A 57,671-nucleotide genomic window follows, 5' to 3' on the forward strand; every position below is an offset into this window, starting at 1 on the left:
CGGGACCGGAGCTCGCGCCGGAACGTGCTGCGGCTGGCGACCACGCCGGTGCTGATCGCGCTGGCACTGCTCGGTCTGTATCTGTGGGTCCACGCGCAGAACCTGGACTCCATCGAACAGCGCACGCTGAACTGGTCGTATCTGAGCACTGCGATCGGCCAGCACCTGAAGCTGACGTTCCTGGCCGCGGCGATCACTCTGGTGATCGCGGTGCCGCTGGGCATCGCGTTGTCCCGGCCGCGGGCCCGGCTGGTCGCGCCGTTCTTCCTGGGCCTGGCCAACCTCGGGCAGGCGTTCCCGGCGATCGGCCTGCTGGTGCTGCTCACCATGAAGCTGGACGTCGGCGTGAAGGTCGCGATGATCTCGATCGTGGCGTACAGCGTGCTGCCGGTGCTGCGCAACACGATCGTCGGGCTGCAGCAGATCGACCCGGCTGTCGTCGAGGCGGCCAGCGGGATCGGGATGCGGCCCGGCGAGATCCTGCGCAAGATCGAGCTGCCGCTGGCGGTGCCGGTGCTGATGGCCGGCGTGCGGACCACGCTGGTGCTCGCGGTCGGCGTCACCACGCTGGCCACCTTCGTCAACGCCGGCGGCCTGGGCGACATCATCGTCAACGGGCTGAAGCTGAACCGGTTCCCCGTGCAGGTCACCGGCGCGGTGCTGGTGATGTGCATCGCCTTCTTCGTGGACTGGCTCGCGCGCATCGCCGAGGAGTTCACGCGGCCGCGCGGCCTGTAAGTACCTCCGGTTTTCCCAAGCACTCCCCTCAACCCCATTTCGAACGGAGAGCCCCTCATGCGTTCCCGCATTCTCTGGTGCGGCATATCCGCCGCGGCGTTGTTGGCCAGCACGACCGCCTGCGGCAGCTCGAAATCCTCCGGCGGCGGTTCCGGCTCCATGGGCGAGGAGCTCAAGGGCGCCTCGTTCACCGTCTCCAGCAAGGACTTCACCGAGAGCATCCTGCTCGGCAAGATCACCGAGTACCTGCTCCAGGCGCACGGCGCGAAGTTCACCGACAAGACCGACATCAAGGGCTCGGTGAACACCCGCACCGCGCTGACCTCCGGCCAGGTCGACATGTACTGGGAGTACACCGGCACGGCCTGGATCACCTACCAGAAGAACACCGCGCCGGTCTCGGACCCCACCGACCAGTACGACAAGGTGAAGGCCGCGGACGCCGCCAACGGCATCGCCTGGCTGGATCCGGCCCCGATGAACGACACCTACGCCTTCGCCACCCGCGCCGGCCAGGCCGACAAGCTCGGCGTGCACACGCTGTCGGACCTGGCCAAGCTCTCCCCCTCGGACGCCACGTTCTGCATCGAGTCCGAGTTCTCCACCCGCGACGACGGCTTCCCCGGCATGACCAAGGCCTACGGCCTGACCGCCGGCAAGGACCAGATCAAGATGCTGGACACCGGCGTCATCTACACCGAGACCGCCAAGGGCGGCACCTGCAACTTCGGCGAGGTGTTCGCCACCGACGGCCGCATCAGTGCCCTGAAACTCACGGTCCTCAAGGACGACAAGCACTTCTTCCCGAACTACAACGCGGCGCTGACGTTGAAGCAGTCGCTGCTGACCAAGTACCCGGCCATCGCCACGATCGTGAACCCGGTGGCCGCCAAACTCGACGACGCCACCATGACCGAGCTGAACGCCGAGGTCGACGCCCAGGGTCTGCCGGCCGACCAGGTCGCGCAGGACTGGCTCAAGAAGAACGGGTTCACCAAGTAATGAGCGAGCTCCACATCGGCGAGTCGTTCGTCGGAACGGGCGTCAACGCCGCGCACATCAACACCGTCCTGGGCCCGCGCACCGGCCCGGCGGGCAGCGCCTGGGCCACCGCGCTGGCCACGCCGAGCGCCGGGCACGTGCCGTTCATGGCCGTGCTGGCGCCGGGGGTCGCGGTGCAGCCGCCGACGTTGTTCGTCACCAAGGCGGCGATCGAGAACGACGCGCACGGGAACCTCACCTGGGGTGCCGCGCAGGCCGGAGTGGCCGGCGGGGTCGCCGACGCGGTGGCGGCCGGGCACGTGAGCGCCGACGCGGTCGGTGAGCTGGTGCTGATCGCCGCCGTCTGGGTGAATCCCGGCGCCGACGACGAGCAGAGCGTCTACCGCAACAACCGGCTGGCGACCGCCACGGCGCTGGCCAACGGCGCGGCGGGGCGGCCGGGGCTCGACGAGGTCATGAAGCACCGCGACGCGCCGACGAACCCTTTCTTCTCCGGTGCGGCAATGCCCGATGACAGCGCAGTACCCGCCAAGAGCGAAGTGAGCACAGCGTGAAGATCGCCGACATCCGGTTACTGCGGGCCACCCTGCCCCTGGACCCGCCGTTCGACGCCGCCTGGGACCCGGTGCCGCGCACCCGGTTCGCCGCGACCGTCGTGAAGGTGACCACCGACGAGGGCCTGGTCGGCTACGGCTCCGGGGACACCATGGACGGCTTCGAGCCCTACGCCGAGCTGTTCCTCGGCCACGACCCGCTGGCCATCGCGCGCCATGTCAGAGCCCTGGAGACGATCTCCTTCCACGCCGGCCGCTACTGGCCGCTGGAGGTGGCGCTGTGGGACATCATGGGCAAGGCGCTCGGGGTGCCGGTGGCCACGCTGTTCGGCGGCGCCACCGACCGGCTGCCGGTCTACGCCTCCACCGGCCGGATCCTGGGCCGCGAAGAGCGCGTGGACAGCATCCTGGCCATCAAGGACAAGGGCTTCCGCGCCGCGAAGATCCGCATCCCGGCCGATCGGGCCGACGAGGGCATCGCGACGCTGCGCGCGGTCCGCGAGGCCGTCGGCCCGGGCTTCGAGCTGATGGTGGACCTGAACCAGAGCTGGCGGATGCCCGGGGACGTGCGCGCCGCCCTGGACCCGGCCGAGGTGCGCCGGATCGCCTCCGCGCTGGCCGAGCTCGGTGTGTTCTGGCTGGAGGAGCCGCTGCCGCTGGACGACGTGGACGGCTTGCGCTCGGTGCGCCAGGCCACCGGCGTCCGGGTGGCCGGCGGCGAGATGGTCCGCACCTTCCCCGAACTGCTGGACCTGGTCACCGCCGACGCGCTGGACGTGTACCAGCCGGACGTGGTCCTGGCCGCCGGGATGCTGCGCACCCGCACCATCGCCGAGGTGGTGTTCTCCCGCAACCGCCGCTTCACCCCGCACACCTGGAGCAACGGCATCGGCCTGCTGGCCAACCTGCACGTCACCGCGGGCGTCGGCGGCGGCCCCTTCCTGGAGTACCCCTACGACCCGCCGACCTGGACCGAGGAGCGCCGCGACTTCATGCTGGCCGCCCCGGTACGAATCACCGCAGACGGAACACTGACGGTACCGTCGGCCCCGGGGCTCGGGTTCGAGATCGACGAGGAACGATTGGCGCGGCTGGCATGAGCGAAACCATCAAGCAGCGAACAGACTGGGCTTCGAAGGCCGCGCTGCTGGAGATCTCGCGCCGGGATCTGTACATCGGCGGGAAGTTCGTCCCCGCCGCCTCCGGCGAGCGGTTCACCTCCACCTCGCCCCGCGACGGCCGCGCCCTGGCCGACATCGCCTCCGGCGGCGAACGGGACGTCGATGCGGCGGTGCGGTCGGCGCACGCGGCGTTCGAGTCCGGTGTATGGTCGCGGGCCGATCCCGCGACGCGCAAGCGGGTCCTGCTGCGCTTCGCCGAGCTGATCGACGAGCACACCGAAGAACTGGCACTGCTGGAGACGCTGGACGTCGGCAAGCCGATCGGCGACACCACGACCGTCGACGTCCCCAAGACCGCCGCCGCGATCCGCTGGTACGCCGAGGCCATCGACAAGCGCTACGACGAGATCGCCCCGGCCCCGCGCAGCGCGCTGGCGCTGGTCACGCGCGAACCATTGGGCGTCATCGGGGTGATCGTGCCCTGGAACTACCCGCTGATGATCGCCAGCTGGAAGCTCGGCCCGGCCCTGGCCGCCGGCAACTCGGTGGTGCTCAAGCCCGCCGAGGACTCCACGCTCGGCTCGTTGCTGCTGGCCGAGCTGGCGAGCGCCGCGGGGGTGCCGGACGGCGTGTTCAACGTCGTGCCGGGACTCGGTCCGGTGACCGGGGCGGCGCTGGCGAAGCACGATCTGGTCGCGAAGATCGCCTTCACCGGCTCGCCGGGCGTGGGTCGCAGGCTGCTGACGTACGCCGGGGAGTCCAACGGCAAGCAGGTCGCGTTGGAGCTCGGCGGCAAGTCGGCGCAGGTGGTGCTGGCGGACGCGGATCTGGACGCCGCCGCCGAGGCGATCACCTGGGGCATCTACTACAACGCCGGGCAGACGTGCAACGCCGGTTCGTTGCTGGTGACGGTGCCCCAGGTGCGTGAGGAACTGCTGGCGCTGGTGGCCGCGAAGACGAAGGACTTCGTGGTCGGCGATCCGCTGGACGCGGCCACGCAGGTCGGTCCGCTGGCCAGTGCCGCGCATCGGCGGCGGGTGTTGGGGTGGCTTGACGTGGCCGCCGAGGAAGGCGGGCGGTTCGTGGTCGGCGGGCCGGATGCGTTGGCGGCGCCGTATGTGGCGCCGACGGTGATCGACGGTGTGGCGCCGGGCGCGCGTTCGGCACAGGAGGAGATCTTCGGGCCGGTGCTGGTGCATCTGGCGGCTTCGGACGCGGAGCACGCGGTACGGCTGGCGAACGGCACCCGCTACGGCCTCGCGGCCGGCGTGTGGTCCCGGGATCTGGCCACCGCGCACCGGGCCGCCCGGGAACTGCGGGCCGGCACGGTCTGGGTGAACACCTTCGACGCCAGCGACGTGATCACGCCCTTCGGCGGATTCGGCGACTCCGGCTCCGGCCGCGACAAGTCGCTGCACGCGTTCGACAACTACACAGCCTTGAAAACGACGTGGATCAACCTCGGGTGATGGAGAGAAACGCCATGCGAGTCGCCTTCATAGGTCTGGGCAACATGGGCGGCCCGATGAGCCGCAACCTCGCCGCCGCGGGTGTGGCGCTGAGGGTTTTCGACACGGACGCGGCACGGACCGAGGCCGCGGTGGGCTACGGCGCGATCGCCGCCGGCAGCGCGGCGCAGGCCGCCGAGGACGCCGACGTGGTGGTGACGATGCTGCCGACCCCGGCGATCGTCGAGGACGTGCTGCTGGGCTCCGGCGGGGTGCTGGCCGCGATGCCGGAGAACAGTCTATGGATAGACATGTCGACATCAGTGCCCGAAGTCGCCGACCGGGTGCGCCGGCGCGCGGCCGAGCGCGGTATCAGGGTGCTGGATGCCCCGGTGTCGGGGATGACGAAGGGTGCTGATTCGGGCACGCTGCAGATCTTCGTCGGCGGGGACGCCGCGGACTTCGAGGCGGCGCGGACGCTGCTGGACGTGATGGGCGATCCGAAGCGGGTGCTGCACGTCGGCGGGCACGGGGCCGGGTACGCGGTGAAGCTGATGATCAATCAGCTGTGGTTCGTGCAGCTGGTGGCGATCGCCGAGGCGCTGACCGTCGGGGTGAAGGCCGGCGTGGATCTCAGCATCCTGCATCGCTCGCTGGTGGCCTCGCCGGCGAACTCGGTGCTGCTGGAGCGGGACTTCCTTCCGCTGCTGACCGCCGGGGACTACGACGAGGGCTTCGCGATCGCGTTGGCCTGCAAGGACACCGGGCTCGCCGTCGATCTGGCGCGGGCCGTGCAGGTGCCGGTCGAGGTCGGGGCGATCACCGAGCAGCTGTTCCGGCGGGCCCGGGCGGCGTACGGGGACCGGGCCGGCGAGATGACGCCGGTGCGGTTGTACGAGGACATCGCAGGGGTCGAACTTCGGATGGAGGCCACGACATGACGGGCATGACCGGCATGAGCACCGATATCACGCAGCAGACGATCGGGATCGGGCCGTTCCCGCCGACGACGTTCGCCGTGGGCGCCGTCGCCGAGCTGGCGGGCAAGGTGCGCGGGCTCGGCGCGACGCGGGCGGCGATCGTGACGGACCGGGGGCTGATCGCCACTCCCCTGCCCTCGGATGTCGCCTCACGGTTGGAGGCCGCGGGGCTGCACGTCGAGGTGTTCGGCGAGGTACACCCGAATCCGACCACTGATGACGTCGACGCGGGCGCTGTGGTGGTGAGGGCGCTGGGCAGTGGCGGACGGCGCGCCGACACCGTCGTGGTGTCGCTCGGCGGCGGCTCGGCGCTGGACGGCGCGAAGGCGATCGCGCTGGCGGCGGCGAACACGGTGCCGTCGGCCGCGCTGGGCTGGGGCGGCGCCGGGCTCGCTCCGGCGCTGCCGATCGTGGCGGTGCCGACGACGTCCGGGACCGGGGCGGAGTGCAACGACTTCGGCGTGGTGACCGACACCGGGACGCACCGCAAGTGCTACCTCGGCGGGCCGAGCTGCCTGGCGCGGGCCGTGATCCTGGACCCGGCGCTGACCCTGACGCTGCCAGCCGGGGCGACGGCGGCGTCGGGGATCGACTGCCTGACGCACGCGGTGGAGTCGTTCCTGTCGATCCGCGCGAACGCCTGGGCCGACGGCCTGGACCTGCAGGTCGTACGGCTGGTCTCGCAGTTCCTGCGGCGCGCGGTGTCCGACGGCTCGGACCTGGAGGCGCGCTCGCACCTGCTGCTGGCCGCACACACCGCCGGGCTGGCGATGAGCACGACGGGGCTGGGGATCGTGCACGGCGTGGCGCACCCGCTGGGTGGGCGCTTCGACGTGCCGCACGGTGTGGCGCTGGCGATGGTGCTCGGCGAGTGCCTGCGGTTCAATCGGCCGGAGCGGGTGGAGCGGCTGGCGCGGTTGGCGGAGCCGCTGGGGGTGTTCGACGCGTCGGCGTCGGCCTCGCGCAACGCGGACGCGGCGATCGCGGCGGTCGAGGAGCTGGTCGTGGATGTGCGGCTGGGGCTGCGGCTCGACGGGTTCGGGATCACGAAGGCGGATCTGCCGCAGTTGGTGGCGGACACGTTGGATGATGCGGTGATGGCGAATACGCCGCGCGCTGCTTCGGCCGAAGACGTGCACGCGATTCTTTTGGCGGCGCTGTGAATACCTCTCGGACTGAGCTGCCTCAGGGCTTTTCAACGAGCCCTTATATCGGCGGCGACTGGGCATCCGGCGACGGCGAGCCCTTCGACGTGCTGAACCCGTCTACCGGCGAGGTGCTGGCGACCGTCGCCGGTGCCGGGCCCCGGGACCTCCAGTCCGCGCTGGCCGCCGCCTCCGACGCGTTGCCGTCGTGGTCTTCGACCGCGCCTCGCGTCCGTGGCGAGGTGCTGCGCCGGGCCTTCGAGCTCATGCACGAGCGTGCCGACGAGCTGGCGCGGCTCATGACCCTCGAAATGGGCAAGACCCTGGCCGATGCGCGTGCCGAGGTCGGTTATGCCGCCGAGTTCTTCCGGTGGTTCGCCGAGGAGGCGCCGCGCATCGGCGGCGAGCTGCGGACCGCGCCCTCCGGCGCCAACCGCATCCTGACCCTGCGCAAGCCGGTCGGGGTCTGCCTGCTGGTCACGCCGTGGAACTTCCCGGCGGCGATGGCGACGCGCAAGATCGGGCCGGCGTTGGCGGCGGGGTGCACCGTGGTGCTCAAGCCGGCCGAGGACACGCCGTTGACCGCGTTGTATCTGGCCGCGCTGCTCGCCGAGGCGGGGGCGCCGGCGGGGGTGGTGAACGTGCTGCCGACCGCGCAGCCCGGGCCTTTGGTGGCGGCGGGGCTGGCCGACGAGCGGGTGCGCAAGCTGTCCTTCACCGGCTCGACGGCCGTCGGGCGGCAGCTCCTGGCGCAGGCCGCGCCACGGGTTCTGCGCTGCTCGATGGAGCTCGGGGGCAACGCGCCATTCATCGTGCTGGAGGACGCCGACATCGACGCGGCGGTCGAGGGCGCGATGGTCGCCAAGATGCGCAACGGCGGCCAGGCCTGCACCGCGGCCAACCGCTTCCTGGTGCGCGAGGAGGTCGCCGAGGAGTTCACGGCGAAGCTCACGGACCGGATGGCGGCCCTGCGGCTCGGGCCTGGTATCGACCCGGCCACCGGGCTCGGGCCGATGGTGAACCGCCGCGCCGTGGAGCGGATCACGAAGCTGGTGGACGACGCGGTCGCGGACGGCGCGAAGCTCCGCCTCGGCGGCGCCCCGCCCGACGGGCCCGGCTTCTTCTACCCGGCGACCGTGCTCACCGACGCCGACCCTGCCTCGGCCCTGGCGACCGAGGAGGTGTTCGGCCCGGTCGCCGTGATCTACGCGGCGTCCTCGGACGAGCAGATCCTGGCGCAGGCCAACGCCACCGAGTATGGCCTCACCGGCTACCTGTACACGCGCGACCTGGCCCGCGGGCTGCGCATCGGCGAGCAACTGGAAGTCGGCATGATCGGCCTGAACCGCGGCCTGGTGTCGGACCCGGCGGCGCCGTTCGGCGGCGTGCGGCAGTCGGGGCTGGGGCGCGAGGGCGGGTTCGAGGGGATCGAGGAGTATCTCGAAACCTCTTACATCACCACGAACTGGTAACCGGACAGGCAGCCAGGACGCCGGGCGACCGCCGGATTCCCTCGCCGACGGTCGCCCGGCTGGGGTGCCGAGCGCGGAAGCCAGTGGCCGGGCTGCGCCGCCGTAGCTCGGCAAGCGGTGAGCGGAGCACGACCGGTGAGCTGAGCGCGGGCAGCGAGCTGAGCACTGGCGGCAGTCTCCGGCCGTAGCTCGGCAAGCGGTGAGCTGAGCACGACCGGTGAGCTGAGCGCGGGCGACGGTCTCCGGCCGTAGCTCGGCGACCGGCAAGCTATGCGCGGCCAGCGCTCGGCACTCGGCACTCAGGTGGCTGGTGCTCAGGTGGCCGGCGGCCGGCGCTTGGCACTCAGGTGGTCGGCGCTCAGGTGGCTGGCGGCCGGCACTCGGCACTCATTGGCCAGCGCTCGGCAATCGGCAATCGGCAATCGGCAGCCTGCGGCCGACAAGCTAAGCGCGGTCGGCGGCGAATTCTCTCCCCACGCCCCGCATGCGAGTCTTGATCGTGTGAACCCACCTCAAGTCATCGCCACCGACCTGGACCGCACCCTCCTGCGCAGCGACGGCACCACCTCCGCGCGCACCCGCGCGGCGCTCGACCTGGCCATGGAGCGCGGTGCGCATGTGATAGCCGTGACCGCGCGGCCGATTCGGTGGCTGGACCGGCTCAAGCCGTGCTTCGGGCGGCTGCCGCATGTCATCGCCTCCAATGGGGCCGTGTGCTACGACCTGGCCGGCGGCGTCGCGTACGATCCGCGGCCGTTCGAGGCGGCGACGGTGGCGAAGCTGCTGGCCGGGGTGCGGGCCGCGCTGCCGGGGGCGCGGTTCGCGCTGGAGACGCCGGACGGGATGGTGCGCGAGGCCGACTACGAGCTCTCGCCCTTCGACATGGACGGCGACGACGCCGGGCGCCGCGTCGTCCCGTACGAGGACCTGCCCGCGGCGGTGGCTGACGCGCCGCTGCTGAAGGTCCTCGCCGCCGACCGCTCGCGCAACAGCGCCGACATGTACGTCGAGGCGCTGCCCGCGGTCGGCACGCTCGGCCAGCTCACCTACTCCACCAACCGCGGCGTGCTGGAGCTGGGCCCGCCCGGGGTCGACAAGGCCTCGACGCTGGCCGCGTGGTGCGCCGCGCGCGGGATCGACGCCGCGGACGTGGTGACGTTCGGCGACATGCCGAACGACATCCCCATGCTGCGCTGGGCCGGGCGCTCTTGGGCGGTGGCGAACGCGGTCGACGAGGCCAAGGACGCCGCGACTAGTGTCGCGGCCACCAACGACGAGGACGGTGTGGCGCAGGTCATCGAAGAGCTCTTCCATACCTGAGGCTGGAGCTCGTCTCATTGAATGAGACAGTTCTTCTCAAATAACGGTCGCCTCACTAGAGTCTCCGGCATGACGACGCGGCCGGAGACTCCTCAAAACACGTACACCCACGGCCACCACGAGTCGGTGCTCCGCTCGCACCGCTCGCGCACCGCCGAGAACTCCGCGGCCTACCTGCTGCCCCGCCTAGCGGCAGGTCAGAGCCTGCTGGACGTGGGCTGCGGGCCCGGCACCATCACCGCCGACCTCGCCGAGCGGGTGGCCCCGGGCACGGTGACCGCGGTGGAGATCACCGCCGAGGCGCTGGCCCTGGCGCAGGAGGAGATCGCCTCCCGAGGCATCGCCAACGTCCGCTTCGCGGTCGCCGACGTCCACGCGCTGGACTTCCCCGACGACACCTTCGACGTCGTGCACGCGCACCAGGTGCTCCAGCACGTCGCCGATCCGGTGCTGGCGCTGAAGGAGATGCGGCGGGTCTGCAAGCCCGGCGGCGTGATCGCGGCGCGCGACGGCGACTACGGCGGCTTCCGCTGGTTCCCCGAAGTCCCGGCGCTCGACGAGTGGCTGCGCCTCTATCAGGCCCTGGCGACGTCCAACGGCGGCCACCCCGACGCCGGCCGGCGGCTGCGCAGTTGGGCACTGGAAGCCGGATTCCCCGAGGACGCCATCACCTCCGGCGCCTCGTCGTGGGTGTACGCCACCCCGGCCGAGCGCCAGTGGTGGGCCGATCTGTGGGCGGAGCGCACGACCAAGTCCTCAACCGCCACGCAATACGTCGAAAAGGGCTTCGCCTACGTCGAGGATCTCGACGCGGTCGCGGCCGGCTGGCGCTCCTGGGCGGACAAACACGACGGCTGGTTCAACGTCGTTCACGGCGAGATCGTGTGCGTGGCCTGATATAGCCCGAATAACAATCCCGGCCGTCGAAATACGCCGCCGGACGACGTTATTCGGGTACCGAACCGTTCGGTATCCCGATATTTCCCTGCACAGCCCGGTCCTCTCGTATGCCGAGAGGTCCGGGCTCTTCGTGCACAGTCAGGGTTTTACCGCTATGGTTCCAGCCCATGGACGGCGCGGTGGTGCTCACGACTCGCGGCCACGTGGACTTCTGCCGCGTGGCCAGCGCGCTGTGTCCGCTTTCCCGATAAAGGTTCTGACCTCCCCCGGCGTCCGCATGCCGTCCTTTAGACGAGGGCTTTGCATATAAGCGGTGATTCCCGGGTACCGATCGGTCCGAGAACCGCTCAGCGCCCTGCCAAGTCCTTTCGACACGCATAAGCGTGCCCTGATACGGGAGCCACACGACGCCATGGGTCCTTTCCTGCTGCGCAGGATCGTCAACTATCTGGTTCTGATCTCTCTGGCGACGTGCCTGGGCTACCTGCTCGCGGCCTCCAGCCTGAGTCCGCGCGAGTACTTCGCGCAGCGCCAGCCCCCGCCGCCGGCGGCGTCGGTGAACGCCACGCTGAACCAGCTGAACCTCAACGACAAGACGCCGTTGGAGGACCGGTTCGGGCACTGGGCCGAGGGCGTCCTGACCGGCGACCTGGGCAAGACCATCGACGACACCTCGGTCTCGGCGGAGATGGGGCGCCGCATCGGCGTGACCCTGCGGCTGGTGCTGGTCGGCACCATCACCGGCGCGCTCGTCGGGGTCGCGCTCGGCTTCGTCTCGGCCATCAGGCAGTACCGACCATCGGACCACGCCATCACGTTCCTGTCGTTCCTGGTGCTGTCCACGCCGGTGTTCCTGTTGGCGGTGCTGCTGAAGATCGGCACCGTCAAGATCAACCAGGCCGCCGGCACCACCCTGCTCCCCTACACCAACGAGACCACGGCGGGACTGGCCGGCGGCTGGTTCCGACATCTCGTGGACCGCGGGCAGCACCTGGTCGTGCCGACGCTGTCGCTGATGCTGGGGCAGGCGGCACTGTTCAGCCGGTATCAGCGCTCGGCGATGCTCGACGTGCTGGGCGCCGACTACATCCGCACCGCCCGGGCCACCGGCATGCGGCGCGGGCCGGCGCTGGTCAAACACGGGCTTCGCACGGCCCTGATACCCATGGCGACTCTGTTCGCCTACCAAATGGGGTTGCTGCTCACCGGCGTCACCTTCACCGAGAAGATCTTCGGCTGGCACGGCATGGGCGAGTGGTTCGTGGACTCGATCGGACGCCAGGACGTCAACTCGGTGGCCGCGATGGTGCTGTTCACCGCGGTACTGGTGCTGATAGCCGGGCTGCTGTCGGACATCGCGCACGCGCTGCTCGACCCGCGGGTGCGTGTCTGATGGCCGCCGGGATGGAGCTCGTGGTCGCCGAGGAGGACGCGGCCAGGCCGGCCGAGCCCGAGGCGCTGAGCCGCGGACGGATCGTGCTGCGGCGGTTCCTGGGCCGCAAGCTGGCGGTGGTCGGACTGGTGATCCTGGTCCTGATGTTCGCGCTGGCGTTCATCGGGCCGTATCTGACTTCGTGGAACTACAAGGACCAGGACTACAACAACTTCCTGACCGGACCGTCGGCCACGCACTGGTTCGGCACCACGCAGATCGGCTCGGACGTCTACGCGCAGACCATGCGCGGCCTGCAGAAGTCGCTGATCATCGGGCTGCTGGCGGCGGTGCTGTCGACCGGTCTGGCCGGGATCGTCGGCGCCACGGCCGGGTACTTCGGCGGCTGGACTGACAGGGTCCTGATGTGGTTCGTGGACCTGCTGCTGGTGCTGCCCTCGTTCCTGATCCTGGCGATCACCTCGCCGCTGTTCCACGGCCGCACCTGGCTGCTGTTCGTGATCCTGCTGGCGGCGTTCAACTGGATGGTGACGGCGCGCATGGTCCGCGGGCTCGCGCGGTCGCTGCGGGAGCGGGAGTTCGTGACCGCCGCGGAGATCATGGGGGTGCACCCGCTGCGGATCATCACCCGGCACCTGCTGCCGAACATGGCCTCGCTGCTGATCATCGACGCCACGCTGAACGTCGGCGGCACCATCATCGCCGAGACCTCGCTGAGCTACTTCGGGTTCGGCGTGCAGCCGCCGGACGTGTCGCTGGGCACGATCATCGCCGACGGGACCGACTCGGCGCTGAACTTCCCGTGGCTGTTCTACCCCGCGGGCATCCTGCTGATCCTGACGGTGATGGCGGTCGCGTTCGTGGGCGACGGGCTGCGCGACGCGATGGACGACGCGGCCGGCACCGCGTCCTCCTCCGGCACGGGAGGTGCGGCGTGAGCGGCGTGAGCGGCATGAACACGGACGCGGTGCTGGAGGTCACGGACCTGCGGGTGTCCTTCCCCGGAGAGAAGGGCAAGCGGCTGGAGGCCGTCAGAGGCCTGAGTTACCAGGTGCGGCGCGGCGAGACGCTGGCCATCGTCGGGGAGTCCGGCTCGGGCAAGTCGGTGTCCTCCATGGCCGCGATCGGGCTGCTGCCGACGAACGCGGCGGTCACCGGCTCGGTGCGCTTCCGCGGCCGGGAGCTGCTGGGCCTCAACGACAAGGAGATGTCGCGGATCCGCGGCGCCGGCATCTCGATGGTGTTCCAGGACCCGCTGTCCGCGCTGACCCCGGTGTACCGGGTCGGCGAGGCGATCGCGGCGGCGATCCGGGTGCACCAGGATGTGTCTTCGGACACTGCGACGCGCCGCGCGGTGGAACTGCTGGAGCTGGTCGGCATCCCGGACCCGGTACGGCGCGCGCAGGCGTTCCCGCACGAGTTCTCCGGCGGCATGCGGCAGCGCGTGATGATCGCGATGGCGATCGCGAACGACCCGGACGTGATCATCGCCGACGAGCCGACCACCGCCCTGGACGTGACGGTGCAGGCGCAGATCCTGGAGGTGCTGGCCACCGCGAAGCAGGCGACCGGGGCCGCGATCGTGCTGATCACGCACGACCTCGGCGTGGTCGCCGGCTTCGCCGACCGCGCGACGGTGATGTACGCGGGCCGGCCGGTGGAGACCGCGACGGTCGAGGAGCTGTTCGCGGCGCCGAAGATGCCGTACACCGCGGGCCTGCTGGGCTCGCTCCCCCGGCTGGACGCCGGACGCGGCGCGCGCCTGCGGTCCATCCCCGGTTCGCCGCCTTCGTTGCTGGAGTTGGGGGCGGGGTGTCCGTTCGCGGCGCGGTGCGAGTTCGTGGTGGACGTGTGCCGGACGGCCGAGCCGGAGCTGGTGGAGATCGGGCCCGGGAGGGCGGCGGCTTGTCATCGGAGCGGTGAGGGGCTGGATCTGATGGCCGCCGAGCCGGTCACGACTGAGGCCGACGCCGTGGTCGAACCGATCGGTGAATCAGAGATCGAAATCGCGAAGACAGCCGACGTCGGTCCCGAACCGAGTGTCGCAGAGCCCGTGCTCACCGTCCGCGACCTGATCAAGCACCACCCGCTGACCAAGGGCTCGATCATCCGCCGCCGCATCGGCACCGTCCGCGCGGTCGACGGCGTCAGCCTGGACATCGCCGCGGGCAGCACGCTGGCGCTGGTCGGCGAGTCGGGCAGCGGCAAGACCACGACCGTGATGGAGATCCTGCGCCTGCACGCCCCGCAGGCCGGGAGTATCAGTGTCCTGGGTCAGGACCTGGACGAGCTGAACCGCGGCCGCAACGTGCGGCGCCGGGCCAAGCAGGTGCGGGCCGGGATCGCGGCGGTGTTCCAGGATCCGCTGGCCTCGCTGGATCCGCGGCTGCCGGTCGGCGATCTGCTGGCCGAGCCGCTGCGCACGCACGGGCACGAGAAGGTCGCGCCGCGCGTGCGCGAGCTGCTGGAGATGGTCGGGCTGGAGGCGTCGCACGCGAACCGCTTCCCCCGCGAGTTCTCCGGCGGGCAGCGGCAGCGGATCGCGATCGCGCGGGCGCTGGCGCTGGAGCCGCGGCTGGTGGTGCTGGACGAGCCGGTGTCGGCGCTGGACGTCTCGGTGCGCGCCGGGATCCTGAACCTGCTCGCCGATCTGCAGCGCGAGCTGGGACTGGCGTACCTGTTCGTGTCGCACGACCTGGCCGTGGTCCGGCACGTGGCCGACCGGGTCGCGGTGCTGAACCTGGGCCGGGTCGTGGAGTACGGGGACGCCGACTCGGTGTTCGAAGACCCCCGGCATCCCTACACGCGTGCGCTGTTGTCGGCCGTGCCGGTGCCGGATCCGGTCGTGGAGCGCCGGCGTGAGCGCATCGTGCTGCCCGGCGACCCGCCGAGTCCGGTGGTGCTCGACGGCGACGTCGAGGCGTTGCGCGGCTGCCGGTTCCGCAGCCGGTGTCCGCTGTACGCCGCGCTTGACGACGACTCGGCGCGCGAGCTCTGCGAGCGACAGGACCCTGAGCTGACCGCTGTCGGAACCGGCGCCGAACCCGGCGTCGGAACCAGTGCCGGAACCGGTGCCGGACCCGGCGCCGACCGCTCGGCGGCGTGCCATCACCTGGGAGCGTGGGCGCCCGCCCTGATCCCGCACAGCACCGTGGCGTGATCCGCCCGGCGCTGACCGTCCTCACACCCTCACCACCCTCACCGAAGGAGAACAGCACTGTGAGACGCTCTCCCAGTTCTTTGGTATTGAGCACGGCCGCGGTGGCCGCGCTGGCGCTGGGCCTGGCCGCCTGCGGCGGTTCCTCGTCCGGCAAGTCCGGCGCCTCCGGCACCGGCAGCTCGTCGAAGAACATCAACACCCAGCCCGGCAACGACATCAACCCGCAGCCGCGCGACAAGGTCGCCGACGGCGGCACCCTGCGCTGGCCGGAGGCCGGGATCTCGGACCAGCTGAACTACAACGAGGTGGACGGCACCGACGGCTCGGTGTCGGACATCATGGGCGCGGTCCTGGAACAGCCGTTCTACGCCGACGCCAAGGGCGTGCCGCACAACAACGTGAACCTGGTCGCCTCCTACACCGTGACGGCCTCGCCGCAGCAGGTGGTGACGCTGGAGATCAACCCGAAGGCGGTCTGGCAGGACGGCACGCCGGTCACCGAGGCCGACTTCGAGGCGCAGTGGAAGGCGCTGAACGGCACCAACGCGGCGTTCCAGATCTCCGGCACAGTCGGCTACGACCAGATCCAGAGCATCAAGCAGGGCAAGGACGCCAAGGAAGCGGTGATCACGTTCACCAAGCCGTACAGCGAGTGGCAGGGGCTGTTCTCGCCGCTGTACCCGGCGGCGACGAACAGCGATCCGAAGAAGTTCGTCAACGACTTCAAGGACGCGATCCCGAACAGCGACGGGCCGTTCAAGCTGGGCTCGATCAACCAGACCGCCAAGACCCTGACCCTGGTGCGCAACGACAAGTGGTGGGGCGACACGCCGAAGCTGAACCAGATCATCTTCATGTCGATCGACCTCGACGCGCAGACCGACGCCCTGGCCAACAACGAGGTCGACCTGCAGTACGGGATCGGCTCGCACGTGTCGTACTACGCGCGGGTGAAGAACCTGTCGAACGTCACCGTGCACAAGGCGGCCGGCCCGGTCTGGGCGAACCTGACCTTCAACGGCGCCGGCACCGGCCCGCTGTCCGACATCCGGGTCCGCAACGCTCTGACCATCGGCATCAACCGCAAGCAGATCGACACCGCGCTGGTCGGCCCGCTCGGCGTGAGCACCGACCCGCTGAACAACCACGTCCTGCTCACCAACCAGCAGGGCTACCAGGACAACTCCGGCGACCTGGGCACGCAGGACGTGGCGCGCGCCAAGTCACTGCTGGACCAGGCCGGCTGGACCAGCACCGACGGCGGCAAGACCCGCACGAAGAACGGCAAGACGCTGAACCTGCGCTACCCCATCAACTCCACCAGCGACTCCAGCAAGCAGCTGGCGGAGATCGTGCAGAGCCAGCTGGCGGCCATCGGCGTCCAGATCACGATCGCCCCGGTCCCCGGCGCCGACTACTACACGAAGTACGTCAACGTCGGCGACTTCGACATCGCCCAGGTCATCTTCGGCGGCAACGCCTACCCGCTGAGCACGGCGCAGCCGGAGTTCGCCAACCCCACCCCCGGCACCGGCGGCTCACTGAACATCCAGCAGAACTACGGCCGCGTCGGCGACCCGGCGATCGACAACCTGTTCACCCAGGCGCTCAGCTCGCTGGACCGGACCCAGGCGATCAAGTACGCCAACGAGGCGGACGCGGCGATCTGGAAGCTGGACACGGTCGTCCCGCTGTTCCAGCGTCCGCAGATCGTGGCGACGAACACGAAGCTGGCGAACTATGGGGCGCCGGGGGTCCAGGACACGATCTACGAGAACTTGGGGTTTGTGAGCGGGAGCTAGTGGTTGGAGCTACTGCCAGAGGTACGGCTAGAGGTACGGCTAGAGCTGCGGCTAGAGGTACGGCTAGAGGTACGAACGAGCGCTGAAAGGCAGTAGGCGCAAGCGGGCCGTCGGTGGTGACCGGCGGCCCGTCGGCGTTCTCGTCGATCGCGATGACTGCCTCAGCCGGGTACCCTCAGCCGGACATCGCCTTGGCGGTGAGGTTGCGCAGCCCGGCGATGAACGCGCCGCCGTTCGGCGAACCCACGCCGGTCACCGTGTCGTACCCCTTCGCGATCACCTGCGACTGGCCCGCCCCCTGTGCGCCGAAGACGTCCACGCTGGGAGTGAGACCGTCGGCGGCCGGAGTGTAGGCGGCCCGATCCTGCTGCGGCGCTGAGGCGCTGGGCGGCAGGACGTCGCGCATCGCCGACGTGCCGGTCAGCCGGTAAAGCAGCGGGTTGATGAAGCCGAACGGAGCGTGCTGCCCCTGCTCGGCGTCCGCGACCAGCCCGGCGATCAGCGGCGTCGCCAAGCTCGTGCCGGCGTTCGGCGCGGTCTGGTACGGCCCCGGCTTGGCGTCGGTCCCGGTCTGGACGTACCCGACGAGCATGCCGGTGTCCGGATCGCCGTCGGCGGCGATGTCCGGCGCCGCGCGGTTGACGAGCGTCTTGCCGCCGACCTGGACGTGCGACATGGACGCCGGGACGACGCCCTTCTGATACCCGGGCTGAGCCCAGTCCAGGCTGGTGCCGCCGCCGGCCCCGCTGATGCCGAGGTCGTCCCACTTCCCGTCGTTCAGCGAGCCGGTGTCGGTGGACCAACCGGTCTCCAAGACCCGCTCGTCGTGCGCGCCGATGCCCAGGGTCGTGCCGCCGACCACCGTCGCGTAGGGGTCGGAGCCGGGCATGGTCAGGCCCGGGGTGTCACCGGAGGCGACGTACATGCCAACGCCCTCGGCCGCGGCCCGCAGGTCGATCGCGTGCATGACCTGCTTGGGCTCGGAGCCGAGCGGGATCTGCCAGGAGTTGGACACGACGGTGGCGCCGGGGTGCGCGCCGTCGCCGACCAGCACCGAGAGCGCGGCGTCCAGCAGGCCCCGGTTGCAGCCGCCGCCGACGACCATCAGCTGGTCGGCGTCGGGGGCCATGGCGTAGACGGCTTCTGAGTCCATCTGCGCCTCGTCGTCGACGCGGACCGAGTCGGCGGCGTTCCCAGCACCGACGGAGACGTCATTGCACGTTCCGTCCTGCACCTGCTTGAACTGAGAGCGGCGAGGCAGGGGCAAGTGGTTGGCTCTGGCGTACTCGGTGAGCGTCGCGAACATCGCGGTCGGCGATGAGTCCTCGGTCAACGCGATGGTGACGCCCTTGCCAGTGTTCGCCGACGTCACACCGTAAGCAGCGCGCAGCTGAGCAGCGGAGTAGCCGCAGATCGGGAGCGAGGCCTTGGTCAGCCCCTGGTACGCCGGCTGGATGCTTTGCACGTGCTGGGCCCAGTACTGCGAGCAGGTCGGCGCTGCGACGTGCTTGGCCGGGGCGGCGGCGTGCTTGGCCGAGGCCACGGCGGCATTGCCGCCGTCGCTGTCGTCGGCGAACCCGGTCACCCCCAGCACGTAAGGCGCGACCGAGGCCGGCGGCGTCAGCTTCGTCACCGCACCGGTCGCCGAAACGTAGTCACGGCCGCTGCTGACGTGCACCTGCTTCAGGCCGGCGCCGGCCAGCCAGTCGCTGACCGCCTTGGCGTGCGCGGCCGAGGGGCCGAACCGGGCGGTATAAGCGTTCGGACTCAGGTAGTGGTGGAACCCTGCCTTCCCCGGCGTCGCCGCCGCATCGGCGAACGCGGCGGCGCCCGCGAGGTCCGGCTTCAGCCACACCTGCACGGTGATCGGCGACGCCTCCGAGGCCACGTCCGACCGCGCACCGGCGGCACTGGCACTCCCGGGCATCCCGAGCACGGCTCCGCACACCGCGACGGCGATCACTTTGCTCACAGTTTTTACACTCACGCCACGTACGACGTGACACACACCGTTTAGGTTGATAACGACCACCCAGACGGCTCACCGCGAATCAACCATCGACGAGGTGCCGTAGATCTCTGACCGCCCCCCAACAGAATCGCACAGTGGTCCACAATGATCGGCATGCCATCTTCACAACCGATCCCGCCGCCCCGCCCCGACCTGCCGCCCTTAGCCGAGCTGACGCCGCTGGACTCCCGGGTGCGCGACGAGGGCCACTACGAATACCAACGCGCCGCGGACCTCAGCTGGGACGATGTCTTCGCCAGCCACGCGCGCTTCAGCCATTGCCTGCTCGCCGAGGTGACGCTGGTCGGCGGCGAGTGGAGCAAGACCACGTTCTCGGACGTCCGGCTGGAGGACTCGCGGCTGCTCGGGCCGGACCTGTCGGCCTCGCACTGGCGCGACACCGAACTGGTGCGGGGCATCGCCTCGGGCGTGCAGTGGCACGACGCCGACATCCGGCGCGTGCACTTCGACCAGGTGAAGCTGGACGCGGTGAACTTCCGCGGCGCCGCCCTGACCGACGTGGTGTTCACCGACTGCCTGCTGCGCGAGATCGACTTCGGCGGCGCCAAGCTGGCGCGCGTGCGCTTCCCGGGCTGCACGTTCGAGGAGGCCGACTTCAGCCGCGCCAAGCTCGCCGACGTCGACCTGCGCGGCGCCCGGCTGCACTTCAAGGCCGGGCTGGACGCGCTGCGCGGGGCCACGATCGACGGCGGCCAGCTGGTGGATCTGGCGCCGGCGATGGCGGCGCACCTGGGGCTGCGGATCGCGTGAGACGCTGTGGGGCCCGGCGCTCGGCGCCTGATCACAGCGCGCCCGCCGGGTCGAACGCCTCTGCGGCCTACCGCTCCAACACCCGGAAGTAGAACGGGACCAGCTCGCTGAACCCGACGCGTCCGTACAGCCGCATCGCGGTCTCGTTCTCGTGCTCGGCCTGCAAATACATCCACGGCACGTCGTTCGCCGCGGCCCAGCCCGCCAACGCCGCGAGCACCGCGCCGGCCGCGCCCTTACCGCGTGCCTCGGGGCGGGTCGCCATGTTGAACACGCCGGCCCAGCCGGCTTCGGCGACCGCGCGTCCGACCGCGACGGTCTCGTCGCCGAGCTCCACGCTCACGTAGGCGCTGGGCTCCTCGATCCGCCGCAGCAGCCGCCACTTCGGATCCGGGTCCCCGCCGGTGATGCCGTGCCAGACGTCGAACCACTCGCGCGTCGGCTCCTCGTCCAGCCGGACGCGCAGCGAACCGGTCGGAGCCAGGGCCAGCACCTCGGAGGTCGTCGCCGTCTGCAGCGACACAGAGACCTGGCGTTCGTAACCGCGGGCAGCCAGGATCGCGTCCAACTCCGGCGGTACGGCTCCGGGCGTCATCTGCATCAGCGTCGGGATGCCGCGCTCGGCCGTATAGGCCTCGGCGGCGGAGATCAGGCCGTCCAGCTCGGCCCGCGAGGAGACCGAGGTGCTGCCGTACGGCATATGCGGCAACACCGAGCCGATCCACCACGAGCAGCCCGGGGCGTGCCGGAGCCACCATGACCCGATCCGGGTCACGTACTCGGCGGGCACGGCGCGTGCCGCGCGTTCCTGAAGCTCGGTGGCGCCAACCATGGCGCCCACCCTAGTCCCGGGGCGGACATTTCCACGTCGGCGTCCGTGGCGCGACAATGGCGGGGAACCACCGAGGCAAAGGAGCCCGCATCATGGCCCGCAAAGCGCCGAAGACCGATCCCGGCGACGAGAACCTGTCCGTCGGCCACGCCAAGGACTGGGCGGCGGGGATCCCGGGGGTCGCGGTGGCGATGCGGGACGCGGTGAACCAGATGGGCGTCAAGCGCTCGGCGGAGACGTTGCTGCGGCTGAACCAGAAGAAGGGCTTCGACTGCCCGGGCTGCGCGTGGCCCGAGGCGGACAAGCGGCACATCGCCGAGTTCTGCGAGAACGGGGCGAAGGCGGTCGCCGAGGAGGCGACGCTGCGGCGGATCACGCCGGAGTTCTTCGCTTCGCACTCCGTCGCGGAGCTGGCCGAGCGCAGCGGGTACTGGCTCGGGCAGCAGGGGCGGCTGACCACGCCGATGATGCTGGACGACGGGGCGACGCACTATCGGCCGGTGACCTGGGACGAGGCGTTCGGGGTGATCGCCGAGGAGCTGCGCGGGCTGGACTCCCCCGACGAGGCGGTGTTCTACACCTCCGGTCGTACGTCGAACGAGGCGGCGTTCCTGTACCAGGCGTTCGTGCGCTCCTTCGGGACCAACAACCTGCCGGACTGCTCGAACATGTGCCACGAGTCGTCGGGGTCGGCGCTGACGGAGACCCTCGGCGTGGGCAAGGGCTCGGTGTCGCTGGCCGACCTCGGCAAGGCCGACCTGATCCTGGTCGTCGGGCAGAACCCGGGCACCAACCACCCGCGCATGCTGTCGGCGCTGGAGAAGGCCAAGCGCGGCGGGACGCGGATCACCGCGGTGAACCCGCTGCCGGAGGCCGGGCTGCTGCGTTTCAAGAACCCGCAGACGCCGTCGGGCGTCGTCGGCAAGGGCACGCCGCTGGCCGACCGGTTCCTGCAGATCAAGGTCGGCGGCGACCTGGCGCTGTTCCGGGCGTTCGGGAAGCTGATGCTGGAGGCGGAGGCGGCCGCGCCGGGGACGGTGCTGGACCGGTCGTTCATCGACACGTACACGCACGGCTTCGACGACTACGCGAAGGCCGCGCGCGGCACCGACTGGCCGGAGATCCTGGACGCCACCGGCCTCTCGCGCGCCGAGATCGAAGCGGCGTTCGAGGAGGTGCGGGCCTCCGAGCGGCTGATCGTGTGCTGGGCCATGGGCCTGACGCAGCACAAGCACGCGGTGCCGACGATCCGCGAGGTGGTGAACGTGCTGCTGCTCGGCGGGCACGTGGGGCGGCCCGGGGCCGGGGTGTGCCCGGTGCGGGGGCACTCGAACGTACAGGGCGACCGCACGATGGGGATCTACGAGAAGCCGAAGGACGCCTTCCTGGACGCGATGGAGGCGGAATTCGGCGTGCCGATGCCGCGCGCGCACGGGTTCGACACGGTCGACGCGATCCGGGCGATGCGCGACGGCCGCGCGAAGGTGTTCTTCGCCATGGGCGGCAACTTCGTCGCCGCCACCCCGGACACCGACGTCACGGAGCCGGCGCTGCGCAGCACGGCGCTGACGGTGCAGGTCTCGACGAAGCTGAACCGCTCGCACGTGGTGCCGGGCCGGCGCGCGCTGATCCTGCCCACGCTGGGGCGCACGGAGCTGGACCGGCAGGGCGCCGACGCACGCGAGCCCGAGGGGCGGGAGCAGTTCGTCACGGTCGAGGACTCGATGGGGCTGGTGCACGCCTCGCGCGGACGCCTGGCCCCGGCGAGCGAGGCGCTGCTGTCGGAGGTCGCGATCGTGGCGCGGCTGGCGCGCGCGGTGCTGGGGGCGGAGCACCCGGTGCCGTGGGAGGACCTGGCGTCGGACTACGACCGCATCCGCGACCGCATCGAGCACGTGATCCCCGGCTTCGAGCAGTTCAACGCCCGCGTCCGCCGCGGCTCTGGCTTCGCGCTGCCGCACGCCCCCCGCGACACGCGCACGTTCCCCACCGCGACCGGCAAGGCGAACTTCACGGCGAACGCCTTCGAGGCCCCGGTGGTGCCGCAGGGGCGGCTGCTGCTGCAGACGATCCGCTCCCACGACCAGTACAACACCACGATCTACGGCCTCGACGACCGCTACCGCGGCATCCACCAGGGGCGCCGCGTGGTGTTCGTGAACCCGGACGACCTGAAGACCCTCGGCATCCACGACGAGGCGATGGTGGACCTGGTGTCGGAGTGGACGGACGGCTCGGAGCGGCGCGCGCCGGGGTTCCGGGTGGTGGCTTACGACACGGCACGGGGGTGCGCGGCGGCTTACTTCCCGGAGACGAATGTGCTGGTGCCGTTGGATTCGACGGCTGAGGTGAGCAATACGCCGACTTCTAAGGCGATTGTGGTGCGGTTGGAGGCTGCGGAGTAGCGGTACGGCAAAGATTCCGGATCTGTTGATTCGGTGGGATTGGGACACCGAAACGGGCCCGAACACGCTTTCGCCTGTGCCAGCATCGGTCCATGCCGATCTCTTCCAACATCGCCGCAGCTCAGCACTCACACTATCCGCTGACGTCGACGGCCTGCCTCCTCGCGTTCGCAACGCTGTATGTCGCTGCTGCGGGAATCCTCACGCTTGTCCTTGGAGCACTGCACGAGCGACGGCCGGGACGGATCTTCTGCAGGATCCCCGGACTCAGCAGCTCAATCGAGCGCCGCGCGAAGGGACGGGCCGACAAGGCCACCGAGAACATGGATGCGGCAGGAATCACCGTCGGCCGGCGCCCCACTCCAGCACGGCTCACGGATATCTACGCGTGGCAGTACTTCGGGATGCTGGGATCCTTCACGCTCTGGGTCCCGGCCGTGCTTCTCACCTGCACGGCGTATCTGTCAGCGCCTCCGAGAGCGGGACGGACCAACACGGGCGTCGAACTGGCGACGCTGATTCTGACGGCCGCCATCGGGACTCTCCTCGTCGCCGACCAGGTCATGGCAGCGAGATCCGCGCCGCACAACTACGCGGTCACCTCGTCCTTGGCGGTCATCGCAACGCTTGCGCACGGAGTCGGCAACGTGCAGCGTTCGCCCTACGAGAAGCGGGTCACATACATCCTGACCACGCAGATCGAAAGGCTCTGCGGAAACGTCACCGCAGTCTCGCGAGCCAACGTGTCGACTCGTGATGTCGAGTTCCGTCGGCTGCTGGACGCCGAAGCCGGCCGGCTGATCTCGACATTGCATGCGCGTAAGCGCCATGTGATGCTGTCGAAGACCCCCTCGGACCGTACGCGACTGGCCAACGTGATCGGATCGTTCGCCAGCTACTGCGCGACTCCCACCAACGATGTCGTGGGCGTGCGCCTGGTAGACCCGCGCCTTCTCGACCGTGAGACGGGCTCGTCCCCAGCCGGCGGGGCGACAGATCGGCTCCGCGTCGTCATTCCGGCCTTGTTCTCGATCGCCGCAGTGGTGCTCGCTGTGTGGGCCGCAGCGCAGCATTTCCAGGTCCCGTCCGAAGTGTGGATGTTCATCACCACAGGGGCGGTGACCGCGTGTGGATGGGTCTTCAAGAGCGCAGGAGTGAACCTGCCTTGGCAGTCCGAGAAACGTCAGGATTCGACCGCCATCGGCAGCGGCCACGACCAGGAAAAAGCGGCAAAGCCCACCTGACAGAGCCGACCAGCGACACAGCCCCGCCCTCCGCATCCGGAAGGCGGAGCTTCGGCACGTCAGCACTGCGGCGCCGCGCGCGTCAGCACACAAGCGTCGGCACACCGGCACGCACCGCCCGGCGACCGAGTGGCGCCCGGCCGGGCGGTGGCGTGGGTCGTGCGGTGGCGTGGGTCGTGCGGTGGTGCGGGGCTCGCCGGTCCGGGCGACGGGGCGGCGCGATCGGTGCGATCTGCCCGGTCGGCGTGATCTGCGTGATCAGCGCCGCGGTGCCGACCCGGCCGGTGCTCAGATCTGGCCGCGCAGCTTGGCCAGGGCCTCGGCGAGGATCTGGTCGCCGTCCTCGGCGGAGCGGCGCTCGCGGACGTACGCCAGGTGGGTCTTGTAGGGCTCGGTGCGTGAGCGCGCCGGGGGGTTGTCCTTGTCCGGGCCGGCGGGGAAGCCGCAGCGGGGGCAGTCCCAGGTGTCGGGGATCTGCGCGTCGCTGGCGAAGGAGGGCTTGGTCTCGTGCTTGTTCACGCACCAGAAAGAGACGAACACCCGAGGGGCGCTCTCGCCGCGCTCGGCCTCCCCCATCGGTCCCGCACCGACGCGGCTGCCTCGGATCGCGTTTCCACTTGCCACTGTCTGGTCTCCCTTGGGTTCCGATCTACACGCCCCGCCGCCCCTGGGTGCCCGAGCGCCCGTGGAGATGCGGTGCAGACAGTGTAGGCATGTGCTGATGCACGATTCAGCAGGACCAGCCGGAAATCGCCGCCTTGGCGCTGCGATAAACGGACAAATAGGGGCGGAAGTCAGGGTTTCGTTATCGAAGCGCGACTGCTGGTGGCGTTCGTGAGGACTGTCACCGATGACGTGGCGCGTGCGGATTCCGAGGGCCCGCAAGGGTTTTCGACCACGCGGCACACACTCGCGGACACCCTGTGCGAGCGAGGCCGGCTGCGCGAGCGGTGCGGCGGGAGGCAGGAGATGGTGACGGGGAAAACGCGACCCCGTCTCACCCCATCGCCGAATACCGGTGCTCCGGACGCCCCGTAGCCCCGTAGCGCAGCTGCAGCCGCACCACCCCGTGCCGAGTCAGATAGCTGAGATACCGCTGCGCCGTCGGCCGCGAGATCCCCACCCGCTCGGCCACCTCCGAGGCCGACACGTCGCCTCCCGCCGCCCGGACCGCGTTCCGCACCAGCTCCAGCGTCGGCGCCGAGTGCCCCTTGGCCGGGAGCGCGGGCAGCGCCGGCTGCCCGCGCAGCAGCCCGAACAGCTCGTCCACGTCCGCCTGGTCGGCGTCCGCGTCGTCCAGCGTCTCCATCCGCCGCCGCAGGTCCAGGTAGGACGTCAGCTTCTCGGCCATCGCCGGGTAGCCGAACGGCTTCACCAGGTAGTGCACGGCCCCGAGCTGCATCGCGGTGCGCACCGTGCTCACATCGCGCGCCGCCGTGATCACCACGAAGTCCGGACGCGGGCCGGACTCGGCCGACTCCGGCGCCTCCAGCAGCTTGCGGATCACCCCGAGCCCGTCGCCGTCGGGCAGGTAGACGTCCATGAGCACCAGGTCGGGCCGCAGGACCTCGATCAGGTCCAGGGCCGCCTCGGCGGAGTGCGCCTGGCCGCAGACGGCGAAGCCCGGGGTGCGGTCGACGTACGCGGCGTGGATCTTCGCGACCCGGTAGTCGTCGTCGACGACCAGGACCCGCACGGTCCCGGCGACGGCGCCGCGCGAGGGCTGGGGTGAAGGCGGGCCGGCAGCAGCCATGGCAGCGCTCATCGTGGTCTCCTACCTCCTCCGGTGCTCAGCAGAGTCCCCCGGTTCTCGGCAGCCTTCGGCAGCCGCACGGTGAACACCGCGCCGGGCCCCTCCGACGCCGTGATGCTACCCCCGAGACGCTGCACCAGCCGATGCACCAGGGCCAAACCGAGACCCCTTCGCATCGAACCCGTTGCCGGCTTGGTGGTGTAGCCGTCGGTGAAGACGTGCTCGGCCGCCCCGGCCGGGATGCCGGGGCCGTTGTCGGCGACCCGCACGCCGATCCCGTCGTCGTCCTCGACGATCGACACCAGCACCCGCCCCTGCTTGCCGGGGTCGACGCCGGGCCCGGAGACGGCGTCGAAGGCGTTGTCGATCAGGTTGCCCAGCACCGTGGTCAGCGCCTGCACCTTGTCCGGCGTGTCGCCGAGCCAGGTGTCGTCGGTCAGCTCCAGCTCGACCCCGCGCTCCCCGGCGACCGCGGCCTTGGCCAGGATCAGCCCGACCAGCACCGAGGGCGCGATCCGGGAACGCACCGACTCGGCGAACGCGGCTTCGGCCCCGGACAGGTCGGTGAGGAACTGCAGCGCCTCATCGGTCTCGCCGAGCTCCAGCAGGCCGGCGACGGTGTGCATGCGGTTGGAGAACTCGTGCTGCTGGGCCCGCAGCGCGTCGGTGAGGCTGGTGACGCTGTCCAGCTCGCGCAGCAGCCCGGACAGCTCGGTGCGGTCCCGCAGCGTGACCACCGCGCCGTGCGGCTTGCCGGCCAGCGTCACCGGCATCCGGTTCACCGTCAGGTAGTACTCGTCGGTCAGCACGACCTGGTCCTTGCCCTCGATCTCGCCGGAGAGCAGGTCCTGCAGCCGCCCCGGCGGCACCACGTCCTCCAGGTAGCCGCCGACGCCGCCGAACATCGACAGGCCCAGCAGCCGCCGCGCCTCGTCGTTGACCATGGTGACCCGGCCGGCCCGGTCGAAGGCGATCATGCCCTCGCGGATGCCGTGCAGGACGGCCTCGCGTTCCTGCAGGAGCTTGGAGATCTCGTCGAGCTCCAGGCCGAAGGTGCGGCGCTTCAGACGGCGGGCCAGGGCGTAGGAGGCCAGGGCGCCGACGCCGAGCGCGGCGCCGAACCAGGCGGCGTAGACGGGGAGCTGGCCGACGAAGACGGAGGTCACGGAGGTGACCTTGCGCCCGACCGACACCTCGCCGATCTGGTCGCCGAGCGGGCCGTACAGCGGGACCCGGCCGTTCACCGACTCCCCGACACTGCCCGGGTCGAACCGGACGTCGGGCCCGGTGACCAGCGGCTCCTCGATCGGCTGGCCGCGCAGCGAGGGGTTGGGATGGGTGTGGCGGATCCGGTTCTGGTCGACGATGACGACGTAGTCGGTCTTGGTGTCGCGCTGGAGCCGGTCGGCGATGTTCTGCAGCGTCCCGTCGCAGTTCGTCGAGGGGAACCCGATGCAGGACTTGACCTCCGGCGTGTCGGCGACGGTCTGCGCGATCTGCAACGCCTCGTCCATGTACTGCCGGTCCACCTGCTTGCGTTCCTGGACCGCGAACAGCCCGAACCCCACCAGCACCACCACCAGCAGGATCGACACCTGACTGACGAAGATCTGGCTGCTCAGCCGTCGTCCCGATCCCTGTCGCATTGGTCAGATTGTGTGCCGTTTCCGCAGATCAGACAAGGGCCGGTCCGCTGAGCAAAACGAGCAAAACAGCGAGTAACGCGGCAAACGCGGTTCGCACACGAAAAGTCGACGTAACGAGGCGGCCCGCGCCTCAGCTCGGCACGCCGCCGGCGACGAGCAGCTTGTACCCGATGCCCCGGGCAGCCTTGATCTCGCAGTGCGGCCGGAGCTTTCGGCGGAGCGCCGTGACGTGCGATTCCAGGCTGTGGGCCGCCGAAGGGTCGAACACGCCCCAGATCTCGCCCAGGATTTGTTCCCGCCGAATGACCGCGCCGGGCAGCCTCGCCAGAATGGCGAGGATCTCGAATTCTTTGCGGGTGACCTGGATCGACTCCGATCTCACGGTGACACACCGCGTCGTATAGTCCATCTGCAAATCCCCGCTCACCAAGGCGACACTGCCGTCGAGGCCCGTTTTCATGGCGCAACGCCGCAGAACCGCCGCCATCCGCGCGACGAGTTCACGAGTGGCGAACGGCTTGACGATGTAGTCATCCGCGCCGAGGCTCAGCCCTTGAACGACCGAATCGCCGTCGGACCGCCCCGTGACGACGATGATCGGCAACTGCGAAACCCTCCGCATCTCGCGCAGCGACTGAAAGCCGACCGCGCCCGGAAGCGACAGGTCCAGCAGGATGATCCCGGGATCGGCGGACAGCGCGGCCACGGCCTGCGGGATCGTGCCGGCGACGATCACCTCGATCCCGTGTGCTGCCAGGAGTCGGCGTTCCAGCGCCACGACCCGCGCGTCGTCCTCCACCAGCAGACACTTCACGATGATCCCCCGTTCGAACACGGACGTGGAGCACGTCCGCACCGTGATTCATGACCTTGCTTTGCGACAAAGAGCCGGCCGCTAGCTCAGCCGGGCCACGGCGCGGCCCGCGGAGTCACGCCCCGTGACAGCCGCGATGTCCGTCCAGCTGATGCCGTGTTGCGCCGTCATCGGCAGCCAGAGCGCGTAGGCCCCGGTGGAACCGCCCCCGCCCAGCGTCACCACCTTGGAGGAGACGACGTCGCCCGACGCCATGGTGACCTCGACCGAGGAAACACCTCCGGTGACGAATCCGACGGCCAGGATTGTCTTCCCGTCCGTGGGATGCGGTTCGCTCAAGAAGTGCGGCTTCGACCACAGCAGCGGCGCGCCGTTGCTCGCCGGTGGCGCAGCCACACAGTGGTGCCGTTCGGTCCGCGCGAAGTCGGCGGGAACCGCGCTTCCGTAACAGGCTTGGCCGCCTTCGACCCAGCCGACGGCAGCTATGTCCGACGGCGTGGCGTCACCGCGAGCCGGGGCCAACACCGAGACGGAACGCTCGCTACTGCGATGGGTGACCACGCCGACCGCGGTCGCCACACCGACGATGGCCAGGACGACAGCTGCGACGATCCACCAACGGCGGCGGCGATCGGAAAGTCGCAGGGGTCGGGGTGAGCCGACGGCGGTGAGAATTGTCATTGGCGGTCCTTGCGGCGGCTTTGTCTGCCCTTGGCAGGTGGCGAGCCGCGCCCCGTCAGGATGCTGATCCCCGAAAGGGGCGCGGCGAATCGGATCAGTAGTAGAGGTAGATGCCGCCCGTGCTGTTACCGGTCAGCCCGGACTGCGAGGAGCCGACGACCTCGATGATCCGCTGGTAGCTACTGGTCGGCCAGACGATCTGGTCGCAGGAGGCACCGCAGGTGTCGGACCCGCTCCCCCAGTTGGACTGGACGTACTTGGCCTGCTCGTTCCCGCTGTTGTCGACGTAGACCAGCTCCAGGTAGGTGACGCTGCACCCGCCGCCGCCGTCGGAGTTGGCCACGAACTGGCCGTGCGCCCAGCCCCCGACGGCCGTGCCGCCGCTGGTGGTGTTCTGACAGCGGTCCACGGTGTGAACGCCGGACTGCCACGCGTAGGTCGGACCGTTGGCGAACGCGCCCCCTGCCGATATCACAGAAATGGCTGCCGTCGCGGCGCCGACTGCGGCCACCTTTTTCAGAATGCCCATCTGGTTCCCCTTTGCATATCCGGCAGAGATCTCGCGAACGCTCAGATTGTCGATCGGAAAGGGAGCCATGATCAAGGATCTTGAGTGTTTCTTGAACTTCACACGCTGGTTCCCGCACGGCGGACGCCCGGGTCACAGACCCGGACGTCCGCCGCCGTGGAACTGCTTCGGACACGCCGGTCGTCGCCGCGTCCGGCTCAGCCGTCGGCTCCGGCCGGCGTCTGGGTGACCGTCGTGCCCTCCAGCTTGTTCGCGGCGATCACGAAGTCGTTGGTGAAGGTCGCCGACAGGTCGATCTTCGAGGTGTCGACACCGACGATCTTCTCGGTCGCCAGCACGGTCTTCGGCCCGCCGGCCGGCATGATGCCGTCCGGGAGGAACTGGCCCTTGTCCTGGGTCAGGGCCGCGATGTAGTCGTCCTTGGTGATGGTGCTGTTCTGAACGTAGGTCGCGGGCAGGGCGTTGGCGATGTCGGCGGCGGTGTGCGTGTCGATCCAGTGCATGGTCGCGACCAGGGCGTCGACGACGGCCTGGGCCTCGGTCTTGTGGCTGTTGACCCAGCTGGTCTGGGCCAGGACGCCCGCCGAGGGCCAGGTGCCGCCCATCGCCGCCGTCGCGCCCTGCGCGGTGGCCAGGTCGATCGCCGAGTAGCCGATCTTCTGCTTCTCGATCGCGAGCACCGTCGGCTGCGTGGTCATGACGCAGGCCGCCGTGCCGTGCTGCAGGGCAGCGATCGCCGTCGCGCCCGCGCCGGCGGCCAGCTTGTGGTACTGGTTCGAAGCCAGGTTCTTCTGCGCGGCGAGGAACGTCGTGAGCGTGTCGGTGCCCGAGCCCAGGTCGGTGACGCCCAAGGTCTTGCCGCCGAAGTCGGCCGCCGAGTGGACACCGCTGTTCGTGGAGCACATCTCGCGCTCGCCCGGCGCTCCGGAGAGGTTGACGATGTCCTCGACGGCCTTGCCCTTCGACTGGAAGTCGATCGTGTGGTTGTACCACGCGCCGGCCATGTCGACGCTGCCGGAGATCATCGCGTCCTCCGCGCCGACACCGCCCTGCGTCTCGGTGCTCAGCTCGACGTTGACGCCGTACTTCTTGTAGAAGCCCAGCTGGTCGGCCAGCTTGTAGGGCAGGTAGATCTGCTTGTCGATGCCGCCGACCATGAGCTTCACGGTCGGCAGGCTCCCGCCGGCGGCGCCGGCGCTGGAACCGGAGCCGCTGCTCTTCGAGCTTGAGCACGCGGTGACGGTGGTGACGGCGAGGGCGCAGACCGCCGCGCCGATGAGTGTCCGCTTGAACATGGCTGACGTACCTTTCGCTGAATTCGGGGTGGGGATCCGCCGGCGAGGGAACCCGCGGACGGTGGTGGTGCCACCGGGCGGTGGCGGCTGTGGTGCTGGCTGTGGTGGGGCATTGGTGGCGGTGGTGGTGCCGGTGGTGGCGCCGGCGAGCAGGTGCCGCCCGGTGGAGGATCAGGAAGCGCCGGGTCAGATCGACGCGGTCTCCGACGGCGACGGCGGGCGCCAGGACAGCAGCCGGTGTTCGACCTGGGTGATGATCCACTCGGCGGCCAGCGCGAGGACCGCGATGACGAGCATCGTGGCGTAGACGCCGTTCGAGTCGAACTTGCCCTGGTCGGTCGCGATGACCAGGCCCAGGCCGCGCTGCGCGCCGATGACCTCGCCGACGATCGCGCCGGTCAGCGCGAAGCCGAAGGCGCTGTGCAGGCTGGCGATGATCCAGGTGAGCGCCGAGGGCAGGATGACGTGCCGGACGATCGCCAGCCGCTTCGCGCCGAGCACTTTGGCGTTGGCCAGGATGTTGCGGTCGACCTCGCGGACGCCCTGGAAGGCGTTGAAGAAGACCACGAAGAACACCAGGACCGCGGCGAGCAGCAGGTGCGGGAGTTCGCCCAGGCCCAGCGCGACCAGGAAGATCTCGCCGAGCACGATGCGCGGGATGGAGTTGAAGATCTTGATGTACGGGTCCATGACCTCGGCGAGGAAGCGGTTCATGCCGAGCAGGACGCCCAGGACGACGCCGACCGCGGTGCCCAGCAGGAAGCCGAGCCCCGCCTCGCGCAGGGTCGTCTCGATCTGCAGCCAGTAGGAGCCGAACTCGGTGGCCTGGTCGCCCTTGGTGAAGTAGGCGTACAGGCTGTCCCAGATCAGGGTGGGCTTGCCGTAGGTGAACGGGTCCACGCCGAGCCACTTGTTGGTGGCGAACAGCTGCCAGCCGCCGAGCATGACGACGGCGAAGCCGATCTGGGCCGCGTGGATCTTGAGCTTGCGCTTGCGGCGGATGCTCAGCCCGGTCTTCTTCGCGGCCGGCTGGACCGACGTGGACGCGATGGTGTTCGCGCTCATGCGTTCTCTCCCGTCGTGCGTGCGTAGGAGCGCTGGACCTCTTCGCGCAGCGTCTCCCAGATCTGGTGGTGGAGTTCGAGGAACCGCGTGTCGAAGCGGATCTCCTGCACCGAGCCGCGCGGACGCGGCAGGTCGATGTCGAAGATCTCCTTCACGGTCCCGGGACCCGCGGACAGCACCACGACGCGGTCGGCCAGCGCCACGGCCTCTTCGAGGTCGTGGGTGATGAACAGGACTGAGGGCCGGAGCTGCTCCCAGAGCCCGAGCAGCTCGTTCGACATGATCGCCTTGGTCTGCACGTCCAGCGCGCCGAACGGCTCGTCCATCATCAGGATCGACGGCTCGTTGATCAGCGCGGCGGCCATCGCGACGCGCTTGCGCATGCCGCCGGACAACTGGTGCGGGTGGTGGTCCTCGAAGCCGGCCAGGCCGACGCGGCGGATCCAGTCGCGGGCCAGCGCCTGGGCGTCCTTCTTGTTGGCGCCCTTGAAGATCGGGCCCATGGCCACGTTGCCGAGCACCGTCTTCCACGGCAGCAGCGCGTCGGCCTGGAACATGAAGCTCGTGCCGTCGGTGATGCCGGTGACTTCCCGGCCGCCGACCTTGACCGAGCCCTCGCTGGGCTTGTCCAGGCCCGCGACCAGGCCGAGCGTCGTGGACTTGCCGCAGCCGGTGGGGCCGACGACGGCGCAGAACTGGCCGGGCTCGACGGTGAAGGAGACGTCGCGCAGGGCCGTGAAAGCGTCGCCGGACGGTGTGAGGAACCGCTTGGTGACGCCGGTGATCTCGATGCGAGCGTTCTCCCGATCGGTTCGGCCGGCGGCCGGGGCTGTCGCGGAAGCGCTTCGTGCAGCCATCGAATCCGCTCCTTCTCTCATATCGGGGTTTCGTTCCGGGGTACGGGATGCAGACGCTAGGACGTGACCTGTGTTACGTCTTCGTTTCGTCGCTAAGCCGCGATATGTGCGTTGGTAAGGGTTCTGCTCATTTAGCTCACGCCTGGTCAGAGCGCCTTTGAGGCATTTGGGATCACGATCCGGTCACAGCCGGGGAAGATGTCCGGGTGCCCTTGTTGAACGGCGGTGAAAAGTTCACAATCGGCAACGGCGACTCGGCGCCCGGGGCGGGAACCGGGCGTTCACGGTCGCATTTCGCCTCGCGCAGCGAGGGCTTCACGATCAGCACCACCGGCGGCGGGTCCCCACCCCCATCAGCAGACCCGCCGCACGCCCGGGGTCATCCCTCGCTTCGGGCGGGCCGCCGTCTCCCGGCTCGGGAGGCGGCGGCGTTAACGCTTCGCGGTTGGCGGTTGGTGCTTGGTGCTTGGTGCTTGGTGCTTGGTGCTTGGTGCTTAGGGCTCAGCCGAGCGCTGTTGCCGCGTCGCGCAGCTCCGCAAGAGCCTGACGCGCGTGATCGGCCAAAGTGCGCCGGTCTGCGGGATCGGCCGAATCGGCTGGGGCGACCGGAGTGGTCGGAGCGGCGGGATGGGTCCAGCGCGCGAAGGCCTCGTCGAAGGCCAGCATCCCCATGTCCGCCGCCAGCGCCGCGGTCCGGTCGGCGACGCCGCGCTCGCGCAGGCCGTCGGCGATGGCCGCGGCGAGGATGGCGTGCTTAAACGCGGCGCGCTCCTGCAGCTCCGCGTTGTCGGCGAGCAGCGCCATCAGCTTGGCGCCGAGTTCGCGGCGGTCGTCGTCGAAGGAGTCCGCCAGGGCGTCGAGGGCTGCCGCGACCGCGGTCAGCGGGGTGGCGTCCGGCGGGGCGGCGGCGAGGGCTTCGGTGAGCAGGCGGGCGTGGATCTCCTGGCCGGCGAACAGGACCTCGCGCTTGTCCGGGAAGTGGCGGAAGAAGGTGGTCTTCGTCAGGCCGCCGGCCCGCTCGGCGATCTGCGTGACGGTCGTGGCGTCGTAGCCCTGCTCCGTGAACAGGTCGACGGCGGCGCGGACCAGGCGTTCGCGTGCGTTCGGTTCCCATCGGGCCATGGGGACAGCCTAGTTGATGTGACTTGGTCACATCACTGCGCTACAGTCGTAGTGACGTTACCGAGTCACATCACTTTCTCCGGGAGTCCCCCATGCGCATCTTCGTCACCGGCGCCAGCGGCTACATCGGCTCCGCCGTCGTCCCCGAACTCCTGCAGGCCGGGCACCAGGTCGTGGGCCTGGCGCGCTCCGACGCCTCGGCCGACGCCGTCGCGGCGACGGGCGCCGAGGTCCGGCGCGGCGACATGACCGACCTGGACCTGCTGGCGGCCGCGGCCGCTGAGGCCGACGCGGTCGTCCACCTCGCTTTCGACCACGCCACCGTCTTCGCCGGCCGCTTCCCCGACGCGGCCGCGACCGACTTGAGCGTCATTCGCGCCTTCGGCGACGCGTTGGTCGGGACCGGCAAGATCCTCGTCGGCATCGGAATCCGCCGCACCGGCGACGCGCAGCGTGATGCGGCCTTCGCCGCGAACCCGCGCTCGATCGTCACGGCGGCGATGGAGGAGTACACGGAGCGCGGCGTGCACACCGTCTTCATGGCGATCCCCTCGGCCACTCACAGCTCGCGCGACAAGCACGGCTTCATTCCGCAGATGATCCGCATCGCTCGGGAGCGCGGCGTCTCGGGATACGTCGGCGACGGTGCGAACCGCTGGCCGGCCGGGCATGTGCTCGACGTCGCCCGCTTGTACCGCCTGGCCCTGGACAAGGCTCCGGCCGGGGAGCAGTTGTTCGCCGCGGCTGAGGAGGGCGTCGCGGTGCGGGACGTCGCGGAGGCCATCGGGCGGCACCTCGATGTCCCGGTGGTCAGCGTGCCGGCTGAGAAGGCTGCGGAGCACTTCGCTGGGTTTCCGTTCGCCGCCATGGACATCACGATGCCCAATGCTGCGACGCGGGAGCTGCTGGGGTGGGAGCCGCAGGAGCTTGGGCTGATCGCGGATATTGATGCGGGGCACTACTTCGTGGCTGGCGAGTAGCCGAAGGACAGGGCTGGGCTGGGCGGGAAAGTCGGGCGGGAAGGTCGGGCGGGACAGTCGGGCGGATCAGCTGGGCTGAACAGTTGGGCGGGAAAGTCGGGCGGAACAGTCGGGTTAGCCGGTATACGCTCCGGCACATGTCCAACCCCGCAGTGTCCTTCTTTCCCGCCCACGACGGAGTCCGCCTCGCCTATCGCGAGGTAGGCGAGGGCAGGCCCCTGTTGCTTCTGCACGGCGCGCTCGGAGACAGCTCGCTGTGGCTCCGCGACGACCGTGCCGCCACGATCGCGGCGCACGGGCACCGCGTGATCCTGCCCGACTTCCGCGGCCACGGCAGCAGCGCCAAGCCGCACGACGCCGCCGCGTACCCGAGCGACGTCCTCACCGACGACGCGCTCACGCTGCTGGACTACCTCGGGCTGGCGAATGCCGATTACGACCTCGCCGGGTACTCCCTCGGCGCGCGCATCGTGGTGCGGATGCTGGTCCGCGGTGCCACGCCGCGGCGGGCGGTGGTCGGCGGCCAGGGGCTGAAGCAGGTGGAGGGCTTCGGCGGCGGCGTGGCGCGGATGCTGCGGCGGATCGTTGAGGCGACGGAGCCGTTCGAGCCGGGTTCGGCCGATGAGCGGACCGCGCAGTGGCTCCAGGGCGCAGAGATGGACACCGTGGCGTTGCTGCACGCGCTGGATTCGCTCGCGGCGACTCCGGCGGCGGATCTCGGTCGTGTGCAGGTGCCCACGCTTGTGGTGATGGGTAGCGAGGACGAGCGGGGTGATTCGGTCGACGAGTTGGTCGCCGCGCTGCCGCGCGGGACGAAGGTGATGGTGCCCGGGGATCATGGGCGGGCGGTGGCGGAGCCGGGGTTTCTGGCGGCGGTGGTGGATTTTCTTGACCTGACGTGACGTGACGTGACGTGAGGGTCAAACAAGGCGTGCTTTCAGGTGCGGTTCGCTTGTGGTTTCAAGGCGATTTTTACGGCTTCGCGGATGGTTTTATGGCCTCGCAGGGGGACGCAGTTCGGTTGTGCCCCGCTGGTTGCGTTGGCGGCTGGCGGTTTGCGCGTGCAAAACCACGCGCCGGTCCGAGTCACTGCGCATGTCGTAGGCGGCAATCGTTGGGCGTGGTGGGCGCCTTGAGGCCTCCGGCGGGCGCTCTACAGCGAGGGGGCGACCCGCGCGTCGGGCGCTTCGGCGGCGGCCCGCGACTGGTCGGCTTTCTGTCCGCTCGTGGTGCGCCGCGCTGTCTGCTGGCGGTCGCTGCTTGTGGTCGCCGGGTTCTGTGCCCCTCGCCACGTCGTCGCCTTACGGAACCAGGCCGGTCCGGTGGTGTAAAGCCGGATCACTGCTGCTGTGGACCGGTTTCGTCCGGCTTGACACCACCGGCCCGACCAGGTTGGCTGCGCCCGCCGACGCGGCGAGGGGCACAGAACCAACACCCCGCATGGTCCGGTCGGACACGACGAGCCCCCGCCGGGCTCCTCGGGGCCGAAAAAGGCGCCGGCCCGGAAGGAATCCGGGCGGGCGCCGGTACCTCTACCCTGCTGCCGTTCAGACGTTGTGCTTGTAGAGCAGCGCGAGCCCTACGATGCACGAGATCCAGATCACCGACAGGACGACGCTGATGCGGTCCAGGTTGCGCTCCACCACCGAGGAGCCCTGCAGGCCGCCGGAGACGCCGCCGCCGAACATGTCGGAGAGGCCACCGCCCTTACCTTTGTGCAGGAGCACCGACATGATGAGGAGCAGGCTGGTCGCGACCAGGATGCCCGAGACGATCCACTGGTAAAGAGTCACTTCGGCGGTCCACTCGCTCTTCCGATAAGGACAGGGACGGGATGCCTGGGCACCCCGGCCCTACATTACGCAATGGAGCCGGTGCTCAGCCAGCGGCGACTGCGGAATCGCGGAAACGTACGATGCGGGTGAAGTCTGCGGCGTCCAGCGATGCGCCGCCTACCAGGGCGCCGTCGATGTCCGGCTGGGCCATCAGTTCGGCGGCGTTGGCGCCCTTTACCGAGCCGCCGTACAGGATGCGGGTGGTGGCGGCCACGCTCTCGTCGAACAGGGCGGCCAGTTCGGCGCGGATCGCGGCGCACACCTCCTGGGCGTCCTCGGGGGTCGCGACCTCGCCGGTGCCGATCGCCCAGACCGGTTCGTAGGCGATGACCGAGGTCTGGACCTGGTCGGCGGACAGGCCCGCCAGGGAGCCGCGGGTCTGCTCGACGCAGTGCGCGACGTGCGCGCCTTCCTTGCGGACGTCCAGGTGCTCGCCGACGCAGATGATCGGGGTGATCCCGTGCTTGCGCGCCATCACCGCCTTGGCCGCGACCAGTGCGTCGGTCTCGCCGTGGTACTGGCGGCGCTCGGAGTGGCCGACCACCACGTAGTGGCAGTCCAGCTTGGCCAGCATCGGGGCGGAGATGTCGCCGGTGTAGGCGCCCGAGGGGTGCTCGGAGACGTCCTGCGCGCCGTACTGGATGCGCAGCTTGTCGCCCTGGACCAGGGTCTGGACGGAGCGGATGTCGGTGAACGGCACCAGGACCGCGACGTCGACCGCGTCGTAGTCCTTGTCGTGCAGTGAGAACGCCAGCTCCTGGACGTGCTTCATCGCCTCCAGGTGGTTGAGGTTCATCTTCCAGTTGCCAGCCATAAGCGGCTTACGCTCAGCCATGGAGACCTACTTCCCTTCCTCAAGCACGGCCAGGCCCGGGAGGGTCTTGCCCTCCAGGTACTCCAGGCTCGCGCCGCCGCCGGTGGAGATGTGGCCGAACGCTGCCTCGTCGAAGCCCAGCTGCCGGACCGCGGCCGCCGAGTCGCCGCCGCCGACCACGGTGAACGCCTCGGAGTCGATCAGGCCCTGCGCGACGGCGCGGGTGCCGCCGGCGTACGGCTCCATCTCGAACACGCCCATCGGGCCGTTCCAGAAGATGGTCTTGGCCGAGGAGAGCTTGTTCGCGAACAGCTTGCCGGACTCCGGGCCGATGTCCAGGCCCAGGCGGTCGGCCGGGATCTCCGAGGCCGAGACCACCTCGTGCTCGGCGCTGGCGGAGAACTCGGTGGCGGCGATGATGTCGATCGGCAGGACGAACTCCACGCCGCGCTCGGCCGCGCGCTGCAGGTAGCCGCGCACCGTCGGGATCTGGTCCTCCTCCAGCAGCGAGCGGCCGACCTCGTAGCCCTGCGCCTTCAGGAAGGTGAAGACCATGCCGCCGCCGACCAGGATCCGGTCGGCCTTCTCCAGCAGGTTCTCGATGACCGCGAGCTTGTCGGAGACCTTCGAGCCGCCCAGGACCACCGCGTAGGGGCGCGCGACGTTCTCGGTGAGCTTCTTCAGGACCGCGACCTCGGTCTGGATCAGCAGGCCGGCGGCGGAGGGCAGGAGCTTGGCGATGTCGTAGACCGAGGCGTGCTTGCGGTGCACGGCGCCGAAGCCGTCGGAGACGAACACGTCGGCCAGGGCCGCGAGCTGCGCGGCGAACGCGCCGCGGGCGGCGTCGTCCTTGGCCGTCTCGCCGGCGTTGAAGCGGACGTTCTCCAGCAGCACCACCGAGCGCTCGGGCATCGCGGCGACCGCGGCCTGCGCGGACTCACCGACCGTGTCGGCGGCGAAGGTGACCGGGACGTCCAGCAGCTCGCCGAGCCGCTTGGCCACCGGGGCCAGGCTGTACTTCGGGTCCGGCTCGCCCTTGGGGCGGCCCAGGTGCGCCGCGACGATCACCCGGGCGCCCTTGTCCAGCAGCGCGTTGATGGTCGGGACCGAGGCGCGGATGCGGCCGTCGTCGGTGATGCGCGCCCCGTCCAGCGGGACGTTCAGGTCCGAGCGCAGCAGGACCTTCTTGCCGGCGACGTCGAGGTCGTCGAGGGTCTTCATAAGTCCTTCTTCTCTGTCAACGAGAAACCCGCACGAACCCGGAACGGGGCTCGTGCGGGCACGGGATCTGTATCAGTGATCGGGCTACAGCGAGGCGCCGACGTACGCGACGAGGTCGACGAGGCGGTTGGAGTAGCCCCACTCGTTGTCGTACCAGCCGACGACCTTGACCTGGTTGCCGTTGGCCATCGTCAGCTTGCTGTCGAAGATGCAGCTGTGCGGGTCGGTGACGATGTCGCGGGAGACGATCTCGTCCTCGGTGTACTTCAGGAAGCCCTTGAGCGCACCGGTCTCGGCGGCCTTCTTGAACGCCGCGTTGATCTCTTCCTTGGTGGTCTCCCGGCCCAGGTCCACGGTCAGGTCGGTGACCGAGCCGGTGGGGACCGGAACGCGCATCGCGAAGCCGTCGAGCTTGCCCTTGACCTCCGGGATGACCAGGCCGATGGCCTTGGCCGCGCCGGTGGAGGTGGGGATGATCGACTGCGGGGCGCTGCGGGCGCGGCGCAGGTCGATGGTGCCCTTGCGGGTCAGGGCGATCTGGTCGAGCAGCTGCTGCTCGGTGGTGTAGGCGTGGACCGTGGTCATGTAGCCGCGCTCGATGCCGAACTCGTCGAGCAGGACCTTCACCAGCGGCGCCAGGCAGTTGGTGGTGCAGGACGCGTTGGAGATGATGTTGTGGTTCTCCGCGTCGTACTTGTCCTGGTTGACGCCCATCACGATGGTGACGTCGTCGTTGGTGGCCGGCGCGGAGATGATGACCTTCTTGGCCCCGGCCTCGATGTGCTTGCGCGCGTCGTCGCCGTTGGTGAACAGGCCCGTGGACTCCACGACCACGTCCGCGCCGAGCTCCTTCCACGGCAGCGACGCGGGGTCGCGCTCGGAGAGCACCTTGATGGCGCGGCCGTTGACGATCAGCTCGCCGTCGGTGGCCTCGATCGTGCCGTCGAAGCGGCCCAGGATCGAGTCGTACTTCAGGAAGTGCGCCAGGATCGGGGCGGCAGCGAGGTCGTTGATCCCCACGACCTCGACGTCAGCACCCGAGGCGACGATCGCGTGGAAGAAGTTGCGGCCGATGCGGCCGAATCCGTTGATGCCTACCCGGACGGTCACTGTCGCAGGGCTCCCTTCAGGTTGCCGGGCGCTCTTGTGCACACCCGGTCGAGAGTCGACGCATAACGTGGCGTTTCACCGAATCATTCGATTCGGACCGCGCACGGTCACGAGCCTATCGCGAACCCGGGGAAGACAACGCACCCGGCCCGACCTGCGAGACGATGGCAGAATCCGTACTCGCCGGTAGGTCGTCGGACGTCTGACCGACCGATGGCGCCGGACCGGCGCCAGCCTGCGCGGGAACGCTCAGCCGTGCGGCGAGTGAGTCGTCCTTGTAAGAAACGGACGGGGGTCCGTATGCCGAGACGGACGCCGGGACGTCGGTCCCGTCCACGCCGAGCTCGAACGCCCGGCGGTCGGCCATCGCCAGCAGCCGGCGGATCCGGCCGGCGATCGCGTCCTTGGTCAGCGGCGGGTCGGCCAGCGTGCCCAGCTCCTCCAGCGAGGCCTGCTTGTGGTCCAGGCGCAGCCGGCCGGCGGCGGCCAGGTGGTCCGGCGCGTCCTCGCCCAGGATCTCCAGCGCGCGCGAGACCCGGGCCCCGGCGGCGACCGCGGCGCGGGCGCTGCGGCGCAGGTTGGCGTCGTCGAAGTTGGCCAGCCGGTTGGCGGTGGCGCGCACCTCGCGCCGCATCCGCCGCTCCTCCCAGGCCAGCACCGCCTCGTGCGCGCCGAGCCGGGTGAGCAGCGCGCTGATCGCGTCGCCGTCGCGCAGCACCACGCGGTCGCTGCCGCGCACCTCGCGGTGCTTGGCGCCGGGGATGCCGAGCCGGCGCGCGGCCCCGGCCAGCGCGATCGCCGACTCCATGTTCGGGCAGTTGATCTCCAGGGCCGAGCTGCGGCCGGGCTCGGTGAGGCTGCCGTGCGCCAGGAACGCGCCGCGCCACACCGCCTCGCAGTCGCACAACGGGCCGTTGACCAGGTACGGAGGTAAGCCGAAGGCGGGCCGGCCCTGGCCGTCGACCATGCCGATCTGCCGGGCCATCGCCTCGCCGCCGGCGGTCACCCGCAGCTGGTAGCGGTGGCCCCGGCGCAGGCCGCCGGGCGACTGGATGACCAGCTCGGCGCGGTGCGAGTAGACCTCCCAGATGTCCTTGCGCAGGCGCCGGGCCGCGGCCCCGGTGTCGAGCTCGGCCTCGATCGCGATCCGCCCGGACACGATGTGCAGGGAGCCGCCGTACCGGAACACCGAGGCCACCTCGGCCTTGCGGCAGCAGGGCTTGGTCACCGCCAGGCGGCTCAGCTCGTCCTTGACCGCCGCCGTCATCGCCATCGCGCCGCTACCCCTTTTTCGCCTGTCATCGCAGCTCAGAGTGCCGAGCCGGAACCGTTCCCGTCAGCGGTCCACCCTAACCAACGCGAACCGGCGCCGTGTGCTTCCACCCGCGCATTCACGAGGTTGGATGACGCTCGTTCGGCCTAGTGCGACGTTCAGAGCCTGCTTTCAATCATCGCAGCCACCGCGCTCTGCCCGGCGGGGTTGGGGTGTACCGGCGCGGCGGGCTGGGCCGGGATGACCGGCTCGACCCAGCGGGTCCACGGCCATTGGCAGGCATCACGGCCGGTGACACCGTTGGGGTTAACACTGAGCGCTCCGTTCGCGGCGGCTTCGGCGGAGAGCATGTCGTTCAGCTTCTGCTCGATGCCGTGCAGCCACGGCACGTCGCCCACGGCCACCGGCATGCTCGGCCAGCAGCCGCCGGAGGCCGGCAGCACCGGCAGGTAGCCGACCACGACGACGGTGGCGTGCGGGGCACGCTGGTGAACGCCCTGGATCACCGCGTCAATGGTCGGCGCCAGCGCGTCGATCCGGGCCGCGAGCTGGTCGGTGCCGTTGACCGTGAAGTGCTGCTGGCAGGGGTTGCCGAAGACGTCCAGCGACAGCTCGCCGCAGGTGGTCACGATGTCGCCGAAGCCGATGTCGTTGCCGCCGATGCCGACCGTCACCAGGTCGGTGTCCGGGGCCAGGGAGTCGAACTGCGCGGGATTGGTGCCGCCGATGACCGACTGCGGGCCGGTCATGTCGGCGGTCACCGCGCCCCCGCAGGAGGCGTCGACGAGGTCTGCGACGTGCAGCCGGGCGGCCAGGTCGTGCGGGAAGTTGACGCTGCTGCGGAAGCAGCCCAGCGGCCCGCCGGCTGGCTGGAGCAGGTCGCCGACCGCGGTGTAGGAGTCGCCGAGGGCCACGTACCTGTGGAAGCCGGCCGCGTGGGCCTGCGCCGGAGCCGTGACCAGGGCCGCTGCCGCAGCGACGGCGAACGCGAGAGACGTACGCAGCATGGCTGTCAGTGTGCTGCGCCACACCTTCCGTGACAATCACTCTGACGGGCGATCAGAGTCCTGTGATCAGGCCCTGCGATCCGCCCGGCGGCCATCAGCCCCTTGCGAACACCCCACGGAACGCCCGCGCCAGCAGCGCGTGGTCGTGCCGCGGGCTCTTGTCCCCGGCCCGGTACGGCGCGGCCAGCGGAGCCAGCACGACCTGCGCCCCGAGCGCGGCGGCCGCCTTCTCCAGCGGGCCGTGCACGCGTGGCGCGCCGCAGGACACCTCGTCGGCCAGCACCACGTCCAGGCGCAGGCCCGGGCAGTGGTCGGCGAGGACCTCGATGTGCTGCTCGGCGGAGAAGCCGTCGGTCTCGCCGGGCTGCGGGGACAGGTTGAAGACCAGCAGCTTGCGCGCCTTGGTCTCGGCCAGGGACGCGCACAACTCGGGCACCAGCAGGTGCGGGATCACGCTGGTGAACCAGGAGCCGGGGCCCAGGACCGTCCAGTCGGCGGCCCGGATGGCGGCGGCCGCCTCGGGCGCGGCCGGCGGTTCCGGCGGGCTCAGCCGCACCGAGAGCACCCGGCCGGGCGTCACCGCGAGCTCGTGCTGGCCGCGGATGACGTCGGTCGCGCCCGGGTTGGCCGGGTCCACGCCGGCCACCAGGGCCTCGATCTCCAGCGGCACCGTCGACATCGGCAGCACCCGGCCGCGCGCGCCGAGCAGCCGTCCGACCCAGTCCAGGGCCCGGACCGGGTCGCCGAGGCGTTCCCACAGCGCGGCGATGAGCAGGTTGCCGACGGCGTGGCCGTGCAGGCCGCCCTCGGCCGGGCCGCCGAAGCGGTGCTGCAGGACGTCGGCCCAGGTGCGGCCCCACTCGTCGTCCCCGCACAGCGCGGCCAGCGCCATCCGCAGGTCGCCCGGCGGCAGGCCGCCGAGCTCGCGGCGGATGCGGCCGGAGGAGCCGCCGTTGTCGGCGACGGTGACGATCGCGGTGAGCGCGTCGGTGACGGTGCGCAGCGCGGCCAGGGTCGCGGACAGGCCGTGGCCGCCGCCCAGGGCCACGACGCGCGGCGCCGGACGGCCGTCGGCGGCGGTGTTGAAGGCCTTGAACTCGACGGTCGGCGCGTCCTCGGGGGCCGGCTCGGCCCAGTTCGCGGCGGCGACCGCGGCTCCGATCATCGGCACGGCCGGCTGCTGCCCCGGACCGGTGGCGGCGAAGGGGCCCTGCGGGGCGGCCAGGCCGCCCGACGGGTCGCCGGCCATCGGGGCCGTGGGAGCCATGGGAGCCATGGGAGCCATCGGCCCCCCGGGGGTCGGCGGGGGCACGGGAGCCGGCGATCCCGCCGGGTCCGGCCGGAACAGGTTTCCGGAGATGGTCGGGACCACCTCGTTCTTTATGACCCGCCTGGACGCCGCCCGATCAGCCGCCGTCACTCGCGACCCATGTCGCGGTGCACGACCACGGTGTCCACGCCCTCGGCGGACAGCCGCGCGGCGATCTGCTCGGACATCGCGACACTGCGGTGCTTGCCGCCGGTGCAGCCGATCGCCAGGGTCAGGTAGCGCTTGCCCTCGCGGCGGTATCCCTCGGTGACGATGTTCAGTACCTCCGCGTACCGGTCCAGGAATTCCTTGGCACCGTGCTGGGACAGCACGTACCCGCTCACCTCAGGGTCCTGACCCGTGCGCGGACGGAGTTCGGGCACCCAGTGCGGGTTTGGCAAGAACCGTACATCCGCGACGAGGTCGGCGTCGACGGGCAGTCCGTACTTGAATCCGAAACTCATCACGGTCGCCCGCAGCGGCACGTCGTCGGAGTCGCCGAAGGCGGACTCGATGGCGTTGCGCAGCTCGTGCACGTTGCGCGCCGAGGTGTCGATCACCAGGTCGGCCTCGCCGCGCAGCTCGCGCAGCAGCTCCCGCTCGCGCTCGATGCCGTCGGTGACCCGGCCCTCGCCCTGCAGCGGATGCGGCCGGCGCACGCCCTCGTAGCGGCGCACCAGCACGTCGTCGTCGGACTCCAGGAACACGATGCGGTGGTTCAGCCCGGCCGAGTCCAGCTCGTCCAGGGTGCTGCGCAGCGTGTCGAAGAAGGCCCGGCCGCGCACGTCGACGACGAACGCCAGCCGGTCGGTGCTGCGCGACTCGCGCATCACCAGGTCCACCATCGGCGCGATCAGCGTCGGCGCCAGGTTGTCCACGACGTACCAGCCGAGGTCTTCGAAGACCTTGGCGGCGGTGGAGCGGCCGGCCCCGGACATGCCGGTGACGATCACCAGCTCCGGTGCGTGCGGGCCGTCCTGCGCGTCGGGCTCGTCGGCGCCCTGGGACGCCTCTGAGCCCTCGGGCTCCGCGACGACCTGCTCCGATTCCTGGTGCGCGTCCTGCTCGCTCGGTCTGTTCTCCCTCACGCCAGTCACTCCTCGTCCGGCCCGATCCTGCTCTCTCCCCCCTCCAGGATCTCACCTGTGGCGGCGTTCACCGCACGACTTACCGGAACCTCGGCCAAAGCACTGTGGATCTGGCGCGCCGTGGCGGGCCCGATACCAGGTACTTCGGCGATTTCTGCCACATCCGCCGCGCGCAGTTTGCGAAGAGTTCCGAAATGGGCCAACAGCGCTTTACGCCGTACTTCCCCCAACCCGGGCACATCGTCCAGCGCGCTGGCGACCATCGACTTGGACCGCTTCTGGCGGTGGAAGGCGATGCCGAAGCGGTGCGCCTCGTCCCGGACCCGCTGGAGCAGGTACAGGCCCTCGCTGCTGCGCGGGAGCAGGACCGGGTCGTCCTCGTCCGGCAGCCAGACCTCCTCCAGTCGCTTGGCCAGGCCGACCAGCGTGACGTCGCTGATCTCCAGGTCCGCCAGCGCCCGCGCTGCCGCCGCGACCTGCGGCTGGCCGCCGTCGACGACCACCAGCTGCGGAGGATAGGCGAACTTCCTGCGCTCACCTGTGGTCTCATCGATGAGCTTTTCTTCCTCTTGTTCCTTGAGGAAGGCCTTGAAGCGGCGGGTGATGACCTCGTGCATGTTGCGCACGTCGTCGTTGGTCGCGCCGCCGGTCTCCTCGGAGCCCCTGATCGTGAAGCGGCGGTACTCGCTCTTGCGCGGCAGGCCGTCCTCGAAGACCACCATCGAGGCGACGACGTTGGTGCCCTGCAGGTGAGAGATGTCATAGCACTCGATGCGCAGCGGGGCCTGGTCCATGCCGATGGCGTCGGCCAGCTCCTGCAGGGCCACCGAGCGCGTGGTGAGGTCCGAGGCGCGGCGGGTCTTGTGCAGGGCCAGGGCCTGCTTGGCGTTCTGCGCGACGGTCTCCATCAGCGCGGCTTTGTCGCCGCGCCGGGGGACGCGCACCTCGACCTTGGAGCCGCGGCGCTCGCACAGCCACTCCGTTATGGCCTCCACGCTGCCCGGCAGCTCCGGGACCAGGATCTCCCGCGGCACGGTCTCCGTGTCGACGCCCTGCACGCCCTGCTCGGAGCCGTAGAGCTGCTGCATGAAGTGCTCGACGAGGCCGGCGGTGTCGACGTCCTCGACCCGGTCCACGACCCAGCCGCGCTGGCCCCGGATCCGGCCACCGCGCACGTGGAACACCTGGACCGCGGCCTCCAGCGGGTCCTCGGCCAACGCGATGACGTCGGCGTCGGTGCCGTCGCCGAGGACGACCGCGTTCTTCTCCAGGGTCTGCCGCAGAGCTTGGAGGTCGTCGCGCAGGCGGGCCGCCTTCTCGAACTCCAGGTCCTTCGCAGCCTCCTTCATCTCGTCTTCCAGACCCTTGATGTACCGGTCGGTGCGGCCGGCCATGAAGGTGACGAAGTCCTCGACGATCTCCCGGTGCTCCTCGGCGCTGACCCGGCCGACACACGGCGCGGAGCACTTGCCGATGTAGCCGAGCAGGCAGGGCCGGCCGGTCTGCGCGGCACGCTTGAAGACGCCGGAGGAGCAGGTGCGGATCGGGAAGACGCGCAGGAGCGAGTCCAGCGTCTCGCGGATCGCCCAGGCGTGGGAGTACGGCCCGAAGTAGCGGACGCCGGGGCGCTTGGGACCGCGCATGACCTGCGCGCGCGGGTACTCCTCACCGACGGTGACGGCCAGGCTCGGGTAGGACTTGTCGTCGCGGTACTTGACGTTGAACCGCGGGTCGAACTGCTTGATCCAGGTGTACTCCAGCTGGAGCGCCTCGACCTCGGTGGCGACGGTGGTCCACTCCACGCTCGCGGCCGTGGTCACCATGGTCTGGGTGCGGACGTGCAGGTTGGCCAGGTCCTGGAAGTAGCTCGTCAGCCGCGAGCGCAGGTTCTTGGCCTTGCCGACGTAGATCACCCGGCCGTGCGGGTCGCGGAACTTGTAGACGCCGGGCGAGGTCGGGATCTCGCCGGTCTTCGGGCGATAGGTTGCCGGGTCTGCCACAGGGAAAGCCTACGCGGCCGGGGGGACACCATTCGGTGGCCGGGGGTCGACCCCGGGCTGTCGGGCTGGTCCCCCCGGCTCGCGTCAGGGGCAGACGGGCTCGGTGACGAACTGCGCGGTCCCCTCACTCAGAACGCCGACGACGCAGCGCGCGCTCGGCGCCAGCGGCGCGACCGACTGGGAGTAGGGCCAGGCGAAGGTGTTCTCGCTCTGCGGGCCGAGGGCGAAGGCGCCGTTGTCGTCGTCCCCGCCGCCCTTGACCGCGCCGGCCTTGTCGGCCCAGCGCCAGTGGAAGCGCAGGCTGTCGGCACGCGGGCCGTCGACCTTGATGTAGCTGTCGCGCACCATGCTGATCGTGCGCTTGGCCGGGTCGCCGCAGACCTCGACGACGAGGAGGTTCTTGCCGGCCGCGACGCGGTGCAGGCCGAGGCCGAGGTAGGTGCCGTAGCCGTGGCACAGGGTGATGGCCATCGGGGCGTTGGTGGGGCCGGTGCCGGACCCGGAGCCTGGGCCGGGGCCGGTGGTCGTTCCGGTGCCCGTCCCACTGGCCGACACCGGACCAGCGCCCAGCAAAGCCGCCCCGACCAGCGTCATCCCGACGGCGAAGACCCTGCGGAACCTACGGATGCTCACTGCGATGTTCTCCCTTGAATAGTGGTCGGCGAGCGCGATCACTAGGGATATCGGTCGGGCGACGAGGACGCTGAAGACAACCGCGGGTCGCCCGATCAGGGCCAATGTCAGGATGTTTCTCCGGTAGGCGCGGGCAGTCCCGAATCAGCTCGAAGAACCGGTGACGTCCACGTTCGCGCCGTTCACCTTGGCCGTCATCGCCGCCAGCGGCGAGGCCGCGGGGCCGTTGATCACGGAACCGTCCTGGGCGCTGAAGACCGAGCCGTGGCAGGGGCAGACGATGCGGTTGTTCGTCACGCCGCCGACCGTGCAGCCCTGGTGCGTGCACACCGCCGTGAAGGCCTTGAAGACCCCGGCCTGCGGCTGCGTCACCACGACGTTGTTCGACTTGTCGATGTAGCCGCCGCCGACCGGCACCGAGGAGGACGGCACGACGACTGTCCCGTTCCCGCTGGAAGACCCGCCGGACGACGAGCTGCTGGAGCACGCCGCGACCGCTCCGACCCCGGCCACCGGCACCACGACCAGGGCGGCGGCCTTCATGACGGACCGGCGGTCCGGCCCCGACTCCTCGACCTCAACATGATCAGACATGGGGAGTAGTCCATCATGCCCGTCTGTGAGAATTCTTTGAGGCCCGGACATGTGATGAACATGCACTGGATATGCGGCGAGCCCGCACCGATCAGCACGATCGGCACGGGCCCGTACCCCTACCCACACCCCTACCGCTACTTCTTCGCGGCGGCCTTCTTGGCGGGCGCCTTCTTCGCGACCGTCTTGGCGGCCGTGGTCTTGGCCGCCGCCGGAGCCTTCGCCGCGGTGGTCTTGGCCGCAGCGGTCTTGGCCGCCGTCTTCTTCGCCGCCGCACCGCCGGCCGCCCCGCCCGCCGCCTTCGGCGCGTTGCTCCGCTTCGCCGCCTCGATCGCCTCGGCGACCTGCGGCTTACGCGCCTGCGCCGCCGTCAGCGCCGCGGTCGCGGCGTTCGCCTCGCCGTGCAGTATCGGCTCCAGGAACCGGCCGGTGTGGCTGGCCGCGACCTTCGCCACGTCCTCCGGCGTGCCCTCGGCGACCACGATCCCGCCGCCGCGCCCGCCCTCGGGGCCCATGTCGACCAGCCAGTCGGCGGTCTTGATGACGTCCAGGTTGTGCTCGATGACGATCACCGAGTTGCCCTGGTCGACCAGCCGCTGGAGCACTCCCAGCAGCTTGTTGATGTCCTCGAAGTGCAGCCCGGTGGTCGGCTCGTCCAGCACGTAGACCGTGCGGCCGGTGGCCCGGCGCTTCAGCTCGGCGGCCAGCTTCACGCGCTGCGCCTCACCGCCGGACAGCGTGGTCGCCGACTGGCCCAGACGCACGTAGCCCAGCCCCACGTCGACCAGCGTCTGCATGTGCCGGGAGATCGCCGGGACCGCCTCGAAGAAGTCCGCGGCCTCCTCGATCGGCATGTCCAGGACCTCGCCGATGTTCTTGCCCTTGAAGTGGACCTCCAGGGTCTCCCGGTTGTAGCGCGCGCCGTGGCAGACCTCGCAGGGCACGTACACGTCCGGCAGGAAGTTCATCTCGATCTTGATGGTGCCGTCGCCCTGGCAGTTCTCGCAGCGGCCGCCCTTGACGTTGAACGAGAACCGGCCGGGCTGGTAGCCGCGGACCTTGGCCTCGGTGGTGTTGGCGAACAGCTTGCGGATGTGGTCGAACACGCCGGTGTAGGTGGCCGGGTTGGAGCGCGGGGTGCGGCCGATCGGCGACTGGTCGACGTGCACGACCTTGTCCAGCTGGTCCACGCCGTCCACCCGGGTGTGCCGGCCGGGGACGGTGCGGGCGCCGTTCAGCTCGCGCGCCAGCGTCGAGTACAGGATGTCGTTGACCAGCGTGGACTTGCCGGAGCCGGAGACGCCGGTGACCGCGACGAAGACGCCCAGCGGGAAGGCCACGTCGATGTCGCGCAGGTTGTTCTCGCGCGCGCCGCGCACCACCAGCCGCCGCTTGGGGTCGATCGGCCGCCGCATGGCCGGGATCTCGATCCGGCGCCGCCCGGAGACGTACTGGCCGGTCAGCGAGTCCTCGGAGGCCAGCAGGTCCTCCACGGTGCCGGAGACCACGACCTGCCCGCCGTGCTCGCCGGCGCCCGGGCCGATGTCCACGACCCAGTCGGCGATGGCGATGGTGTCCTCGTCGTGCTCCACCACGATCAGGGTGTTGCCCAGGTCGCGCAGCCGGATCAGGGTGTCGATGAGCCGGTGATTGTCGCGCTGGTGCAGGCCGATGGAGGGCTCGTCGAGCACGTACAGCACGCCGGTCAGGCCCGAGCCGATCTGCGTGGCCAGCCGGATGCGCTGGGCCTCGCCGCCGGCCAGGGTGGCGCTGGCGCGGTCCAGCGACAGGTAGTCCAGGCCGACGTCGACCAGGAACTGCAGGCGCTCGTTGACCTCCTTGAGCACCCGGGCGGCGATCTGCGCCTCGCGGTCGGTCAGGGTGAGCTCGCGCAGGTACTGCGCGCACTCGCCGACCGGCAGCGCGGCGATCTCGTCGATCGAGCGGCCGCCCTCGGAGCGCTCCCCGCCCAGGGTGACGGCGCGGATCACCGGCTTGAGGCGGGTGCCGTCGCAGGCCTCGCACGGGACCTCGCGCATGTAGCCGGTCAGGCGCTCGCGCGCGCTGTCGCTGTCGGACTCGGCGTAGCGCCGCGTGATCCACGGCTTGACGCCCTCGTACGTGGTCTCCCACGCGCGCTTGGAGCCGTGCCGGTTGGTGTAGCGGACCGTGAGCTTCTTCTTGTAGCCCTCCAGGATGACCTTCTGGGCCTTCGCCGGGATCCGCCCCCAGGGCGTGTCCATGTCGAAGCCGATCTCCTGGCCCAGGGAGGCCAGCATGTGCCCGAACCAGCTCGCGCCCATCCCGGAGGCGGCCCAGACGGTGATGGCGCCGTCGCTCAGGGTCTTGTCCGGGTCCGGGATCACCAGCTCGGTGTCCACCTCCAGCTTCACGCCCAGGCCCGAGCAGGTCGGGCAGGCGCCGAAGGGCGAGTTGAAGGAGAACGAGCGCGGCTCCAGCTCCTCGAACGACAGGTCGTCGTAGACGCAGTACAGGTGCTCGGAGTACATGCGCTCGCGGTTCGGGTCGTCCTCGGCCAGGTCGACGAACTCCAGCGTGATCATGCCGCTGCCGAGCTGGAGCGCGGTCTCCACCGAGTCGGTGAGCCGGCGCTTGGCACTGGCCTTGACCGAGAGCCGGTCGACCACCACCTCGATGGTGTGCTTCTCCTGCTTCTTCAGCGTCGGCGCCTCGGTCAGCTGCACCACGACGCCGTCCACCCGGGCCCGGCTGTACCCCTTGGTCTGCAGCTCGGCGAACAGGTCGACGTACTCGCCCTTGCGCTCGCGCACCACCGGGGCCAGGACCTGGAAGCGGGTGCCCTCCTGAAGTTCCAGCACGCGGTCCACGATCTGCTGCGGGCTCTGCCGGGCGATCGGGCGGCCGCAGACCGGGCAGTGCGGGCGGCCGGCCCGGGCGTAGAGCAGACGAAGGTAGTCGTAGACCTCGGTAATGGTGCCCACGGTCGAGCGCGGGTTCTTCGAGGTCGACTTCTGGTCGATCGACACCGCCGGGGACAGCCCCTCGATGAAGTCGACGTCGGGCTTGTCCATCTGCCCGAGGAACTGGCGCGCGTAAGCCGACAGCGACTCCACGTATCGCCGCTGGCCCTCAGCGAAGATCGTGTCGAACGCCAGCGAGGACTTGCCCGAGCCGGACAAGCCGGTGAACACGATAAGGGCGTCCCGGGGGAGGTCTACCGAGACGTCCTTGAGGTTGTGCTCCCGCGCGCCGCGGACGATCAGCCGATCCACTAGTGCAACCTTCCTGAAGACATGACTCGCACTGATGCTAGACGGGGCCTCCGACAAGTTCCGGATTCCGGCTGCTCCGCAGGTCCGCGCGCCGACCCGGCCGCGGCCGCGCGATCCGTCCCGCCTACTTCAAGATCCGTGTGGCAGACGGAGGTCCGGTACGGAAGAGTTACCGCCGTGACCGAATCACCGACCATCCCCGCCTCCTTCGACGCCGCCGCGGACCTCGAACAGATCACCGAGGCCACCGCGCACCTGCTGGCCACCGTCGCCGACATGACCGACGAGCAGCTGCGCGAGCCCTCGCTGTGCGACGGCTGGACGCGCGGGCACGTCCTGGCCCACATCGCCCGCAACGCCGACGGCCTGTCCAACATGCTCAACACCGCGGCGACCGGTGAGGTCACGCCGATGTACGAATCCGACGACAAGCGCAACGCCGACATCGAGGCCGGCTCTTCCCGGCCGGTCCAGGAGCAGCTGGCGGACCTGCGGGAATCGGCGGGCCGGTTCGTCGAAGCGTACGCCACGGCGCAGGCCGCCGGGCACTGGGACGCACCGGTGTACCGGACGGCCGGCGCGACCCCGTACCCGGCGCACCAGCTGCCGGGCAAGCGGCTCGGCGAGGTGCTGATCCACCACGTCGACCTGGACCTGGACTTCACACCGGCGCACTGGTCCGACACCTTCACCGACCGCTGGTTCGCCGACGCGCTGTCCCGCTTCGAGACCCGCCCGGAGTTCCCGGCGCTGCGGCTGGACGTCGAGGAGGAGGACCGGGTCTGCGGCGTGAAGGCGGACCCGCAGGACTCCGGCGTGGTGATCGTGCGCGGCCCGAAGCGGGCGCTGCTGGCCTGGCTGCTCGGCCGGGCCTCCGGCGACGGACTGGTCGCGGTGATCCCGGCCGGCGGCCGCGGCCCGCTGCCGAAGCTGCCGGCCTGGGCCTGAGGGTGGATTGTGACAATTCGCGACGCGCTGAACTATATGGCGGCGAAGCCGCAGTGCCCTATGAGCGGCGCCCGGCGTCGCCAGACGACCCTTACAGCCAACCAGGATGCGACGGGCCGTCTGTCTAGCCATGCTTGCTCCTAGGCCGTTTCGCTCGTTCTCGAGGTCAGTTGCGGTTTCGTATGCCGCAAATCGTCACAATCCACCCTCTGAGGAGCGCCGATGACGTACCACGGCATCGTCCACGTCGGCGGCCCGCCGGCCGTGCACGAACTCGCGCAGCTGATCGTCACCAAGATCGCGGTCGGCCCGAAGGCGGCGAACTGCTACCTGCTGCGCGACCGGCTCAGCGGCGATCAGGTCCTCATCGACGCCGCCGACGACGCCCCGGCGCTGATCCAGCTGGTCAACGGCGAGCTGGCGGCGGTGGTGACCACGCACCGGCACCGCGACCACTGGCGCGCGCTGGCCGAGGTGGTGGCGGCCACCGGCGCGGTGACGATGGCCGGCGCGCACGACGCGGGCGCGATCGAGGTCCCGACGAAGGTGGCGCTGCACGACGGCGACGAGATCCGGCTGGGGCACTCGCTGCTGACGGCGATGCACCTGGCCGGCGACGCGCCGGGGGCGGTGGCGCTGGTGTACGACGACCCGAAGGGGCATCCGCACCTGTTCACCGGGGACTTGTTGTCGGGGTCGGGTCCGGGTCCTACGCCGGCGGAGCTGCTGACCGGGGCGCTGGCCGCGCTGCCGGACGAGACGTGGGTGTACCCGGCTCGGGGCAACGACTCCACGCTGGGTGCGGAGCGGGCCGGGATCGGAGCGTAGAACCCACCTCGATTCGACATACCTCGCCGTCGATGTACCTCGGCGCCGACGTACCTCGGCCTCCCGATCCGATCTCAGACCCCGTCTCAGACCCCGAAGGAACCCCATGCCCGACTACACCGGCGACGTCACCCAGGGCGGCCCGCCCGCCGTCCGCGACCTGCCCGCGCTGACCATCACCAAGGTCTCGGTCGGCCCCGCGGACAACAACGCCTACCTCCTGCGCAGCAAGAGCACCGGCGCACAGGTCCTGATCGACGCCGCCAACGAGGCCCCGACCCTGCTGGCCCTGGTCCCCGACGGGCTGCGGGCGGTCATCACCACCCACCAGCACGGCGACCACTGGCAGGCCCTGGAAGCCGTCGTCGCCGCCACCGCGGCCCGCACCCACGCCGGCCGCGCGGACGCCGAGGGCATCCCGGTCACGACCGACGTCCCGGTGGACGACGGCGACGTCCTGCGCTTCGACGACATCGAACTCACCGCCATCCACCTGGTCGGCCACACCCCCGGCAGCATCGCCCTGCTGTACCGGGACCCCACCGGCACCCCGCACCTGTTCACCGGCGACTGCCTGTTCCCCGGCGGCGTCGGCGGCACGTTCGGGAACAAGGAGGCGTTCGACTCGCTCTACGAGGGCGTGGTCACGAAGATCTTCGACCGTCTGCCCGACGAGACCTGGGTCTACCCCGGGCACGGCAAGGACACGACGCTGGGTGCGGAGCGTCCGCAGCTGGAGGAGTGGCGCGCTCGGGGCTGGTGACGGCCGCACTCAATCTGTCGGGCGCGTCGCCGGTATCGCGCCGGTAGCCGGTATCGGTGGCGTCGCCGGTGTCGGGGGCGCTACCGGCCATTTATCCTGTCGGGCCATCGCGGAGCTTTGGAATCATGGGCACATGCCCGTCCTGACAGACCCCTCGATACGTTTCCGGCGCTCGTTCCTGGAAGCCGTGAAGGAGTTCCACGCCGACACCGACTACGAGCCCTCGTGGTTCATCACCGACATCGATGACGCGGCCCTGTCCGACTCAGATGAAGCCGCATTCGAGACCTACGTCGCGCGCGTGCTCGCCGAGGGCACCGAGGTCGGCCACAAGCCTGGCTTCGTACCGATGACCACGCTGTGGTGGACCGAGGGCGAGGAGATGCTCGGCCGCCTGGCGATCCGCCACCGGCTGATCCCGAAGCTGGAGCGCGTCGGCGGGCACATCGGCTACGACATCCGCCCCGGCGCGCGCCGGCAGGGCCACGCGACCGCGATGCTCCGGGCCGCGATGCCGGTCGCGGCCGGGTTGGGCATCGCCGAAGCTCTGCTGACGTGCGACGACACCAACGTGGCCTCCCGCCGGGTGATCGAGGCCTGCGGCGGCCGCTTCGTCGACGAGCACGACCACAAGCTGCGCTTCTGGGTGCCGACGCGCCAGCCGACGTCGTGACCTGCTCGCGTCGGCCTGGCGCGCCTGCGACGCCGACGCCGACGGCCGCGCCATCCTGATACCCGTGGCGCGAGGGCGGAAGGTGCATGGCACCGCGGGGCTGATGGTGCTGCTCACGGCAGTCGCGGGCTGGGTGGACTCGGTCGCCTACGTGCGCTCGGGCTCGGTGTTCGTCGCGAACCAGACGGGCAACGCAGTGTTCCTCGCGGTGCAGGTAGCGGAGCGCTGGGTACCGGGGACGCACCAAGCAGGCGTCCTGGCCGGGGCCGACACGTACGGCCCGTTCTCCTCGTTGCTCGGCTTCTGCATCGGCGTCGCAGTGTCGGTGCTGCCACTACGCCGCTCACGCCGCAACGGCGATGGGGAGGCACCGTGGGTCCTGCTGGCGATCGAGGCACTGCTGCTCGCATCGGTGATCGTGCTGGCCTCCACCCCGCGCGAACTCCGACTCGGCGTGGCAGCCGCGGCGATGGGAGTGCAGAGCGTCTACGCGGCCAGGGTCGCGATCCGCGGAATCTCGACCACGACGCTGACCGGCACCCTCGTGACGCTGATCTCAGCCTTCGCCGAGGAACCAGGCCGCCACGCGCGAAAAGGCATCGTGCTCCTGACACTGGTGTGGCTCGCCTACACGCTCGGCGCCTGGGGCGGCGCCGCAGCCGGACTGACCTGGTCGATCGGGACGGTGCACGGACTCGCCGCGGCAGCGGTGGGGCTGGCGGCGCTCGCGGTGTGGTGGGATCGGCGGGGACGGTTGCGGAGTGCTGCCGGAGTTGCGGGCGGCTGAGGTCTGAGGGTGCGGATTTGCAGGGCCAGGTCGGAGGATCCGGCCGGGCTCACCGCATCAGCACCACCTCGGCGTCCAAGCGCGCCAGCTTCTCCGGGTTGCGTACCGCGAAGATCCGGCTGATCAGTCCGTCCTCGACCGCGAAGCTCAGCAGCGTCGTCACGTCCACCTCGATGCGCGCGGCCGGTGCGCCGTTCACCCACATCGTCGCGGCAGAGAACCGCTCGCCGGCCCACTCGGCTACTGCGATCAGGTAGGCCGCCGCCTGCTCGGCGCCGGTGACCGGGTGGCTCACCGTGGGTACCACGCCGCCGCCGTCGGCTACGACCACCACGTCTGGGGCCAGGACCTCCATCAGGGCTTGGAGGTCGCCGTCGGTGAGGGCGGCTAGGAAGCGGTCGACGACGCGGCGCTGCTCGGTGCGGTCGACGTGCATGCGTGGGCGGCGGGCTGCGACGTGGTCGCGGGCGCGCTTTGCGGTCTGGCGTACCGAGGCCGGGGTCTTGCCGAGTGCGCGGGAGATCTCGTCGTACGGCGTCTCGAACACCTCGCGGAGGACGAACACTGCGCGCTCGACCGGGTTCAGCGTCTCCAGCACGGTCAGCATCGCGACCGAGACGCTCTCGGCCAGCTCCACGTCGTCGGCGACGTCAGGGCTCGTCAGCAGGGGCTCGGGGAGCCAGGAGCCGACGTAGTCCTCGCGGCGGCGGGCGAGCGTGCGCAGGCGGTTCAGTGCCAGCCGGGTCACGATGCGCACCAGGTAGGCACGCGGGTCCGCGACCGTCGCGCGCAGCCCGGAGTCCACCTCGGCCCAGCGCAGCCACGTCTCCTGCACCACGTCCTCGGCGTCGGCGGCCGAGCCGAGCATCTCGTAGGCGACGGTGAACAGCAGGCTGCGGTGGGCGATGAAGGGGTCAAGGCCGCTGATGGTGTCGGTGCCGAGGACGCGTTCGCCCGCAGCACCCTGGTTCGCGGCCCCGTCGCCCGCAGCGCCTTCGGGAGCAGCCTCGTTCATAGCGCCTCGCTCACGAAGCCGAGGCTATGTCCGCCGACGGCACCGCCAGCGGCGGCAGGCCGCACGCCGCCGAGAACTCCTGCGATCGGATGCCCAGCGCGATGTTCGCCCGCGCGGTCAGGTTCGCCGCCCCGACCCGCGCCGCCAGCTCCACCATCGCCGCCGGTCCCAGCTGCGCGAGCAGCACGGCCGAGAGCTCGTCGGTGACCGTCGGCGGTGTCTGGCTCATCGCCTCGGCGTACTCCATGACCTGGCACTCCAGCACGCTGAAGACGTCGGACTCCCGCCAGCGCGGCACCTCACGCACCTTCGCCTCGTCCAGGTGCCGGCTGTGCGCCATGAAGTAGCCGAAGTCCAGGCAGAAGCCGCACCCGACGCGCGCCACGGCGGCCATCGTCGCGTACGTCGCCAGCGGCTCCGGCAGAGCATCCCACTTGTCGACCTTGCGGCCGAAGCCCATCAGCACCTTGAACGCCTTCGGCTGATGCCACATCACCCCGACCGAGTCCGGGACCTGCCCGAGCATCTTTCGGGTCATCATCTTCACCAGGGCCCCGTACAGACCGGTGATGTCGGCTGCGGGTATTCGCGTCGCGGTGGCCATGTCGCCCTCCAGGTGTCTGTCGTCCGATTCGTACTTCCGGCTCATACATACGACACCGCAGGGCTGCGAAATGTGAGTTCCGCCTGGTCAGGGTATACAAAAACCGCCGCCGCCCGGTGTGACCCACACCGGGCGGCGGCAGCCGTCACACGACGGCGCGAAGCGTCTCAGCAGGCGCCGTCGTCCTTCCAGATGTTCCAGGCGATGGCCGAGCCCGGCGTGACACCGGTCGACCAGTACGTCGCCGTCCAGCTGTGCCCGTTGTACGACACGACGTCGTTCGGCACGTACGACGTGCTCGCGCTCCACGGCGCCGCCGTGCAGCCACCGCCGCCGGTCGTCCCGCCGGTGGTGCCTCCCGTCGTGCCGCCGGTGGTCCCACCAGTGGTCCCGCCGGTCGTGCCACCGGTCGTACCACCAGTGGTCCCGCCGGTCCCGCCGCCGCTGCCCGTGTAGGGCACGAACGCGTCCGCGAACGCCAGCTTCGCGTCGCCGACCCCTGAGCAGGTCGACGAAGCGCCGCCGCCGGCACCGCCGGGGCAGGGCTGGTCGCGGTCGATCGACCAGTACGCGAGCCGCCCGACGCCGTTGGAGGCGGCGAACTGCTCGACACTGGCGGCGTTGGCGGTGGTGAACACCGAACCGTCGTCGTTCACGCCGATCATCGGCGTGATGCCGAGGTTGGCGTAGGTGTAGCTCGGGTCGACGGACTGCATCTGCGCCAGAGTCGCCTGCGCGCCCCGGATCGCCGCCGCGCCCATGTCCTGCTGACCCTGGTAGTAGTCCATGGCCATGATGTTCACGACGTCGATCTTCACGCCGACGTTCTTGGCGCTCTGCAGGATGTTGACGCCGTCCTGCGTCAGGCCGGAGGG

At 70.2% G+C, this 57,671-nt stretch carries 50 protein-coding genes and 1 pseudogene (2 of these 51 running past the window's edge); 24 read left to right on the plus strand and 27 right to left on the minus strand.

The genetic code is table 11. The annotated features are described in order from the left end of the window. The 14 genes from ABH935_RS29630 to ABH935_RS29695 form a co-directional block, all read left to right on the plus strand. Positions 1 to 738 carry the 3' portion of an ABC transporter permease gene (locus ABH935_RS29630; protein WP_370381220.1) on the plus strand. The gene continues 63 nt to the left of window position 1, outside the view, so only the last 738 of its 801 coding nucleotides appear in the window; its start codon lies off the left edge, out of view; its stop codon occupies positions 736 to 738. A gap of 57 nt (positions 739 to 795) precedes the next feature. Further along, positions 796 to 1,740: a glycine betaine ABC transporter substrate-binding protein gene (locus ABH935_RS29635; protein ID WP_370381221.1), complete on the plus strand. Its 945-nt coding sequence runs from the start codon at positions 796 to 798 to the stop codon at positions 1,738 to 1,740. Further along, on the plus strand, positions 1,740 to 2,294 hold the full coding sequence (fae, locus tag ABH935_RS29640) for a formaldehyde-activating enzyme (RefSeq protein WP_370381222.1): 555 nt from the start codon (positions 1,740 to 1,742) through the stop codon (positions 2,292 to 2,294). The genes ABH935_RS29635 and fae overlap by 1 nt, the downstream gene beginning before the upstream one ends. Then, positions 2,291 to 3,394, plus strand: a complete 1,104-nt coding sequence (locus ABH935_RS29645; protein ID WP_370381223.1) for a mandelate racemase/muconate lactonizing enzyme family protein — start codon at positions 2,291 to 2,293, stop codon at positions 3,392 to 3,394. The genes fae and ABH935_RS29645 overlap by 4 nt, the downstream gene beginning before the upstream one ends. Then, positions 3,391 to 4,884, plus strand: coding sequence for an aldehyde dehydrogenase family protein (locus tag ABH935_RS29650; RefSeq protein ID WP_370381224.1), 1,494 nt, complete (start codon positions 3,391 to 3,393; stop codon positions 4,882 to 4,884). Before ABH935_RS29645 ends, ABH935_RS29650 begins: the two co-directional genes overlap by 4 nt. Positions 4,885 to 4,898: 14 nt before the next feature. Continuing rightward, positions 4,899 to 5,804: an NAD(P)-dependent oxidoreductase gene (locus ABH935_RS29655; RefSeq protein ID WP_370381225.1), complete on the plus strand. Its 906-nt coding sequence runs from the start codon at positions 4,899 to 4,901 to the stop codon at positions 5,802 to 5,804. After that, positions 5,801 to 7,006: an iron-containing alcohol dehydrogenase family protein gene (locus ABH935_RS29660; protein ID WP_370381226.1), complete on the plus strand. Its 1,206-nt coding sequence runs from the start codon at positions 5,801 to 5,803 to the stop codon at positions 7,004 to 7,006. Before ABH935_RS29655 ends, ABH935_RS29660 begins: the two co-directional genes overlap by 4 nt. After that, entirely contained in the window at positions 7,003 to 8,460 is a 1,458-nt protein-coding gene (locus ABH935_RS29665; protein WP_370381227.1) for an NAD-dependent succinate-semialdehyde dehydrogenase, read from the plus strand. The genes ABH935_RS29660 and ABH935_RS29665 overlap by 4 nt, the downstream gene beginning before the upstream one ends. A 501-nt stretch (positions 8,461 to 8,961) precedes the next feature. Next, positions 8,962 to 9,780, plus strand: a complete 819-nt coding sequence (locus ABH935_RS29670; RefSeq protein ID WP_370381228.1) for an HAD family hydrolase — start codon at positions 8,962 to 8,964, stop codon at positions 9,778 to 9,780. A gap of 69 nt (positions 9,781 to 9,849) precedes the next feature. Further along, positions 9,850 to 10,677 (plus strand): class I SAM-dependent methyltransferase, encoded by an 828-nt coding sequence (locus ABH935_RS29675; RefSeq protein ID WP_370381229.1) that lies wholly within the window; start codon positions 9,850 to 9,852, stop codon positions 10,675 to 10,677. Positions 10,678 to 11,092: 415 nt separating this feature from the next. Continuing rightward, entirely contained in the window at positions 11,093 to 12,073 is a 981-nt protein-coding gene (locus ABH935_RS29680; RefSeq protein ID WP_370381230.1) for an ABC transporter permease, read from the plus strand. After that, positions 12,073 to 13,011: an ABC transporter permease gene (locus ABH935_RS29685; protein WP_370381231.1), complete on the plus strand. Its 939-nt coding sequence runs from the start codon at positions 12,073 to 12,075 to the stop codon at positions 13,009 to 13,011. Before ABH935_RS29680 ends, ABH935_RS29685 begins: the two co-directional genes overlap by 1 nt. A gap of 14 nt (positions 13,012 to 13,025) precedes the next feature. Beyond that, on the plus strand, positions 13,026 to 15,233 hold the full coding sequence (locus ABH935_RS29690; protein WP_370381302.1) for a dipeptide ABC transporter ATP-binding protein: 2,208 nt from the start codon (positions 13,026 to 13,028) through the stop codon (positions 15,231 to 15,233). 59 nt (positions 15,234 to 15,292) lie between these two features. Further along, positions 15,293 to 17,035, plus strand: coding sequence for an ABC transporter family substrate-binding protein (locus tag ABH935_RS29695; protein WP_370381232.1), 1,743 nt, complete (start codon positions 15,293 to 15,295; stop codon positions 17,033 to 17,035). Between the two features lie 175 nt (positions 17,036 to 17,210). Here ABH935_RS29695 and ABH935_RS29700 read toward each other — a convergent pair whose 3' ends face one another. Then, positions 17,211 to 19,007, minus strand: coding sequence for a protease pro-enzyme activation domain-containing protein (locus ABH935_RS29700; protein WP_370381233.1), 1,797 nt, complete (start codon positions 19,005 to 19,007; stop codon positions 17,211 to 17,213). 153 nt (positions 19,008 to 19,160) lie between these two features. On the opposite strand from ABH935_RS29700, the gene ABH935_RS29705 reads away from it, so the two are divergent. Further along, the gene (locus tag ABH935_RS29705; RefSeq protein WP_370381234.1) at positions 19,161 to 19,817 is read left to right on the plus strand and encodes a pentapeptide repeat-containing protein; all 657 of its coding nucleotides are present in this window, start codon (positions 19,161 to 19,163) and stop codon (positions 19,815 to 19,817) included. Positions 19,818 to 19,884: 67 nt separating this feature from the next. Here the strand turns inward: ABH935_RS29705 and ABH935_RS29710 are convergent, their stop codons facing one another. Beyond that, on the minus strand, positions 19,885 to 20,649 hold the full coding sequence (locus ABH935_RS29710; RefSeq protein WP_370381235.1) for a GNAT family N-acetyltransferase: 765 nt from the start codon (positions 20,647 to 20,649) through the stop codon (positions 19,885 to 19,887). Between the two features lie 92 nt (positions 20,650 to 20,741). On the opposite strand from ABH935_RS29710, the gene ABH935_RS29715 reads away from it, so the two are divergent. Further along, entirely contained in the window at positions 20,742 to 23,054 is a 2,313-nt protein-coding gene (locus ABH935_RS29715) for an FdhF/YdeP family oxidoreductase (RefSeq protein WP_370381236.1), read from the plus strand. A 92-nt stretch (positions 23,055 to 23,146) separates the two neighbouring features. Continuing rightward, the gene (locus ABH935_RS29720) at positions 23,147 to 24,298 is read left to right on the plus strand and encodes a hypothetical protein (RefSeq protein WP_370381237.1); all 1,152 of its coding nucleotides are present in this window, start codon (positions 23,147 to 23,149) and stop codon (positions 24,296 to 24,298) included. Positions 24,299 to 24,586: 288 nt separating this feature from the next. Here the strand turns inward: ABH935_RS29720 and ABH935_RS29725 are convergent, their stop codons facing one another. The 10 genes from ABH935_RS29725 to ABH935_RS29770 form a co-directional block, all read right to left on the minus strand. Continuing rightward, entirely contained in the window at positions 24,587 to 24,922 is a 336-nt protein-coding gene (locus ABH935_RS29725) for an RNA polymerase-binding protein RbpA (protein ID WP_194895803.1), read from the minus strand. A gap of 373 nt (positions 24,923 to 25,295) precedes the next feature. After that, positions 25,296 to 26,051, minus strand: a complete 756-nt coding sequence (locus ABH935_RS29730) for a response regulator (RefSeq protein WP_370381303.1) — start codon at positions 26,049 to 26,051, stop codon at positions 25,296 to 25,298. Positions 26,052 to 26,059: 8 nt separating this feature from the next. Further along, positions 26,060 to 27,697 (minus strand): ATP-binding protein, encoded by a 1,638-nt coding sequence (locus ABH935_RS29735; RefSeq protein ID WP_370381238.1) that lies wholly within the window; start codon positions 27,695 to 27,697, stop codon positions 26,060 to 26,062. Positions 27,698 to 27,827: 130 nt separating this feature from the next. Then, positions 27,828 to 28,496: a response regulator transcription factor gene (locus tag ABH935_RS29740; protein WP_370381239.1), complete on the minus strand. Its 669-nt coding sequence runs from the start codon at positions 28,494 to 28,496 to the stop codon at positions 27,828 to 27,830. Positions 28,497 to 28,592: 96 nt separating this feature from the next. Continuing rightward, the gene (locus ABH935_RS29745; protein WP_370381240.1) at positions 28,593 to 29,192 is read right to left on the minus strand and encodes a hypothetical protein; all 600 of its coding nucleotides are present in this window, start codon (positions 29,190 to 29,192) and stop codon (positions 28,593 to 28,595) included. Positions 29,193 to 29,286: 94 nt separating this feature from the next. After that, positions 29,287 to 29,721 (minus strand): hypothetical protein, encoded by a 435-nt coding sequence (locus ABH935_RS29750; protein ID WP_370381241.1) that lies wholly within the window; start codon positions 29,719 to 29,721, stop codon positions 29,287 to 29,289. A gap of 197 nt (positions 29,722 to 29,918) precedes the next feature. Continuing rightward, positions 29,919 to 31,016 (minus strand): ABC transporter substrate-binding protein, encoded by a 1,098-nt coding sequence (locus tag ABH935_RS29755; protein WP_370381242.1) that lies wholly within the window; start codon positions 31,014 to 31,016, stop codon positions 29,919 to 29,921. Between the two features lie 186 nt (positions 31,017 to 31,202). After that, positions 31,203 to 32,081, minus strand: coding sequence for an ABC transporter permease (locus ABH935_RS29760; RefSeq protein WP_370381243.1), 879 nt, complete (start codon positions 32,079 to 32,081; stop codon positions 31,203 to 31,205). Further along, the gene (locus tag ABH935_RS29765; protein ID WP_370381244.1) at positions 32,078 to 32,938 is read right to left on the minus strand and encodes an ABC transporter ATP-binding protein; all 861 of its coding nucleotides are present in this window, start codon (positions 32,936 to 32,938) and stop codon (positions 32,078 to 32,080) included. The genes ABH935_RS29760 and ABH935_RS29765 overlap by 4 nt, the downstream gene beginning before the upstream one ends. Before the next feature lie 501 nt (positions 32,939 to 33,439). Beyond that, positions 33,440 to 34,060, minus strand: a complete 621-nt coding sequence (locus tag ABH935_RS29770) for a TetR/AcrR family transcriptional regulator (RefSeq protein ID WP_370381245.1) — start codon at positions 34,058 to 34,060, stop codon at positions 33,440 to 33,442. Between the two features lie 92 nt (positions 34,061 to 34,152). On the opposite strand from ABH935_RS29770, the gene ABH935_RS29775 reads away from it, so the two are divergent. Then, positions 34,153 to 35,040, plus strand: coding sequence for an NAD-dependent epimerase/dehydratase family protein (locus ABH935_RS29775; protein WP_370381246.1), 888 nt, complete (start codon positions 34,153 to 34,155; stop codon positions 35,038 to 35,040). Between the two features lie 137 nt (positions 35,041 to 35,177). Then, positions 35,178 to 35,942, plus strand: a complete 765-nt coding sequence (locus ABH935_RS29780) for an alpha/beta fold hydrolase (protein ID WP_370381247.1) — start codon at positions 35,178 to 35,180, stop codon at positions 35,940 to 35,942. A 645-nt stretch (positions 35,943 to 36,587) separates the two neighbouring features. Here ABH935_RS29780 and secG read toward each other — a convergent pair. The 12 genes and pseudogenes from secG to uvrA form a co-directional block, all read right to left on the minus strand. Then, complete coding sequence (secG, locus tag ABH935_RS29785; RefSeq protein WP_194907406.1) at positions 36,588 to 36,833, minus strand: preprotein translocase subunit SecG; 246 nt, start codon at positions 36,831 to 36,833, stop codon at positions 36,588 to 36,590. Positions 36,834 to 36,918: 85 nt separating this feature from the next. Next, the gene (tpiA, locus tag ABH935_RS29790; protein WP_370381248.1) at positions 36,919 to 37,710 is read right to left on the minus strand and encodes a triose-phosphate isomerase; all 792 of its coding nucleotides are present in this window, start codon (positions 37,708 to 37,710) and stop codon (positions 36,919 to 36,921) included. 6 nt (positions 37,711 to 37,716) lie between these two features. Then, the gene (pgk, locus tag ABH935_RS29795) at positions 37,717 to 38,910 is read right to left on the minus strand and encodes a phosphoglycerate kinase (protein ID WP_370381249.1); all 1,194 of its coding nucleotides are present in this window, start codon (positions 38,908 to 38,910) and stop codon (positions 37,717 to 37,719) included. Between the two features lie 84 nt (positions 38,911 to 38,994). Next, a complete protein-coding gene (gene gap / locus ABH935_RS29800; RefSeq protein ID WP_370381250.1) occupies positions 38,995 to 40,020 on the minus strand; it encodes a type I glyceraldehyde-3-phosphate dehydrogenase in 1,026 nt (341 codons plus the stop codon). 322 nt (positions 40,021 to 40,342) lie between these two features. Further along, a pseudogene (gene whiA / locus ABH935_RS29805) lies at positions 40,343 to 41,293 on the minus strand (DNA-binding protein WhiA); the annotation flags it as partial. A 158-nt stretch (positions 41,294 to 41,451) separates the two neighbouring features. Next, positions 41,452 to 42,300: an SGNH/GDSL hydrolase family protein gene (locus tag ABH935_RS29810; protein WP_370381251.1), complete on the minus strand. Its 849-nt coding sequence runs from the start codon at positions 42,298 to 42,300 to the stop codon at positions 41,452 to 41,454. Positions 42,301 to 42,394: 94 nt separating this feature from the next. Further along, positions 42,395 to 43,465: a uridine diphosphate-N-acetylglucosamine-binding protein YvcK gene (gene yvcK / locus ABH935_RS29815; protein WP_370381304.1), complete on the minus strand. Its 1,071-nt coding sequence runs from the start codon at positions 43,463 to 43,465 to the stop codon at positions 42,395 to 42,397. A gap of 251 nt (positions 43,466 to 43,716) precedes the next feature. Then, the gene (gene rapZ, locus ABH935_RS29820) at positions 43,717 to 44,697 is read right to left on the minus strand and encodes an RNase adapter RapZ (protein WP_370381252.1); all 981 of its coding nucleotides are present in this window, start codon (positions 44,695 to 44,697) and stop codon (positions 43,717 to 43,719) included. A 5-nt stretch (positions 44,698 to 44,702) separates the two neighbouring features. Continuing rightward, entirely contained in the window at positions 44,703 to 46,697 is a 1,995-nt protein-coding gene (gene uvrC / locus ABH935_RS29825) for an excinuclease ABC subunit UvrC (RefSeq protein ID WP_370381253.1), read from the minus strand. Positions 46,698 to 46,781: 84 nt separating this feature from the next. Next, positions 46,782 to 47,330: a hypothetical protein gene (locus ABH935_RS29830; RefSeq protein ID WP_370381254.1), complete on the minus strand. Its 549-nt coding sequence runs from the start codon at positions 47,328 to 47,330 to the stop codon at positions 46,782 to 46,784. A gap of 144 nt (positions 47,331 to 47,474) precedes the next feature. Next, entirely contained in the window at positions 47,475 to 47,924 is a 450-nt protein-coding gene (locus tag ABH935_RS29835; RefSeq protein WP_370381255.1) for a Rieske (2Fe-2S) protein, read from the minus strand. Between the two features lie 137 nt (positions 47,925 to 48,061). After that, positions 48,062 to 51,178 (minus strand): excinuclease ABC subunit UvrA, encoded by a 3,117-nt coding sequence (uvrA, locus tag ABH935_RS29840; protein WP_370381256.1) that lies wholly within the window; start codon positions 51,176 to 51,178, stop codon positions 48,062 to 48,064. 177 nt (positions 51,179 to 51,355) lie between these two features. Here uvrA and ABH935_RS29845 point away from each other — a divergent pair, with 177 nt between their 5' ends. The 5 genes from ABH935_RS29845 to ABH935_RS29865 all read left to right on the plus strand — a co-directional run bounded on the left by ABH935_RS29845 (position 51,356) and on the right by ABH935_RS29865 (position 55,177). Beyond that, positions 51,356 to 52,126 carry a maleylpyruvate isomerase family mycothiol-dependent enzyme gene (locus ABH935_RS29845; protein ID WP_370381257.1) on the plus strand — a complete coding sequence of 257 codons (771 nt, stop codon included), beginning with the start codon at positions 51,356 to 51,358 and terminating at the stop codon, positions 52,124 to 52,126. Positions 52,127 to 52,348: 222 nt separating this feature from the next. Continuing rightward, positions 52,349 to 52,954 (plus strand): MBL fold metallo-hydrolase, encoded by a 606-nt coding sequence (locus ABH935_RS29850; RefSeq protein ID WP_370381258.1) that lies wholly within the window; start codon positions 52,349 to 52,351, stop codon positions 52,952 to 52,954. A 106-nt stretch (positions 52,955 to 53,060) separates the two neighbouring features. Next, a complete protein-coding gene (locus tag ABH935_RS29855) occupies positions 53,061 to 53,717 on the plus strand; it encodes an MBL fold metallo-hydrolase (RefSeq protein WP_370381259.1) in 657 nt (218 codons plus the stop codon). Positions 53,718 to 53,850: 133 nt separating this feature from the next. Continuing rightward, complete coding sequence (locus tag ABH935_RS29860; protein ID WP_370381260.1) at positions 53,851 to 54,390, plus strand: GNAT family N-acetyltransferase; 540 nt, start codon at positions 53,851 to 53,853, stop codon at positions 54,388 to 54,390. A 64-nt stretch (positions 54,391 to 54,454) separates the two neighbouring features. After that, positions 54,455 to 55,177, plus strand: coding sequence for a YoaK family protein (locus ABH935_RS29865; protein ID WP_370381261.1), 723 nt, complete (start codon positions 54,455 to 54,457; stop codon positions 55,175 to 55,177). Between the two features lie 49 nt (positions 55,178 to 55,226). On the opposite strand, the gene sigJ is transcribed toward ABH935_RS29865, so the two are convergent. From sigJ to ABH935_RS29880, 3 genes are all read right to left on the minus strand, one after another. Continuing rightward, complete coding sequence (sigJ, locus tag ABH935_RS29870) at positions 55,227 to 56,045, minus strand: RNA polymerase sigma factor SigJ (RefSeq protein ID WP_370381305.1); 819 nt, start codon at positions 56,043 to 56,045, stop codon at positions 55,227 to 55,229. Between the two features lie 157 nt (positions 56,046 to 56,202). Next, complete coding sequence (locus ABH935_RS29875; RefSeq protein ID WP_370381306.1) at positions 56,203 to 56,796, minus strand: carboxymuconolactone decarboxylase family protein; 594 nt, start codon at positions 56,794 to 56,796, stop codon at positions 56,203 to 56,205. Between the two features lie 167 nt (positions 56,797 to 56,963). Continuing rightward, on the minus strand, positions 56,964 to 57,671 hold the 3' portion of the coding sequence (locus ABH935_RS29880; protein WP_370381262.1) for a chitinase. 582 nt of this gene lie beyond the right edge of the window; the window shows 708 of its 1,290 coding nt (coding positions 583-1,290); its start codon lies off the right edge, out of view; the stop codon is at positions 56,964 to 56,966.

This window comes from Catenulispora sp. GAS73 (genome assembly GCF_041262085.1).
Taxonomy (GTDB): Bacteria; Actinomycetota; Actinomycetes; order Streptomycetales; family Catenulisporaceae; genus Catenulispora.

What these genes read in the sequence shown, in the direction of transcription:
- ABH935_RS29635 (WP_370381221.1), top strand. Translation starts at nt 796, where the DNA reads ATGCGTTCCCGCATTCTCTGGTGCGGCATATCCGCCGCGGCGTTGTTG.
- fae (WP_370381222.1), top strand. Translation starts at nt 1,740, where the DNA reads ATGAGCGAGCTCCACATCGGCGAGTCGTTCGTCGGAACGGGCGTCAAC.
- ABH935_RS29650 (WP_370381224.1), top strand. Translation starts at nt 3,391, where the DNA reads ATGAGCGAAACCATCAAGCAGCGAACAGACTGGGCTTCGAAGGCCGCG.
- ABH935_RS29655 (WP_370381225.1), top strand. Translation starts at nt 4,899, where the DNA reads ATGCGAGTCGCCTTCATAGGTCTGGGCAACATGGGCGGCCCGATGAGC.
- ABH935_RS29660 (WP_370381226.1), top strand. Translation starts at nt 5,801, where the DNA reads ATGACGGGCATGACCGGCATGAGCACCGATATCACGCAGCAGACGATC.
- ABH935_RS29675 (WP_370381229.1), top strand. Translation starts at nt 9,850, where the DNA reads ATGACGACGCGGCCGGAGACTCCTCAAAACACGTACACCCACGGCCAC.
- ABH935_RS29680 (WP_370381230.1), top strand. Translation starts at nt 11,093, where the DNA reads ATGGGTCCTTTCCTGCTGCGCAGGATCGTCAACTATCTGGTTCTGATC.
- ABH935_RS29685 (WP_370381231.1), top strand. Translation starts at nt 12,073, where the DNA reads ATGGCCGCCGGGATGGAGCTCGTGGTCGCCGAGGAGGACGCGGCCAGG.
- ABH935_RS29690 (WP_370381302.1), top strand. Translation starts at nt 13,026, where the DNA reads ATGAACACGGACGCGGTGCTGGAGGTCACGGACCTGCGGGTGTCCTTC.
- ABH935_RS29705 (WP_370381234.1), top strand. Translation starts at nt 19,161, where the DNA reads ATGCCATCTTCACAACCGATCCCGCCGCCCCGCCCCGACCTGCCGCCC.
- ABH935_RS29710 (WP_370381235.1), bottom strand. Translation starts at nt 20,649, where the DNA reads ATGGTTGGCGCCACCGAGCTTCAGGAACGCGCGGCACGCGCCGTGCCC.
- ABH935_RS29715 (WP_370381236.1), top strand. Translation starts at nt 20,742, where the DNA reads ATGGCCCGCAAAGCGCCGAAGACCGATCCCGGCGACGAGAACCTGTCC.
- ABH935_RS29720 (WP_370381237.1), top strand. Translation starts at nt 23,147, where the DNA reads ATGCCGATCTCTTCCAACATCGCCGCAGCTCAGCACTCACACTATCCG.
- ABH935_RS29730 (WP_370381303.1), bottom strand. Translation starts at nt 26,051, where the DNA reads ATGGCTGCTGCCGGCCCGCCTTCACCCCAGCCCTCGCGCGGCGCCGTC.
- ABH935_RS29735 (WP_370381238.1), bottom strand. Translation starts at nt 27,697, where the DNA reads ATGCGACAGGGATCGGGACGACGGCTGAGCAGCCAGATCTTCGTCAGT.
- ABH935_RS29745 (WP_370381240.1), bottom strand. Translation starts at nt 29,192, where the DNA reads ATGACAATTCTCACCGCCGTCGGCTCACCCCGACCCCTGCGACTTTCC.
- ABH935_RS29750 (WP_370381241.1), bottom strand. Translation starts at nt 29,721, where the DNA reads ATGGGCATTCTGAAAAAGGTGGCCGCAGTCGGCGCCGCGACGGCAGCC.
- ABH935_RS29755 (WP_370381242.1), bottom strand. Translation starts at nt 31,016, where the DNA reads ATGTTCAAGCGGACACTCATCGGCGCGGCGGTCTGCGCCCTCGCCGTC.
- ABH935_RS29760 (WP_370381243.1), bottom strand. Translation starts at nt 32,081, where the DNA reads ATGAGCGCGAACACCATCGCGTCCACGTCGGTCCAGCCGGCCGCGAAG.
- ABH935_RS29765 (WP_370381244.1), bottom strand. Translation starts at nt 32,938, where the DNA reads ATGGCTGCACGAAGCGCTTCCGCGACAGCCCCGGCCGCCGGCCGAACC.
- ABH935_RS29770 (WP_370381245.1), bottom strand. Translation starts at nt 34,060, where the DNA reads ATGGCCCGATGGGAACCGAACGCACGCGAACGCCTGGTCCGCGCCGCC.
- ABH935_RS29775 (WP_370381246.1), top strand. Translation starts at nt 34,153, where the DNA reads ATGCGCATCTTCGTCACCGGCGCCAGCGGCTACATCGGCTCCGCCGTC.
- ABH935_RS29780 (WP_370381247.1), top strand. Translation starts at nt 35,178, where the DNA reads ATGTCCAACCCCGCAGTGTCCTTCTTTCCCGCCCACGACGGAGTCCGC.
- tpiA (WP_370381248.1), bottom strand. Translation starts at nt 37,710, where the DNA reads ATGGCTGAGCGTAAGCCGCTTATGGCTGGCAACTGGAAGATGAACCTC.
- pgk (WP_370381249.1), bottom strand. Translation starts at nt 38,910, where the DNA reads ATGAAGACCCTCGACGACCTCGACGTCGCCGGCAAGAAGGTCCTGCTG.
- ABH935_RS29810 (WP_370381251.1), bottom strand. Translation starts at nt 42,300, where the DNA reads ATGCTGCGTACGTCTCTCGCGTTCGCCGTCGCTGCGGCAGCGGCCCTG.
- yvcK (WP_370381304.1), bottom strand. Translation starts at nt 43,465, where the DNA reads ATGATCGGAGCCGCGGTCGCCGCCGCGAACTGGGCCGAGCCGGCCCCC.
- ABH935_RS29835 (WP_370381255.1), bottom strand. Translation starts at nt 47,924, where the DNA reads ATGTCTGATCATGTTGAGGTCGAGGAGTCGGGGCCGGACCGCCGGTCC.
- ABH935_RS29850 (WP_370381258.1), top strand. Translation starts at nt 52,349, where the DNA reads ATGACGTACCACGGCATCGTCCACGTCGGCGGCCCGCCGGCCGTGCAC.
- ABH935_RS29855 (WP_370381259.1), top strand. Translation starts at nt 53,061, where the DNA reads ATGCCCGACTACACCGGCGACGTCACCCAGGGCGGCCCGCCCGCCGTC.
- ABH935_RS29860 (WP_370381260.1), top strand. Translation starts at nt 53,851, where the DNA reads ATGCCCGTCCTGACAGACCCCTCGATACGTTTCCGGCGCTCGTTCCTG.
- sigJ (WP_370381305.1), bottom strand. Translation starts at nt 56,045, where the DNA reads ATGCTCGGCTCGGCCGCCGACGCCGAGGACGTGGTGCAGGAGACGTGG.
- ABH935_RS29875 (WP_370381306.1), bottom strand. Translation starts at nt 56,796, where the DNA reads ATGGCCACCGCGACGCGAATACCCGCAGCCGACATCACCGGTCTGTAC.